61 protein-coding genes, 1 tRNA gene and 1 pseudogene (1 of these 63 cut by a window edge) are annotated in these 53,776 nt (G+C 62.0%); 29 read left to right on the forward strand and 34 right to left on the reverse strand.

All coding sequences use genetic code 11. The features are described 5' to 3' along the window. Positions 1-449: 449 nt before the first annotated feature. Positions 450-3,944 (reverse strand): carbamoyl-phosphate synthase large subunit, encoded by a 3,495-nt coding sequence (gene carB, locus ACLKMW_RS00005; RefSeq protein ID WP_415722321.1) that lies wholly within the window; start codon positions 3,942-3,944, stop codon positions 450-452. Between the two features lie 225 nt (positions 3,945-4,169). Here carB and ACLKMW_RS00010 point away from each other — a divergent pair, with 225 nt between their 5' ends. Continuing rightward, on the forward strand, positions 4,170-4,355 hold the full coding sequence (locus ACLKMW_RS00010; RefSeq protein WP_415722322.1) for a hypothetical protein: 186 nt from the start codon (positions 4,170-4,172) through the stop codon (positions 4,353-4,355). Positions 4,356-4,573: 218 nt separating this feature from the next. Here ACLKMW_RS00010 and ACLKMW_RS00015 read toward each other — a convergent pair whose 3' ends face one another. Next, positions 4,574-5,401, reverse strand: coding sequence for a class I SAM-dependent methyltransferase (locus ACLKMW_RS00015; protein ID WP_415722323.1), 828 nt, complete (start codon positions 5,399-5,401; stop codon positions 4,574-4,576). A 236-nt stretch (positions 5,402-5,637) separates the two neighbouring features. Here ACLKMW_RS00015 and ypfJ point away from each other — a divergent pair, with 236 nt between their 5' ends. Continuing rightward, positions 5,638-6,564: a KPN_02809 family neutral zinc metallopeptidase gene (gene ypfJ, locus ACLKMW_RS00020; RefSeq protein ID WP_415722324.1), complete on the forward strand. Its 927-nt coding sequence runs from the start codon at positions 5,638-5,640 to the stop codon at positions 6,562-6,564. A 949-nt stretch (positions 6,565-7,513) separates the two neighbouring features. Beyond that, positions 7,514-8,761: a TCR/Tet family MFS transporter gene (locus ACLKMW_RS00025; protein WP_415722325.1), complete on the forward strand. Its 1,248-nt coding sequence runs from the start codon at positions 7,514-7,516 to the stop codon at positions 8,759-8,761. A gap of 4 nt (positions 8,762-8,765) precedes the next feature. Here the strand turns inward: ACLKMW_RS00025 and carA are convergent, their stop codons facing one another. Next, a complete protein-coding gene (gene carA / locus ACLKMW_RS00030) occupies positions 8,766-9,968 on the reverse strand; it encodes a glutamine-hydrolyzing carbamoyl-phosphate synthase small subunit (RefSeq protein ID WP_415722326.1) in 1,203 nt (400 codons plus the stop codon). A gap of 478 nt (positions 9,969-10,446) precedes the next feature. On the opposite strand from carA, the gene ACLKMW_RS00035 reads away from it, so the two are divergent. Continuing rightward, positions 10,447-10,896: a GatB/YqeY domain-containing protein gene (locus ACLKMW_RS00035; protein WP_415722327.1), complete on the forward strand. Its 450-nt coding sequence runs from the start codon at positions 10,447-10,449 to the stop codon at positions 10,894-10,896. Positions 10,897-11,393: 497 nt separating this feature from the next. Here the strand turns inward: ACLKMW_RS00035 and ACLKMW_RS00040 are convergent, their stop codons facing one another. Both ACLKMW_RS00040 and ACLKMW_RS00045 read right to left on the reverse strand, forming a co-directional pair. Beyond that, on the reverse strand, positions 11,394-11,828 hold the full coding sequence (locus ACLKMW_RS00040) for a DUF1801 domain-containing protein (protein ID WP_415722328.1): 435 nt from the start codon (positions 11,826-11,828) through the stop codon (positions 11,394-11,396). 16 nt (positions 11,829-11,844) lie between these two features. Beyond that, positions 11,845-12,303: a DUF1801 domain-containing protein gene (locus ACLKMW_RS00045; RefSeq protein WP_415722329.1), complete on the reverse strand. Its 459-nt coding sequence runs from the start codon at positions 12,301-12,303 to the stop codon at positions 11,845-11,847. A gap of 265 nt (positions 12,304-12,568) precedes the next feature. Here ACLKMW_RS00045 and ACLKMW_RS00050 point away from each other — a divergent pair, with 265 nt between their 5' ends. Further along, positions 12,569-13,549, forward strand: coding sequence for an MBL fold metallo-hydrolase (locus tag ACLKMW_RS00050; RefSeq protein WP_415722330.1), 981 nt, complete (start codon positions 12,569-12,571; stop codon positions 13,547-13,549). Positions 13,550-13,590: 41 nt separating this feature from the next. On the opposite strand, the pseudogene ACLKMW_RS00055 reads toward ACLKMW_RS00050, so the two are convergent. Continuing rightward, positions 13,591-14,064, reverse strand: a pseudogene (locus ACLKMW_RS00055) (HAD-IC family P-type ATPase); the annotation flags it as partial. A gap of 290 nt (positions 14,065-14,354) precedes the next feature. On the opposite strand from ACLKMW_RS00055, the gene ACLKMW_RS00060 reads away from it, so the two are divergent. Together ACLKMW_RS00060 and ACLKMW_RS00065 are read left to right on the forward strand one after the other, a co-directional pair. Continuing rightward, a complete protein-coding gene (locus ACLKMW_RS00060) occupies positions 14,355-14,552 on the forward strand; it encodes a heavy-metal-associated domain-containing protein (protein ID WP_415722331.1) in 198 nt (65 codons plus the stop codon). 12 nt (positions 14,553-14,564) lie between these two features. Further along, entirely contained in the window at positions 14,565-15,050 is a 486-nt protein-coding gene (locus tag ACLKMW_RS00065; protein WP_415722332.1) for a c-type cytochrome, read from the forward strand. Positions 15,051-15,087: 37 nt separating this feature from the next. On the opposite strand, the gene ACLKMW_RS00070 is transcribed toward ACLKMW_RS00065, so the two are convergent. Then, on the reverse strand, positions 15,088-16,758 hold the full coding sequence (locus tag ACLKMW_RS00070) for a Na/Pi cotransporter family protein (RefSeq protein WP_415722333.1): 1,671 nt from the start codon (positions 16,756-16,758) through the stop codon (positions 15,088-15,090). A 226-nt stretch (positions 16,759-16,984) separates the two neighbouring features. Between ACLKMW_RS00070 and dnaG the strand changes: the two genes are divergently transcribed. The 4 genes from dnaG (at position 16,985) to ACLKMW_RS00090 (ending at position 22,546) form a co-directional block, all read left to right on the forward strand. Next, positions 16,985-18,916, forward strand: a complete 1,932-nt coding sequence (gene dnaG, locus ACLKMW_RS00075; protein WP_415722334.1) for a DNA primase — start codon at positions 16,985-16,987, stop codon at positions 18,914-18,916. A 546-nt stretch (positions 18,917-19,462) separates the two neighbouring features. Beyond that, positions 19,463-21,490 carry an RNA polymerase sigma factor RpoD gene (rpoD, locus tag ACLKMW_RS00080; protein WP_415722335.1) on the forward strand — a complete coding sequence of 676 codons (2,028 nt, stop codon included), beginning with the start codon at positions 19,463-19,465 and terminating at the stop codon, positions 21,488-21,490. A gap of 314 nt (positions 21,491-21,804) precedes the next feature. Next, positions 21,805-22,098 carry a GYD domain-containing protein gene (locus ACLKMW_RS00085; RefSeq protein WP_415722336.1) on the forward strand — a complete coding sequence of 98 codons (294 nt, stop codon included), beginning with the start codon at positions 21,805-21,807 and terminating at the stop codon, positions 22,096-22,098. Positions 22,099-22,258: 160 nt separating this feature from the next. Next, positions 22,259-22,546, forward strand: a complete 288-nt coding sequence (locus tag ACLKMW_RS00090) for an HlyU family transcriptional regulator (protein ID WP_415722337.1) — start codon at positions 22,259-22,261, stop codon at positions 22,544-22,546. On the opposite strand, the gene ACLKMW_RS00095 is transcribed toward ACLKMW_RS00090, so the two are convergent. Beyond that, a complete protein-coding gene (locus ACLKMW_RS00095; protein ID WP_415722338.1) occupies positions 22,539-23,141 on the reverse strand; it encodes a TetR/AcrR family transcriptional regulator in 603 nt (200 codons plus the stop codon). The two genes, ACLKMW_RS00090 and ACLKMW_RS00095, sit on opposite strands and share 8 nt — an antisense overlap. Positions 23,142-23,209: 68 nt before the next feature. On the opposite strand from ACLKMW_RS00095, the gene ACLKMW_RS00100 reads away from it, so the two are divergent. After that, positions 23,210-23,635 (forward strand): VOC family protein, encoded by a 426-nt coding sequence (locus tag ACLKMW_RS00100; protein WP_415722339.1) that lies wholly within the window; start codon positions 23,210-23,212, stop codon positions 23,633-23,635. 397 nt (positions 23,636-24,032) lie between these two features. On the opposite strand, the gene ACLKMW_RS00105 is transcribed toward ACLKMW_RS00100, so the two are convergent. Next, positions 24,033-26,063 (reverse strand): OmpA family protein, encoded by a 2,031-nt coding sequence (locus tag ACLKMW_RS00105; protein ID WP_415722340.1) that lies wholly within the window; start codon positions 26,061-26,063, stop codon positions 24,033-24,035. A 207-nt stretch (positions 26,064-26,270) separates the two neighbouring features. Between ACLKMW_RS00105 and ACLKMW_RS00110 the strand changes: the two genes are divergently transcribed. Continuing rightward, positions 26,271-26,717, forward strand: a complete 447-nt coding sequence (locus ACLKMW_RS00110) for a YcgN family cysteine cluster protein (RefSeq protein ID WP_415722732.1) — start codon at positions 26,271-26,273, stop codon at positions 26,715-26,717. A 166-nt stretch (positions 26,718-26,883) separates the two neighbouring features. Continuing rightward, positions 26,884-27,285: a hypothetical protein gene (locus ACLKMW_RS00115; protein ID WP_415722341.1), complete on the forward strand. Its 402-nt coding sequence runs from the start codon at positions 26,884-26,886 to the stop codon at positions 27,283-27,285. Positions 27,286-27,408: 123 nt separating this feature from the next. Here the strand turns inward: ACLKMW_RS00115 and ACLKMW_RS00120 are convergent, their stop codons facing one another. Beyond that, positions 27,409-28,119 carry an SIMPL domain-containing protein gene (locus tag ACLKMW_RS00120; RefSeq protein WP_415722342.1) on the reverse strand — a complete coding sequence of 237 codons (711 nt, stop codon included), beginning with the start codon at positions 28,117-28,119 and terminating at the stop codon, positions 27,409-27,411. 131 nt (positions 28,120-28,250) lie between these two features. Between ACLKMW_RS00120 and ACLKMW_RS00125 the strand changes: the two genes are divergently transcribed. Further along, positions 28,251-28,326 (forward strand) — tRNA-Ile (locus tag ACLKMW_RS00125). 56 nt (positions 28,327-28,382) lie between these two features. On the opposite strand, the gene ACLKMW_RS00130 is transcribed toward ACLKMW_RS00125, so the two are convergent. Both ACLKMW_RS00130 and ACLKMW_RS00135 read right to left on the reverse strand, forming a co-directional pair. After that, positions 28,383-29,495, reverse strand: a complete 1,113-nt coding sequence (locus tag ACLKMW_RS00130; protein WP_415722343.1) for a tyrosine-type recombinase/integrase — start codon at positions 29,493-29,495, stop codon at positions 28,383-28,385. Between the two features lie 9 nt (positions 29,496-29,504). Next, positions 29,505-29,753: a helix-turn-helix transcriptional regulator gene (locus ACLKMW_RS00135; protein ID WP_415722344.1), complete on the reverse strand. Its 249-nt coding sequence runs from the start codon at positions 29,751-29,753 to the stop codon at positions 29,505-29,507. A 120-nt stretch (positions 29,754-29,873) separates the two neighbouring features. Here ACLKMW_RS00135 and ACLKMW_RS00140 point away from each other — a divergent pair, with 120 nt between their 5' ends. Further along, entirely contained in the window at positions 29,874-30,026 is a 153-nt protein-coding gene (locus tag ACLKMW_RS00140; protein WP_415722345.1) for a hypothetical protein, read from the forward strand. Between the two features lie 23 nt (positions 30,027-30,049). Here the strand turns inward: ACLKMW_RS00140 and ACLKMW_RS00145 are convergent, their stop codons facing one another. After that, positions 30,050-30,499: a hypothetical protein gene (locus tag ACLKMW_RS00145; protein WP_415722346.1), complete on the reverse strand. Its 450-nt coding sequence runs from the start codon at positions 30,497-30,499 to the stop codon at positions 30,050-30,052. After that, a complete protein-coding gene (locus tag ACLKMW_RS00150) occupies positions 30,496-31,140 on the reverse strand; it encodes a hypothetical protein (RefSeq protein WP_415722347.1) in 645 nt (214 codons plus the stop codon). Before ACLKMW_RS00150 ends, ACLKMW_RS00145 begins: the two co-directional genes overlap by 4 nt. A 182-nt stretch (positions 31,141-31,322) precedes the next feature. On the opposite strand from ACLKMW_RS00150, the gene ACLKMW_RS00155 reads away from it, so the two are divergent. From ACLKMW_RS00155 to ACLKMW_RS00175, 5 genes are all read left to right on the forward strand, one after another. Further along, complete coding sequence (locus ACLKMW_RS00155) at positions 31,323-31,634, forward strand: cell wall anchor protein (RefSeq protein ID WP_415722348.1); 312 nt, start codon at positions 31,323-31,325, stop codon at positions 31,632-31,634. A gap of 41 nt (positions 31,635-31,675) precedes the next feature. Next, entirely contained in the window at positions 31,676-31,849 is a 174-nt protein-coding gene (locus ACLKMW_RS00160; RefSeq protein WP_415722349.1) for a hypothetical protein, read from the forward strand. 71 nt (positions 31,850-31,920) lie between these two features. Continuing rightward, positions 31,921-32,283: a hypothetical protein gene (locus ACLKMW_RS00165; RefSeq protein WP_415722350.1), complete on the forward strand. Its 363-nt coding sequence runs from the start codon at positions 31,921-31,923 to the stop codon at positions 32,281-32,283. Between the two features lie 156 nt (positions 32,284-32,439). Further along, positions 32,440-33,393, forward strand: a complete 954-nt coding sequence (locus ACLKMW_RS00170; RefSeq protein WP_415722351.1) for a hypothetical protein — start codon at positions 32,440-32,442, stop codon at positions 33,391-33,393. 2 nt (positions 33,394-33,395) lie between these two features. After that, positions 33,396-34,061 carry a hypothetical protein gene (locus tag ACLKMW_RS00175; RefSeq protein WP_415722352.1) on the forward strand — a complete coding sequence of 222 codons (666 nt, stop codon included), beginning with the start codon at positions 33,396-33,398 and terminating at the stop codon, positions 34,059-34,061. 14 nt (positions 34,062-34,075) lie between these two features. Here the strand turns inward: ACLKMW_RS00175 and ACLKMW_RS00180 are convergent, their stop codons facing one another. Then, positions 34,076-34,366, reverse strand: coding sequence for a hypothetical protein (locus tag ACLKMW_RS00180; RefSeq protein WP_415722353.1), 291 nt, complete (start codon positions 34,364-34,366; stop codon positions 34,076-34,078). A 463-nt stretch (positions 34,367-34,829) separates the two neighbouring features. Between ACLKMW_RS00180 and ACLKMW_RS00185 the strand changes: the two genes are divergently transcribed. After that, positions 34,830-35,006, forward strand: coding sequence for a hypothetical protein (locus tag ACLKMW_RS00185; RefSeq protein WP_415722354.1), 177 nt, complete (start codon positions 34,830-34,832; stop codon positions 35,004-35,006). A 21-nt stretch (positions 35,007-35,027) separates the two neighbouring features. Here the strand turns inward: ACLKMW_RS00185 and ACLKMW_RS00190 are convergent, their stop codons facing one another. The 3 genes from ACLKMW_RS00190 to ACLKMW_RS00200 form a co-directional block, all read right to left on the reverse strand. Further along, positions 35,028-35,324 (reverse strand): hypothetical protein, encoded by a 297-nt coding sequence (locus ACLKMW_RS00190; protein ID WP_415722355.1) that lies wholly within the window; start codon positions 35,322-35,324, stop codon positions 35,028-35,030. 4 nt (positions 35,325-35,328) lie between these two features. Continuing rightward, positions 35,329-35,583, reverse strand: a complete 255-nt coding sequence (locus ACLKMW_RS00195) for a hypothetical protein (RefSeq protein ID WP_415722356.1) — start codon at positions 35,581-35,583, stop codon at positions 35,329-35,331. Between the two features lie 87 nt (positions 35,584-35,670). Next, positions 35,671-35,892, reverse strand: a complete 222-nt coding sequence (locus ACLKMW_RS00200; RefSeq protein ID WP_415722357.1) for a hypothetical protein — start codon at positions 35,890-35,892, stop codon at positions 35,671-35,673. 344 nt (positions 35,893-36,236) lie between these two features. On the opposite strand from ACLKMW_RS00200, the gene ACLKMW_RS00205 reads away from it, so the two are divergent. Continuing rightward, positions 36,237-36,494 (forward strand): hypothetical protein, encoded by a 258-nt coding sequence (locus ACLKMW_RS00205; protein WP_415722358.1) that lies wholly within the window; start codon positions 36,237-36,239, stop codon positions 36,492-36,494. A gap of 591 nt (positions 36,495-37,085) precedes the next feature. After that, on the forward strand, positions 37,086-37,559 hold the full coding sequence (locus ACLKMW_RS00210) for a VOC family protein (RefSeq protein WP_415722733.1): 474 nt from the start codon (positions 37,086-37,088) through the stop codon (positions 37,557-37,559). Positions 37,560-37,644: 85 nt separating this feature from the next. Here ACLKMW_RS00210 and ACLKMW_RS00215 read toward each other — a convergent pair whose 3' ends face one another. Further along, positions 37,645-38,478, reverse strand: a complete 834-nt coding sequence (locus ACLKMW_RS00215) for an alpha/beta fold hydrolase (protein ID WP_415722359.1) — start codon at positions 38,476-38,478, stop codon at positions 37,645-37,647. 331 nt (positions 38,479-38,809) lie between these two features. Between ACLKMW_RS00215 and ACLKMW_RS00220 the strand changes: the two genes are divergently transcribed. After that, positions 38,810-39,067 (forward strand): helix-turn-helix domain-containing protein, encoded by a 258-nt coding sequence (locus ACLKMW_RS00220; RefSeq protein WP_415722360.1) that lies wholly within the window; start codon positions 38,810-38,812, stop codon positions 39,065-39,067. A gap of 82 nt (positions 39,068-39,149) precedes the next feature. Here ACLKMW_RS00220 and ACLKMW_RS00225 read toward each other — a convergent pair whose 3' ends face one another. Then, entirely contained in the window at positions 39,150-39,770 is a 621-nt protein-coding gene (locus ACLKMW_RS00225; RefSeq protein WP_415722361.1) for a TetR/AcrR family transcriptional regulator, read from the reverse strand. A 56-nt stretch (positions 39,771-39,826) separates the two neighbouring features. On the opposite strand from ACLKMW_RS00225, the gene ACLKMW_RS00230 reads away from it, so the two are divergent. The 3 genes from ACLKMW_RS00230 to ACLKMW_RS00240 all read left to right on the forward strand — a co-directional run bounded on the left by ACLKMW_RS00230 (position 39,827) and on the right by ACLKMW_RS00240 (position 41,293). Next, entirely contained in the window at positions 39,827-39,997 is a 171-nt protein-coding gene (locus ACLKMW_RS00230; protein WP_415722362.1) for a hypothetical protein, read from the forward strand. Continuing rightward, complete coding sequence (locus ACLKMW_RS00235; protein ID WP_415722363.1) at positions 39,997-40,956, forward strand: homocysteine S-methyltransferase family protein; 960 nt, start codon at positions 39,997-39,999, stop codon at positions 40,954-40,956. The genes ACLKMW_RS00230 and ACLKMW_RS00235 overlap by 1 nt, the downstream gene beginning before the upstream one ends. 67 nt (positions 40,957-41,023) lie before the next feature. Further along, positions 41,024-41,293 carry a PepSY domain-containing protein gene (locus ACLKMW_RS00240; RefSeq protein ID WP_415722364.1) on the forward strand — a complete coding sequence of 90 codons (270 nt, stop codon included), beginning with the start codon at positions 41,024-41,026 and terminating at the stop codon, positions 41,291-41,293. Between the two features lie 18 nt (positions 41,294-41,311). Here the strand turns inward: ACLKMW_RS00240 and ccoS are convergent, their stop codons facing one another. The 10 genes from ccoS to ACLKMW_RS00290 form a co-directional block, all read right to left on the reverse strand. Then, positions 41,312-41,455: a cbb3-type cytochrome oxidase assembly protein CcoS gene (gene ccoS, locus ACLKMW_RS00245; RefSeq protein WP_415722365.1), complete on the reverse strand. Its 144-nt coding sequence runs from the start codon at positions 41,453-41,455 to the stop codon at positions 41,312-41,314. After that, positions 41,452-43,728, reverse strand: a complete 2,277-nt coding sequence (locus ACLKMW_RS00250; protein WP_415722366.1) for a cation-translocating P-type ATPase — start codon at positions 43,726-43,728, stop codon at positions 41,452-41,454. Before ACLKMW_RS00250 ends, ccoS begins: the two co-directional genes overlap by 4 nt. A 34-nt stretch (positions 43,729-43,762) precedes the next feature. Next, positions 43,763-44,548 carry a DUF2189 domain-containing protein gene (locus ACLKMW_RS00255; protein WP_415722367.1) on the reverse strand — a complete coding sequence of 262 codons (786 nt, stop codon included), beginning with the start codon at positions 44,546-44,548 and terminating at the stop codon, positions 43,763-43,765. A gap of 27 nt (positions 44,549-44,575) precedes the next feature. Continuing rightward, positions 44,576-44,788 carry a hypothetical protein gene (locus tag ACLKMW_RS00260; protein WP_415722368.1) on the reverse strand — a complete coding sequence of 71 codons (213 nt, stop codon included), beginning with the start codon at positions 44,786-44,788 and terminating at the stop codon, positions 44,576-44,578. Beyond that, entirely contained in the window at positions 44,785-45,663 is an 879-nt protein-coding gene (ccoP, locus tag ACLKMW_RS00265) for a cytochrome-c oxidase, cbb3-type subunit III (RefSeq protein WP_415722369.1), read from the reverse strand. Before ccoP ends, ACLKMW_RS00260 begins: the two co-directional genes overlap by 4 nt. Continuing rightward, positions 45,653-45,838 carry a cbb3-type cytochrome c oxidase subunit 3 gene (locus ACLKMW_RS00270; protein ID WP_415722370.1) on the reverse strand — a complete coding sequence of 62 codons (186 nt, stop codon included), beginning with the start codon at positions 45,836-45,838 and terminating at the stop codon, positions 45,653-45,655. Before ACLKMW_RS00270 ends, ccoP begins: the two co-directional genes overlap by 11 nt. 4 nt (positions 45,839-45,842) lie before the next feature. After that, a complete protein-coding gene (gene ccoO, locus ACLKMW_RS00275) occupies positions 45,843-46,574 on the reverse strand; it encodes a cytochrome-c oxidase, cbb3-type subunit II (RefSeq protein WP_415722371.1) in 732 nt (243 codons plus the stop codon). A 4-nt stretch (positions 46,575-46,578) separates the two neighbouring features. Continuing rightward, the gene (ccoN, locus tag ACLKMW_RS00280) at positions 46,579-48,225 is read right to left on the reverse strand and encodes a cytochrome-c oxidase, cbb3-type subunit I (RefSeq protein ID WP_415722372.1); all 1,647 of its coding nucleotides are present in this window, start codon (positions 48,223-48,225) and stop codon (positions 46,579-46,581) included. A 299-nt stretch (positions 48,226-48,524) separates the two neighbouring features. Beyond that, positions 48,525-48,722 carry a hypothetical protein gene (locus ACLKMW_RS00285; RefSeq protein ID WP_415722373.1) on the reverse strand — a complete coding sequence of 66 codons (198 nt, stop codon included), beginning with the start codon at positions 48,720-48,722 and terminating at the stop codon, positions 48,525-48,527. A gap of 219 nt (positions 48,723-48,941) precedes the next feature. After that, positions 48,942-49,616, reverse strand: a complete 675-nt coding sequence (locus ACLKMW_RS00290) for a DUF1236 domain-containing protein (RefSeq protein ID WP_415722374.1) — start codon at positions 49,614-49,616, stop codon at positions 48,942-48,944. 264 nt (positions 49,617-49,880) lie between these two features. On the opposite strand from ACLKMW_RS00290, the gene ACLKMW_RS00295 reads away from it, so the two are divergent. Continuing rightward, positions 49,881-50,327: a hypothetical protein gene (locus ACLKMW_RS00295; protein ID WP_415722375.1), complete on the forward strand. Its 447-nt coding sequence runs from the start codon at positions 49,881-49,883 to the stop codon at positions 50,325-50,327. Here ACLKMW_RS00295 and ACLKMW_RS00300 read toward each other — a convergent pair whose 3' ends face one another. From ACLKMW_RS00300 to ACLKMW_RS00315, 4 genes are all read right to left on the reverse strand, one after another. Further along, positions 50,328-51,272: a branched-chain amino acid ABC transporter permease gene (locus tag ACLKMW_RS00300; protein ID WP_415722734.1), complete on the reverse strand. Its 945-nt coding sequence runs from the start codon at positions 51,270-51,272 to the stop codon at positions 50,328-50,330. It abuts the gene before it with no gap. A 38-nt stretch (positions 51,273-51,310) separates the two neighbouring features. Continuing rightward, positions 51,311-52,198, reverse strand: a complete 888-nt coding sequence (locus ACLKMW_RS00305; RefSeq protein ID WP_415722376.1) for a branched-chain amino acid ABC transporter permease — start codon at positions 52,196-52,198, stop codon at positions 51,311-51,313. Positions 52,199-52,310: 112 nt separating this feature from the next. Further along, complete coding sequence (locus ACLKMW_RS00310; RefSeq protein WP_415722735.1) at positions 52,311-53,465, reverse strand: ABC transporter substrate-binding protein; 1,155 nt, start codon at positions 53,463-53,465, stop codon at positions 52,311-52,313. Positions 53,466-53,552: 87 nt separating this feature from the next. Continuing rightward, a protein-coding gene (locus ACLKMW_RS00315) for an ABC transporter ATP-binding protein (protein WP_415722377.1) crosses the window boundary here: on the reverse strand, positions 53,553-53,776 show its final stretch. Its footprint extends 523 nt past the window's final position; only the last 224 of its 747 coding nucleotides appear in the window; the start codon falls outside the window, past its right edge; it ends in the stop codon at positions 53,553-53,555.

The following is a 53,776-nucleotide window of genomic DNA, read 5'->3' on the forward strand; positions in this document are numbered from 1 at the left end:
CCGTTTGCTTACAGCTGCAAAGACTAAGGACGGGCCGCCGCTCAGACCACGGTCATAACGTCTTGAGAGACGCGCTTGGGGGTCGCGTATTCTGGTCAATTAGCGGTATGTTGGAATACTCCCATCCGGCCAGCGGAGCTGGCCGACCTCCCACAGCGGGAGGTAATGTGGGAGCCTCAGAAGTATTCCTGCAGCGGGGGCACTTCGAGGCTGTCGGCCTTCAGCTTGACGATGGCTTCGGCGGCGCCGCCCTCAGGGGGTAGTGCAATAGGGAACCTTCTGCATCTTGGTTGCGCGGCACGTTCCCTTCTCCCCGTTCAGGGGAGAAGGTGTCACGAAGTGACGGATTAGGGACGAGGCGATGCGCGGGGATAGCGCTGCCCCTCACCTGCCTGCCGGCATCCTCTCCCCGCAGGCGGGGAGAGGGGAGACTGCCGCAAAGGCTCGCCTTACTGGAAATACTCCTGCAGTGGGCGCACCTCTAGGGACCCGGCCTTCAGGGCGGCGATGGCTTCGGCGACGGCGGCGGCGCCTGAGAGGGTGGTGTAGTAGGGCACCTTCTGCATCAGCGTGGCGCGGCGGATCGATTTGGAATCCGAGACCGCCTTCTGGCCGTCGGTGGTGTTGAAGACGATCTGGATTTGGCGGTTGCGGATGGCGTCTTCGATATGCGGGCGGCCTTCCAGCACCTTGTTGATCTTTTCCGCCTCGACGCCGTTTTCCTTGAGGAAGCGCTGGGTGCCGCCGGTGGCGAGCACCTTGAAGCCGAGCCCGGCAAGGCGTTTCACCGCCGGCAGGATGCCCGGCTTGTCTTCGTCGCGCACCGACACGAACAGCGTGCCCGAACGCGGCAGGTCGACGCCGGCGCCGAGCTGCGACTTGGCGAAGGCCAGCGCGAAATCATGGTCGAGGCCCATGACCTCGCCGGTGGAGCGCATTTCCGGCCCGAGCAGCGTGTCGACGCCGGGGAAGCGGGCGAAGGGGAAGACGGCCTCCTTGACGGCGATGTGACCGGGATTGCGCACATTCGGCTTGTCGCCATAGACGGCGAAGGCGTCGTCCAGCGCTTCGCCGGCCATGATGCGCGCGGCGATCTTGGCGATCGGCTTGCCGATGGTCTTGGCGACGAACGGCACGGTGCGCGAGGCGCGGGGATTGACCTCCAGCACGTAGATGGTGTCGTCCTGGATGGCGAACTGCACGTTCATCAGCCCACCGACATTGAGCGCCTTGGCAAGTGCCGCCGTCTGGCGTTCCAGCTCCTCGACGATTTCCGGGCTCAGCGAATGGACCGGCAGCGAGCAGGCCGAGTCGCCCGAATGGATGCCGGCCTCCTCGATGTGCTCCATGATGCCGGAGACGAAGGTTTCCTTGCCGTCGCACAGGCAGTCGACATCGACCTCGAAGGCGTCGGTGAGATAGGTGTCGAACAGCAGCGGGTTCTTGCCGAGCAGCGTGTTGATCTGGCCGGTCTTGTCGTTGGGGTATTTCTGCTTGATGTCCTCGGGCACAAGGCCGGGGACGGTGTCGAGCAGGTAGGTCTGCAGCATGTTTTCGGAATGGATGATCTGCATGGCGCGGCCGCCAAGCACGTAGGAAGGGCGCACCACCAGCGGAAAGCCGAGCTCGCCAGCCACCAGGCGCGCCTGCTCGACCGAATAGGCGATGCCGTTCTTGGGCTGGCGCAGGCCGAGCTTGTGCAGGAGCTTCTGGAAGCGGTCGCGGTCTTCGGCAAGGTCGATCATGTCCGGCGAGGTGCCGAGGATCGGGATGCCGGCCTTCTCCAGCGCATCGGCAAGCTTGAGCGGCGTCTGGCCGCCGAACTGGACGATGACGCCGTGAAGCGTGCCTGCCTGCTGCTCGGCGCGCAGGATCTCCAGCACGTCCTCGGCGGTCAGCGGCTCGAAATAGAGCCGGTCGGAGGTGTCGTAGTCGGTGGAGACCGTCTCCGGGTTGCAGTTGATCATGATCGATTCATAGCCGGCCTCGTTCAGCGCAAAGCAGGCGTGGCAGCAGCAATAGTCGAACTCGATGCCCTGGCCGATGCGGTTGGGGCCGCCGCCGAGGATGACGACCTTCTTGGCGGAAGAGACCTGGGCTTCGGAGCGGGTCTCGCCGGCAAAGGGCACCTCATAGGTGGAATACATATAGGCGGTGGGCGAGGCGAATTCGGCCGCACAAGTGTCGATGCGCTTGTAGACGGGATGGACGTCGAGCTTGTGGCGCAGCTTCTGCACCGCATCGGCGTCGGTGCCGGTCAGCGAGGCAAGGCGGGCGTCGGAAAAGCCCATGCCCTTAAGCATGCGCAGATTGGCCGCGTCCTCGGGCAGGCCGTGCTCGCGGATGCGGGCTTCCATGGAGAGGATGCCGGCGATCTGTTCAAGGAACCACGGGTCTATCCGGCACATGGCGTGGACGTCCTCGAGCGAGGTGCCCATGCGGATGGCCTGCGCCACCATGCGCAGCCGGTCGGGCGTCGGCGTGCCGAGGGCGGCGCGTATGGCGTTGCGCTCATCGCCATTGTCGCCATTGCCCACGCCGGGAATCTCGATCTCGTCAAGGCCGGTGAGGCCGGTTTCCAGACCGCGCAGCGCCTTCTGCAGCGATTCCTGGAAGGTGCGGCCGATGGCCATGACCTCGCCGACCGATTTCATGGCGGTGGTGAGGATGGGCTCGGCGCCGGGGAATTTCTCGAAGGCGAAGCGCGGGATCTTGGTGACGACGTAGTCGATGGAGGGTTCGAAGGAGGCGGGCGTCGCGCCGCCGGTGATGTCGTTCTCAAGCTCGTCCAGCGTGTAGCCGACCGCAAGCTTGGCGGCGACCTTGGCGATGGGGAAGCCGGTCGCCTTGGAGGCAAGCGCGGAGGAGCGCGAGACGCGCGGGTTCATCTCGATGACGACGAGGCGGCCGTCGGCCGGGTTGACGGCGAACTGGACGTTGGAGCCGCCGGTCTCGACGCCGATCTCGCGCAGCACCGCGATCGAGGCGTTGCGCATCACCTGATATTCCTTGTCGGTGAGCGTCAGCGCCGGGGCCACGGTGATGGAATCGCCGGTATGCACGCCCATCGGATCGACATTCTCGATCGAGCAGATGATGATGCAGTTGTCGGCGCGGTCGCGCACGACCTCCATCTCATATTCCTTCCAGCCGAGCACCGATTCCTCGATGAGGACCTCAGTGGTGGGCGAGGCGTCGAGGCCGGACTGGACGATGTCGAAGAATTCGGTGCGGTTGTAGGCGATGCCGCCGCCGGTGCCGCCAAGCGTGAAGGAGGGGCGGATGATGGCCGGCAGGCCGACATGGTCGAGCGCGGTGGCGGCGACGCCCATGGCGTGGTTGATATAGCGCTGCTTGCGGTCGCCTTCGCCGAGGTTCCACTCGGTTTCGGCCTTGTCGAGCGCGGCGTCGAGGTCGTTGCCGGAATGGGTGGCCTTCAGCTCGGCGCGACGCGCCTCATGGGTCTTGCGGTCGGCGTCCTTGACGTCGGTGGCGTTGGCGAGCATCGACTTCGGCGTTTCGAGGCCGATCTTGGCCATCGCCTCGCGAAACAGCGCGCGGTCCTCGGCCTTGTCTATTGCCGCGGCGTCGGCGCCGATCATCTCTACTTGATAGCGGTCGAGCACGCCCATGCGGCGCAGCGAAAGCGCGGTGTTGAGCGCGGTCTGGCCGCCCATGGTCGGCAGCAGCGCGTCCGGTCGCTCGCGGGCGATGATCTTGGCGACGACCTCCGGGGTGATCGGCTCGATATAGGTGGCATCGGCCAGTTCCGGGTCGGTCATGATGGTGGCCGGGTTGGAATTGACCAGGATGACGCGGTAGCCTTCCTCCTTCAGCGCCTTGCAGGCCTGGGTGCCGGAATAGTCGAATTCGCAAGCCTGGCCGATGACGATGGGACCGGCGCCGATAATCAGGATCGATTTGATATCGGTACGTTTTGGCATGGGCGGGTCCGTTCGTGTTCGGGCTGCACAAAAAGTCCGGCACGGGAATGCCCGGCCGGCGGCACAGCAAATTGTCTTGTCAGGCTAAGGGTGCCTTATAGGCAAATGAAGTCGCGGTTGTAACCCCGAAAATTCGCGAACTCCACCGATGCGGAACGGAGCACCCGGCGGCGCGTTGAAAGTGTGCCGCGCCACTGAAACGGCGGCATTTCAGGAGGAAAAGGCATGGGCGCGAAGGAAGCACCAACGAAAAAAGGCAAGCAGGCGGCCGAGGGCCTGAGGCAGGCTGCGGCCAGCGAGGAACGCAAGACCGAGGCGAAGACCGGCAGCGAACTGAAGAAGGGCGAGAAGCGCTTCGAGGAACGCGCGCGCAGTTCCGACGGCAAGAGTGCTGCGACCAAGCAGAATTGAGGCGTGAGATTCTGCCTGCGGGCGCGCCGGCGCCGCATCAGAGCGACCCGTATCCTTCCTCGTCAACGGGATGGGTCCCGACTCGCGGTCGTTGCACTCCCTTGGCCGGGATGACGGCGTTAAGTCTCGCGTCATCCAGAATGTTGCGAAGCGCAGCGAGCGACGTATCCGGGACCCATCCCAACGAAGCTGGAGCGGCGGGTGGGCAAGCGCGCGCTTCACATTTTCTGGCAGAGCATCTGGATGGGTGCGATGGTGCCGGCGGCAAGCGCCAGCATGACATTGCCCAAGCGCACCGGCGCGGTCTCTCCCATCACCGTGTGCGGCCCCAGCGGCGGCGGACCGTGCCTGGCGACTTCCTCGCGCATCTCGCGCCCGAGCGTCAGCGACATTTCACGCCGGTTCTTCTCCGATCGCAGCACGAAGCCGGCTTGCTTCAGCAGGTCGCGATAGGTCTGCGGCGCCTCGACGAAGCTGGTGTCGAGCGAATCCGCCCAGGGCATCGGATAGGGCAGGTCGTCGCCGGTGACATTCATGATGTCGTAGACGGCGAACACGCCTTTCTTCTTGAGGGCACGGAAAACCTCGCGGAACACGCCGCCCTTGTCGGCGATATTCATTCCGACATGAATCAAGCTGGCGCGTTCGAAGGTTTCATCTTCGAAAGGCAGCGAAAGGCCGCTCGCCCGACGGAAGGAGACAAGGTCGGCAAGGCCGCAGCGCTGCGTCAGCGCGGTGGCGACGTTGACGAACTCATCCGTCAGATCGACGCCGACGACGGTGCAGCCATGATGCTCGGCAAAGTAGCGGGCGGGGCCACCAATGCCGGAGCCGACATCCAGCACACGCATACCGGGAGAAAGCGCCATGTCGTTGGCCAGGTCTATGGTCGCTGCCAGCCATCCCAGATGGAACTCGTCAACGCCTGACAGATCGGACGGATCGAGCCGGTCGACGCTTTTTCCGGAGGCCTGCAACGCATCGAGAATTGCACGTTCGAGTGCGCCGTGGCTGTAGTGCCGTGCAACTTCCTCTTCGGTGGTCATGAGCGACCTCGCGTGGCGCCGGTTCGCAAATTCCTCCACCTTTGAAATTACTCTCTTTGTTGGTTGATGGAAACGGATATTGCGCAAGGCTCGGTTGCCGCTCGCGGGGTGCGCCTTGCCAAAATTCCTGTGACTTGATGCAACCGTTAGGGTAATTGTCTGTTTGATGTGTCCGTGCCTGACCGGTGGCCAAACCGAACGGAGGGCGACGGGAAATCGACAGGAAGAGGTAGCGCATGCGCTGGAGAGGCCGTCGGCAGAGCACCAATGTTCAGGACCAGCGCGGCCAGGGGGGCGGCTTCGGCGGCGGGGGCTTGGGACGTGGGGGCGGCTTTCGCATTCCGATGGGCGGCGGCGTGCGCCGCGCCGGCGGGGGCGGTATCTCCGGAATCATCCTGCTTGTCGTGCTGTTCTTTGCGCTGAGGGCCTGCGGCATCGATCCGTTGGAAATCCTTGCCGGTGGCGACGGCGTGCCAGGCGGTGGGCGTATCACCCAGGAGTCGTCGCAGAGCGGCCCCAGGTCCAACGACGAAATGACCCAGTTCGTCTCCACGGTGCTGGCCGAGACCGAAGATGTCTGGAACGGGATTTTCCAAGCGGAAGGCCTGCAATATGAAGAGCCGACGATGGTGCTGTTTGCAGACCAGACCAGATCGGCCTGCGGCTTCGCCTCCTCGGCCAGCGGCCCGTTCTATTGCCCGGGCGACCATAAGGTCTATATCGACCTGTCGTTCTACGACCAGCTCGACCGCCAGTTCGGCGCGGCAGGCGATTTCGCCCAGGCCTATGTGCTGGCGCACGAAGTCGGCCACCATGTGCAGAACCTGACCGGCATCCTGCCGAAGTTCAACCAGATGCGTCAATCGATGGACCAGGCGGAAGCCAACGAGATGTCGATGCGCGTCGAACTGCAGGCCGACTGCTTTGCCGGAATCTGGGGGCACTTCACCGACCAGAAAGGACTGCTCGAGCAAGGCGACCTGGAAGAGGCGCTGAACGCAGCACAGCAGATCGGCGACGACACGCTGCAGCGCAAGACGCAGGGCTATGTCGTGCCCGAAAGCTTCAACCACGGCACCTCGCAACAGCGCATGACCTGGTTCAATCGTGGTTTCCAGAGCGGCAAGCTCGAGGACTGCGATACGTTCAACAACCGGATTTGAGACTTTCGCGCAGGTTCCACACGCCACGCCACTCGCGATCCCATTAGATCATCCGTCTGCGCAGCAATGGTGTATATCTGCGAGCAGATACAAGAAACCCCACCGGGCTTGGTGTCGCCATGGTGGGGTCTGCCTCTCTCGAGGTCTTGAGGCTCAACAACTTTCGTTGCGAGCGATCTTCCCCAATATGGGGTCTAATGGGAAAATGTCAAATTACCGGAAGCCGAGGCCGCAGAGAATGCCATGCTTCACGCGGTCGAAATCCCCGTCGGACAGTTTAAGTGTCAAATACTTGCGCTTGCCTTGTTGATCGCGTCCCGTTCGAAATAAATCTAAGCGCTCGAACGAAACCGCTGCCACGAGATCGCATTTGGCCCAAGCCACCGGCGAATCAAAGGGTGCTGGAAGCGGTTCAGTGAAATCAAGCTTCACAAACGTAGGGTACGTCGTGCGTTGGTGGTGTCAGGGAGATCGGCACGACACTACAGAGGCCATCGCGGTGCGGAAGGCGCGGGGATACTACAATGGCCGGGCGCCGCTTGACCATTTCAGGAATTCGAAAGCCTCCCATTGCGTAATCGCAGAGGACAAGAGTCTTCGGAGCAAGTGGATATCGAATCGCCATTAGCGGACGATCCGAAAAGTAATAGTACAGATCAAGAGGGAGCAATATATTTGCCTGCTTCTTCCAAGCAATGACCAAACAGGTGGTTCAGATAGTGACTGCGTTCCGTCAGAGTTGTCCGACTCTGACCTGCAGCGCAGCAGTGCGGATTGCCGGAATCCTTCGTTCGGCGGAAGTCACGCTCCCGGCTGGCGTGGTCAAGCTATCTGGAATCCGAAGGTTGAGATCGATCTTTTGATGTGTTCCTGTATTGTTCTCTGAGCCGGCTTGCGCTAAAAGCTGCATTGCCCTTTGCCCCGGGGGCTCAACCGCCGAGAGATCGAAATGGTCGACGATAAAACCGCCAGACGGGGCCTTGCGCTCGTTTTCACGATATTGCTGCTCGACATCACGGGCATTGGCATCATCATGCCGGTGCTGCCTGCCTATCTGCAGGAACTGACCGGCGTCGGCGTCAGCGAGGCGGCGATCGAGGGCGGCTGGCTGTTCTTCGTCTATGCGGCGATGCAGTTCCTGTTCGCCCCGCTGATCGGCAATCTCAGCGACCGATTCGGGCGCCGGCCCATTCTGCTGGCCTCCGTGCTGACCTTCGCCATTGACAATCTTATCTGCGCACTGGCGTGGTCGTATTGGGTGCTGTTCGTGGGCCGGGTGCTGGCCGGCATCAGCGGGGCCAGCTATTCGACGGCTGCCGCCTTCATCGCCGATGTCAGCGATGACGAGAACCGCGCAAAGAATTTCGGCCTGCTCGGCATCGCCTTCGGCGTCGGTTTCGTCGTCGGCCCGGTGTTGGGAGGCCTGCTCGGCGAGTTCGGGCCGCGGGTGCCGTTTTATGCCGCCGCCGTGCTGGCCTTCCTCAACTTCGGCGTCGGCTATTTCCTGCTGCCCGAAACGTTGGAGCGCAAGCACCGGCGGGTGTTCGAATGGCGTCGCGCGAGCCCGCTCGGCGCGCTGAAGCAGATGCGTAATTACCAGGGCATCGGCTGGATCGGGCTGGTGTTCTTTCTCATGACGCTCGGCCACATGATGTATCCGGCGGTATGGGCGTTCGTCGGCAGCTATCGTTATGGATGGAGCGAACAGCAGATCGGCCTTTCGCTCGGCGTGTTCGGGCTGGGTGGCGCGCTGGTGATGGCGCTGGTGCTGCCGCGCGTCATTCCGATGCTGGGCGAATGGCGCACCGCCGTCATCGGCCTCGCCTTCACGACCATTGCCGCCTTCGGCTATGCCGCCGCCTGGCAGGGGTGGATGATCTATGCGGTGATGGTGGCGACATGCCTGGAGGCGCTTGCCGACCCGCCGCTGAGGAGCCTTGCCGCCGCCAAGGTGCCGCCTTCCGCGCAGGGCGAATTGCAGGGCGCCATGACCAGCCTGTTTTCGATGACAAGCATCCTGACGCCGCTGATCTACACCGGGATCTTCGCCTGGTTCACGGGACCGAAGGCGCCGGTGGATTTTGCCGGCGCGCCCTATGTGCTTGGCGGCGTCTTCCTGTTTCTGTCGCTGGCGGTGTTCGTGCTCAAGGTGGAGAAGCCCGGCGCCGTGGCGCGCGCCGGGACGGCCGCGGCGTAAGCGTTCAGCCTTCCGCCAGAGCCGGTTCGCCCTTGCGTTCGCGGATGAGGTTGGTGAAACGGCGGAACAGATAGTGTGAATCCTGCGGACCGGGCGAGGCCTCAGGATGATGCTGGACCGAAAACACCGGCCGGCCCTTGAGCGCGATGCCGCAATTGGAGCCGTCGAACAGCGAAACGTGAGTCTCCTCAACGCCTTCCGGCAGCGACTTGGAGTCGACGGCGAAGCCGTGGTTCATCGAGACGATCTCGACCTTGCCGGTGGTGTGGTCCTTGACCGGATGGTTGGCGCCGTGATGGCCCTGGTGCATCTTCTCCGTCTTGCCGCCGAGGGCCAGCGCCAGCATCTGGTGTCCGAGGCAGATGCCGAAGATCGGCAGGTCGGATTTGAGCAGGTCGCGGATGACGGGAACGGCATATTCGCCGGTCGCGGCCGGATCGCCGGGGCCGTTGGAGAGGAAAATACCGTCCGGCTTCATCGCCAGAATGTCTTCGGCCGCCGCCGTTGCGGGCACCACTGTGACCTCGGCGCCGAGGCCGGCCAGCAGGCGCAGAATGTTGCGCTTCACGCCGTAATCCACGGCCACGACATGCATGGTCGGTTCGCTCTGCTCGCCATAGCCCTCGTTCCATACCCAGGGCGTCTCGCGCCAGGTGGACGACTGGCCCGACGTGACCTCCTTGGCAAGGTCGAGGCCGACCAGGCCCGACCAGGCGCCGGCGCGGCGCTTCAGATCGTCGATGTCGAACTTGCCATCGGGCGAATGCGCGATGACGGCATTGGCGAGACCCTTCTCGCGGATCAGCGCGGTGAGCGCGCGGGTGTCGATGCCCGACATGGCGACGATGCCGCGCCGCTTCAGCCACTGGTCAAGGTCGCCGGCGGCGCGGTAATTCGACGGGTTGGTGACGTCGGCCTTGAAGATCGCGCCGACGGCACCGTTGCGGGCGGCCGGGTTGAGGTCTTCGACATCCTCGTCATTGGCGCCGATATTGCCGATATGCGGGAAGGTGAAAGTGACGATCTGCGCGGCGTAGGAGGGATCGGTGAGGATTTCCTGATAGCCGGTGAGCGCGGTGTTGAAGCAGACTTCGGCAACCGCGCTGCCGGTTGCGCCGAGGCCGCGCCCTTCAATGACCGTGCCGTCGGCCAGTACCAGGACGGCGGTCGGCGCTTCGGTGGCCCAGGGGGCGGTTGTCGCGGCCATGTCAATTACTCCATTCGTGCCGACGGCAGGCGCTGCCGTCATGTGTTCGCGTCATTCGTCGCTTCGACGACTGCGGCGTCATTATGGCGCCGCCGGGGCGGGGAGCCGGAATGGCCAAGCGCGGCGCTCTTGCAGTATGGGCCGCGAAGGGCCATATCACGCACCGAAAGGCACGGGTTGCCGCGACGCTCGCGTACCTCCCGTGCAAATCCCAAACAAGTCCTGCCAAGGCGCGGACAATAGGCGAAGGTGCCGACGCGGTCAACAATTGCTGCTGCTGTGGTGTCTGATTCTTTTTCCTAGAAAAAACAGGAACTTGAGTGCAGGCGCCGCGTTTGTATCAGGCGTTGGCCGGGGCCAGGGCCGATAAAGGTCCAGACGAAGGCAGCTTTCATTCGGCAGGGTATAATCCCGAGAAGCAGTTTGCGTCGGTCGGCATCATGGCTATGGTCCGCACCCGCACAAAGGAGTTATCGCCATGCGCGACGTCATCGCCCAGGCTCTGAAGACCGCCCTCAAGGCGCAAGACAAGCGCCGCATCGGTACGCTGCGACTGATCAATGCGGCCATACAGGATCGCGATATCGCCAATCGCGGCGCCGGCAAGGACCCGGTGAGCGATGAGGAGATCATGCTTATCCTGGCCAAGATGGTGAAGCAGCGCGAGGAATCGGCCAAGGCGTTCGAAGAAGGTCACCGCCTGGAGCTTGCCGAGCAGGAGCGCGAGGAGATCGCGATCATCCGCGATTTCATGCCAAAACAGCTTGGCGACGAGGATGTGCAGAAGGCCTGCAAGCGCGTGATCGACGAGGTCGGCGCCGATGGCCTGCGCGACATGGGCCGCTGCATGGCGGCTCTGAAAGACAAATATGCCGGCCAGATGGATTTCTCCAAGGCAAGCGGCATCGTCAAGTCGCTGCTGCAGTAGAATGCGAGACGGCGGGTCTGGAGCCTTCCAGGGCTATCCGGAAGCGTTCTGCCGGCGGGAATTCGGGATCAAGTTCGAGGGCTTCGGCCCCGGTCGTGCCGGGGGTACGGTCCTGTCCGACGACCGAAGAATTTGATCCGAATTCAGCCGGCCCGCAGGGTTTGCCGCTGGCGCGATTCAGGTATGGATCAGGCGGGTCGGGCTGCGGATGTCCGCCACCGCTCGCCGCTGGGATCGCCGAACAGGTGTTCGGGGATGGCGGCGCGGGCCTTCAGGGGGCGGCGGCACCATCTGCAGATAACCGAACTGGCATCATGGGAGCCTGCACAAGACGCACAGAGTCGAGAAGAACGCACCATAATCCTCCATGCCTCCCGCCGCTGAGCGAGAAGCTAATCACTCAAGTTATCGAAAATGAGCATTTGAGCGCCCGCAACCCTCATCGGCAAAGATTGGGCCCAAATCAAGGCGGCAGAAACGCGCGGAAGGCGCGCAAATCAGGAGCGAGAACGGCTGATGGGTCCGGCGTTGGCTTTCATCGACACGTTCAGTGAGACGGCGGCGCGAATGAGCGCTTTCAACGCCTCTTCGTCGATCCTGTCGCCTTCATGGAAATCGATGGCACGCCTGGTATTGCCTTCGAGGCTGGAGTTGAAGAGGCTTGAAGGGTCCTCCAGCGAGGCGCCCCTGACGAAGGTCATCTTCACGACCTTCTTGTAGGTCTCGCCAGTGCAGATGATGCCGGCGTGCGACCACACCGGAACCCCTCTCCACTTCCACTCCTCTACCACCTCGGGATCAGCCTGCTTGATGAGGCTTCGGACCTTCGCGAGCGTTTCGCCCCGCCAATCACCCAATTCCTTGATTTTCTCATCAATCAGTTGAGAAGGCGAGGCTCCTCCGCTTTCTTCATTTGCGCCGCTTTTCGCCATGGCCTCTTGCTGATCCTTACATTTTCTCGCCGGGCAACTGGCTGGCCTGCTTCACCCAATCGGCGAACCGAGCCTCGTCGAGCTGATCGTCCTCACGGATGTCGAGATAGCGCACTTCCTTCTGCTTGGACGCGCCGGGCGGCACAGGACGCAGCGAGGTGCCGCGGAAGAAGGCTACTTTTACGTATTTGGTGAAGCAATGAAAGCTGAGGAACCAGCCCTCGCCCTCGACGCCATAGAAGGGCGAGTTCCATTTGACCGCCTTGTGCACACCGGGAACGGTGCGCGCGATGAGCGTGTCGAGACGGCGGCCCAGGTCGCTTTTCCAACCCGGCATGGCCGCGATATAGGCCTGCACGGGGGCGTCACCCTCGCCCTTCGGGATCTGAGGATTGCCGCCTGAGAGGAGGGTTGGCTTCGCAGTGGCCTGCTTGGCGGCGGCTTTCGCCGAGTTCCTGGGCGTCGTGTCGGCCATTGTGTTCACTCCCTATGATGGACTTATGTACAACCAACGGTACATGAATTTCGAGAGGCGTCCCGGAAGAACTCGCCCGCAGCGGGAAAGTGATGATTCCGGCGCCGAACAGCCACGCTGGATCTGAAGGACTGCCTTCGCGCTGCTGGACAAGTCGGCGAGCATCGCTGCGATGAAGATCGCCAGGGTTCCTGCTTCGTGGTAAAATAAGCGTTTCAACCTTATCGGTGGGGTTCAGGGCGGTCCAGGCAGCAAGGGGGTTCCCATGCTTGTTCTTGATCGACGCAGCTTGCTTAAGGCGACGGCCGCGGGCGCGGTCGTGGCGGCCGGAAACGGCCCAGCCGACGCCAAGGCCCCGAAGGACACCGCGGCGGCGGGCGAGGCGCCCGGCTTCTATCGTTTCGCGCTTGGCGACTACCGCATCACCCTGCTTTGCGACGGCGTGTTTTCGCTGCCGACGGAAAGCATTGCCACCAATGTCGCGGCAGACGAGAAGAAGGCCTATTTCGACGCGCACTACATCGCTTCGGATACGTTCGCGCTTCAGATCAACCCGCTGGTGATCGACACCGGGCAGAAGCGGATTCTGGTCGATACCGGCATCGGGGTCGGCAAGGACTGGGCGCTTCAAGCGGGACGGCTTGACAAAGCGCTTGAAAGTGCCGGCATCGCCGCCGACACGATCGACACGGTGGTGCTGACCCATTGCCATCCCGACCATATAGGCGGGATAGATGCCGACCCGGCAAAGCAATTCCCCAATGCCGAACTGGTGGTGTCGGAAACCGAAATGGGCCTATGGAACGCCCCGGATGCTGCTTCGAAAGTGCCGGAGTGGGCGCGCGAACTGGTGCCGGGCATACAGAAGACCTTTGCCGCACTTGGCGACCGCATGCGGCCGGTGAAGAGCGGCGGCGAGATCGTGACCGGCGTGGCGAGCATCGATACGGCGGGTCACACGCCGGGTCATATCTCGCTGCTGGTGGGCTCCGGCGAGAAGCAGTTGCTGATCACCGGCGATGCCATTGCGAGCATCCACATCTCGTTCGATCAGCCGGAATGGCAGATCATCTGGGACCACGACCGTGAAAAGGGTGCAACGACACGCCGGGCGCTGCTCGACCGGGCGGCCAACGATCGGCTGCTGGTCGCCGGCTACCACTATCCGTTCCCCGGTGTCGGACATGTGGTGAAGGAAGGCCAGGGTTTCCGCTGGCTGCCTTCCGACTGGGTGTGGGAAGGCTGAGAGTCTGCCTGGCCGACGGGGACGGCCGGCCAGGCGGATGCTCACTCACCAACGGGAACGGGTTTCAGCGAGAGTTCGGACTGTCCCTTGGTTCGGACAGGAGCGGCGAACCGCTTGAGCCGCAGGGCATTTCCGAGCACGAAGACGCTCGAGAGCGCCATGGCGCCGGCCGCCAGCATGGGTGAAAGCAGGGTACCTCCGAAAGGATAGAGGACTCCCGCGGCGACCGGGATCAGGCTGGCATTGTAGGCGAAGACGAAGGCAACCGCTCTTCCCCCCTCGCGCAGACGCTTCACCGCCTCGACCTTGCCGTCGGGCAGCACCTCGGCAACCACCTCGTCGATGCCGAGCTCGGCGGCGATCGCTTCCGCCGTCCGGCGGTTGTCTCCGGTGATCATCGCCACCTTCAGCCCGAGGCCGTGCAGCGCGCGGATTGCCTGCGGCGTCGTCGGCTTGATCGGGTCGGAAACCGCGATTATGGCGGCGAACCGGCCATCGATCGCAGCATAGAGCGGACCTGGAGCGCCGTGCGTCCAACCGGACGCACAAAGAATGCTAACTCTTTGATTGAGCATCGGATTATTCCGAAAAGGAGCCCGCTTTTCGGTCCGATGCCCTGGCTTGCCGAGGGTTGTAAAGGTTCCAGCGTTGGGAAGGTCAACAGGTAATTTTACGAATTCGATGCTTGAATGATCGTCTTCAAATTCGGTAACGAATCCGTGATCGGTTTCGCATTTGACCCTCCCGTTGGTGGAAGCTCCATCTACGGTTTGGAAGCACTGCCAACCGACTATAGGAGACGAAAATGCTGAAACTGAATGTGCCGGACATGACCTGCGGCCATTGTGCCGCCACCATTACCAAGGCCGTCCAAAGCGTGGACGACAAGGCGGTCGTCACCGTCGATCTGCCGACAAACACGGTTGAGATCGTAACGGATGCCGAAGCGTCCAGGATTTCGGCGGCGCTTGAGTCGGCCGGCTATCCAACCACGCTCGGCTGACGGCGCCGTACAATGATCAAAAGCAGGATTGTCGTCGTTGCGGGGCTTGTTGCGGCAGCAGGCATTTTCACCGGCTATGCCGTCAACAGCGGGAACAGCGCAGGATTGCTCCAGCCGGAGGACGCGAGCCTCGTCGCCAGGGGCGAGGCCGTCTACGCACAGCAATGCGCTTCATGTCATGGCGCGGACCTGGAAGGCCAGCCTGACTGGCAAACGCGCGACGCGGAAGGTTTCCTGCCCGCTCCGCCGCACGACGAAAGCGGTCACACCTGGCACCACCCGGACAAGCTATTGTTCGACATCACCAAGCTTGGCGTGGCGGAAGCGGCCAATCTGAACGGCTATCAGACGAGGATGCCCGCTTTCGGCGAGTTGATGAGCGACGAGGACATCCTGGCTGTCTTGTCCTACATCAAGTCGCGCTGGCCGCAAGAAATCCAGAAGCGGCATGACGAATTGAATCGCGCCTTTGAGCGCAGCAATGGGGTCGCTGAATGATGGCTTGCGCAAACGCCGCGGCGACCTGAAATAGAGTTCATGATGGGATGGCCTTGAGGCGTGAATCGCTCAAGAGACCCTGTTCCTCAAGCACCGGATAGACCATCGAAGCCAGCAGCGAATTGATCTGCTTCAGGTCGCGGATCGTGTCGAGATGGATGGAACTGGTCTCGACGCTCTTGGCCGTGCCCTCGCGCAGCCGCAGGAAATGACTGTGGCTGGCCTCTTTCTCGAAATCGCGCAGCCGATCCTTTTCCTGGACGAGCTGGCGCGCCGTGCGCGGATCGCGCGAAATCAGCACGTTGAAGGCGAGCCGGGCATTGGCGAGCACTGAGGCGTGGAAGGCGAGAAGTTCGCGCCAGCCTTCCTCGGTGAACTGCAGATCGTTGTCGAGCTTCTTCTGCACATGGATGAGCATGTTGCGCACGATGATGTCGCCCACCTGTTCGAGCTTGACGCAGGCGCCGATGAGTTCCTGGCAGCGCAGCGCCTCGTCCTCGGTCATCTGCCGAATCGTGGCCTTGGCAAGATAGAGCTTGATCGCCGCATGTTTGCGGTCGACTCGGTCGTCGAGGGCGGCGAGCGCCTTGATCCTGTCCGGATCGGCATCCTCGTAGAGCTCGATGATGCGCGTCAGCATGACCTCGACGGTCTCGCAGACCCGCACGACCTCGCGGGTGGCGTTGGCGAGCGCCAGGCTGGGGGTGTCGAGGGCTGCCTCGTCCAGCGCGCTGAGTTCGACGCTTGCCAGCGCTTCCGGCGGTTCAGGCGGCGTGCCCCAGGCGACGATGCGCTCCGAGGCGCGATAGACCAGCACCGCCAGCGGAACGCCCGCCAAAAGGATGATGACGTTGAACAATATATGCGCGTTGATGATCTGGTCCGGCACGGTGCTGCCAAGGAACGCCACCGGCGGTTCGAAGGACAGGAACAAAGTAAGGATCACCAGCGAGCCGGCGCCGCGCATCAAAAGATTGCCGATCGGCACGACGCGCACGCCGGGAGGGGAGGCGCGGGTGAGCAGTGGGGCGATGACCGAACTGCCGAGATTAACGCCGAGCACCATGACGATACCGAGTTCGGGTGGGATGAGGCCGCGCGCCGACAGCGCCACCAGAAGCAGCACGGCGGCAATCGAGGAATGGAACAGCCAGGTCATCAGCGCCGCCAGCAGATAGGCGGTGACCGGATCCCCTGAAAAATACTCGACGATGACCGGCAGCAGCGCACTGTCGCGCAGCGGCTCGGACGCCTTGCCGATCATTTCGAGTGACAGGACGAGAAGTCCGATGCCGACCAGGATGCGGCCGAACTGACGCCAGCCGCGCCGCTCGGTGGCCAGGAATATCGTCGTGCCGGCGGCAAGACAGATCGGCACCAGGAGCGTGAGATTGAAGGAAAGGATCTTCACCACCAGCGCCGAGCCGATTTCGGCGCCGCGGACCGCAAGCTGGGCGGCCATGCCGCCGACAATGCCGGATCCGGCGAATGAGCCGACCAGAAGCGTGACGGCGGTGGAGCTTTGGAAGGCGATGGCAAGTGCCGTGCCGGCAATGACGGCCATGACCGGATTGCGCATGGTGGCGCGCAGCCGATGGCGCAGCGCATCACCATAGGCGCGCTCGACGCCGGTGCGTACCATGCGGGTAGCGTAGAGCATCAGCGCCACGGCGCCGGCCAAATGCAGGAGAACGATCGATCCGGTCATGATCTTGCGTCCTTGGCGCGGTCGCCCGCCGGCGCATTCCTTTTGCGAATCAGGGGCATTGTCAGTTGGCCATTAGATTAGCCGGATAATATTATTCGTCCAAATTTTCCCTGCCGGGGCGGCAACGGCTGGCAGGCGTTTGGCTGTGAAAATCGGGCATTGTCGTTGCAAGGAGTCGTATCGCGCGATCACCAAGGTTATATGGGACTGAAAGTGAGCCGGTTCCATGCGCTTCCCACCTTCCTTCCTCGACGAGATACGCGACCGCGTGCCGATTTCGGCCGTGATCGGCACGCGTGTCTCCTGGGACCGCAGGAAGACCAACGCGCCGCGCGGCGACTACTGGGCCTGCTGTCCGTTCCATGGCGAGAAGTCGCCGAGCTTCCACTGCGAGGACAAGAAGGGCCGCTACCATTGCTTCGGTTGCGGCGTCTCCGGCGATCACTTCAAGTTCCTGACCGAACTCGACGGGATGAGCTTTCCGGAGGCGGTCGAGCGCATCGCCGACATGGCGGGCGTGGCGATGCCGGTGCGCGACGCGCAGGAGGAACGGCGCGAGCGCGAGCGCGCCTCGCTGCACGACATCATGGAACTGGCGACGAAGTTCTTCCAGGAGCGGCTGCAGGCGGCCGACGGGGCAAAGGCGCGCGCCTATCTGCGCGAGCGCGGGTTGACGCCGGCCACGCAGCAGAAGTTCCGGATCGGCTATGCGCCGGAAAGCCGCAATGCCCTCAAGGAGTTTCTGGCCGGCAAGGGTGTCGACACCGCGCAGATGGACGCCTGCGGGCTGATCCATGCCGGACCCGACATCCCGGTTTCCTATGACCGGTTCCGCGACCGGGTGATGTTTCCGATCGAGGACCGGCAGGGCAGGGTGATCGCCTTTGGCGGACGGGCGCTGTCGTCGGACGTGCCGGCCAAATATCTGAACTCGCCCGATACCGAACTCTTCCACAAGGGCGATGTGCTCTACAATTTCGCGCGCGCCCGCAAGGGCATGGGCAGGGACGGCACGGTGATTGCCGTCGAGGGCTATATGGACGTGATCGCGCTGGCGCAGGCCGGCTTCGACAATGTCGTGGCGCCGCTCGGCACGGCGCTGACCGAAAACCAGCTCGAGCTGCTATGGCGGATGAGCGGCGAGCCGGTGCTGTGTTTCGACGGCGACCAGGCGGGCCTGCGCGCCGCCTGGCGCGCTGCCGACATGGTGCTGCCGCTGGTGCAGGCCGGCCGCACCGCGCGGTTTGCCCTGCTGCCGGAGGGCAAGGACCCGGACGATCTGGTGAGGGCGGCCGGGCCGGAGGCGTTCAAGGCAGTGCTGTCGGAGGCAAGGCCGCTCGCCGACCTGTTGTGGATGCGCGAGACGACAAACGGCGTCTTCGATACGCCCGAGCGGCGCGCCAGCCTGGAAAAGGCGCTGCGGGAACTGACCGGGCGCATCAAGGACGAGAGCGTGCGCTATCACTATGCGCAGGATATGCGCGAGCGGGTTCAGGCCTTCTTCGGGGCGCAGCGCGCGCGACCCGGTCATGGCAAGGACCGCGACCAGCGCAAGGGATTTTCAGGACGCGGCGGCGGGGCCTCGGGCCGAACCGCGATGACGGAAAGCCTGGCGCGTTCGGCCTTGATCAAGATGATGCCGTCGCGGCCGCTGCTCAGGGAAGCGGCGCTGCTGATGTCGCTCGTCAACTATCCGCAGATATTCCATGAGCACAGCGACGTCGTGGTCAATTTGAACTTCGATAACAGGTACATATCGAATTTCCATGCCAAGCTGGTCGACCTGTTCGCCAACAACCCGATCGAGACGCGCGACGACCTGATCGCCATGGTACGGGACAATGATATGGTCGAGGCGATCGCCTCGCTGACCAAGCAGCTCAAGGATTGCTACCACTGGGTGGCGACCGAGGGGGCGGCGCTCGAAGACGTGCGCGAGGCCTTCAACCAGGCGCTGGCGCTTTACAGCCGCTCGCGCGAACTCACCGATCAGCGCGCCGCCCTCCAGCAGGCGCTCGGCGACGCGGTCGAGGAAGGCAGCGATGAATTGGCGAGCCATCTGCTCGATGCGCTGCGGCTGAACAGCGAGGAGATGGCCGCGCTCGACCGGCAGGAGGCCTTGGTCGAAGGGTTCGGGGTGATGTCGGGCCGCGCCTGAGAGGGCCATTCTCTGCTCTGCCGGTCATTCGACGCGGCTTTTTCTCCGCTTCCGGTGCTCACGGACTGGATGTCCGCTCCGCGATCTGCGGCGATTCGCATTGAGCAGCCGTGTCGCGGTCCTTGTTCTGCGCCGCGCAAGTTCTACATAAGGGCGGAACCAGCTTGGCGCCGACATTTCCCGAGGAAAACCTTCGTTGGATCGGACAGCACTTGTGGACAACACGGGTTTGGCGGTTGGAAGGCGGAATTCGTGCAATTGATTCGCTTTTTTGACGCGAATCATGCGACAGCGGCTTGACCTTCCGCCGGAATGGCGGAATCAGAACGATTCGAACGTTAACCTGCGGGAATGGTCCGCACCCAAACATGATGGCACGGAAGACTGATCTGGACGCGCGAGAATTGCGCTCCAGATTATCAGGGTTAATCGGGGCTTAATAGACGCGCTGCTACCGGGGGTGAGCCGCACCCCGGCGTGTGATTGATTTACCGGTTACGGATGGCTTGAAGGCTCGCAACATCCGGCCGCTTGGAAAGGCAAACCATGGCGACAAAGGAAAAGGAAGAGGTCGAGAACGAACGTGAAGGCGCCACCGATGGGCCTTTGCTCGACCTTTCCGACGATGCTGTCAAGAAGATGATCAAGGCCGCGAAGAAACGCGGCTATGTGACCATGGACGAACTGAATTCGGTGCTGCCTTCGGAAGAGGTGACTTCCGAGCAGATCGAAGACACCATGGCGATGCTTTCCGATATGGGCATCAACGTCGTCGAGGATGACGAGGTCGGCGACGACGGCGAGCGCGAGAACGGGGCCGACGCCGAGGAAGAGGCCAACGAACTGGCCGAGCAGACCGGCACGGCCGTGGCCGCGACGACCACCAAGAAGGAGCCGACCGACCGTACCGACGACCCGGTGCGCATGTATCTGCGCGAGATGGGCACGGTCGAGCTGTTGTCGCGCGAGGGCGAGATCGCCATCGCCAAGCGCATCGAGGCCGGACGCGAGACGATGATTGCGGGCCTGTGCGAAAGCCCGCTGACCTTCCAGGCCATCATCATCTGGCGCGACGAGCTCAACGAAACGAGGATCCTGCTGCGCGAGATCATCGACCTTGAGGCCACCTATGCCGGCCCCGAGGCCAAGCAGGTGCCTTCGGTGGAACGGCAGGAAGAACTCGAGCGGCCGAAGACGCCGGAGCACAGCGCGCGTCGGCCTTCCTCGCGTGACGATGACGACGTCACCAATGTCGGCGGCGAAAGCCGTACCGAGGAGGACGAGGAGGACGAGGACGAGACCAACCTGTCGCTGGCGGCGATGGAAGCCGAGCTTCGCCCGCAGGTGATGGAAACGCTCGACCTGATCGCCGACACCTACAAGAAGCTGCGCAAGCTGCAGGACCAGCAGGTGGAAAACCGCCTTGCGGCCGCCGGCACCCTTTCGCCGAGCCAGGACCGCCGCCTGAAGGAGCTGAAGGACCAGCTGATCACGGCGGTGAAGTCGCTGTCGCTCAACAACGCCCGCATCGAGGCGCTGGTCGAGCAGCTTTACGACATCAACAAGCGGCTGGTGCAGAACGAGGGCAAGCTGTTGAGGCTTGCCGAAAGCTATGGCGTGCGCCGCGAGGAGTTCCTGAAGGAATATCACGGCTCCGAACTCGACCCGAACTGGACCCGCAACATCGCCAATCTGTCGGGGCGCGGCTGGAAGGAATTCAGCTCGCGCGAGAATGACGCCATTCGCGACATCCGGGCCGAAATCCAGAATCTCGCCACCGAGACGGCAATCTCGATCTCCGAGTTCCGCAAGATCGTGAACCAGGTGCAGAAGGGCGAGCGCGAGGCGGCAATCGCCAAGAAGGAAATGGTCGAAGCCAATTTGCGCCTCGTGATCTCCATTGCCAAGAAATACACGAACCGCGGCCTGCAATTCCTTGATCTCATTCAGGAAGGCAATATCGGCCTGATGAAGGCGGTGGACAAATTCGAGTATCGTCGCGGCTACAAGTTCTCGACCTATGCGACCTGGTGGATTCGGCAGGCAATCACCCGCTCGATCGCCGACCAGGCGCGCACCATCCGCATTCCGGTGCATATGATCGAGACGATCAACAAGATCGTGCGCACCTCGCGCCAGATGCTGCACGAGATCGGCCGCGAGCCGACGCCGGAGGAACTGGCCGAGAAGCTCGCCATGCCGCTCGAAAAAGTGCGCAAGGTGCTGAAGATCGCCAAGGAGCCGATCAGCCTCGAAACGCCGGTGGGCGACGAGGAGGACAGCCATCTCGGCGACTTCATCGAGGACAAGATGGCGATCCTGCCGATCGATGCGGCGATCCAGGCCAATCTGCGCGAGACCACGACGCGGGTGCTGGCCTCGCTGACGCCGCGCGAGGAGCGCGTGCTCAGAATGCGCTTCGGCATCGGCATGAACACCGACCACACGCTGGAGGAAGTGGGCCAGCAGTTCTCGGTGACGCGCGAACGCATCCGCCAGATCGAGGCCAAGGCGCTGCGCAAGCTCAAGCATCCGAGCCGCTCGCGCAAGCTCAGAAGCTTTCTCGACAGCTAAGTCCGGCAGGCATCATCCCGGACGAGCAATGTGTCCGGACCCATTCCCGCAACTTTCACAGCCACGGAATGGGTCCCGGCTCGTGGTCGCCTGCGCTCCCTGGCCGGCATGACGGCGATGCTGTGCCACGTCTGACCGACGATGCTGCCCGCTTGCCCACGACGGCGGGGCCGCCAAAACGGACGGCGTATGTGCGCCGGATATTTGTGGCGCTTATGCCGCGACGGGTCCATACTTAGCAGCTTGGGGGGCGATATTCCCGGCGCCGGGACCGTGGTCCTGCCCCGCGTCACGGCACCGGAGGGAGATGTGCCATGACCACATACATCATGCTTCTGAACTGGACCGATCAAGGCGTGAAGAGCGTACGTGAGTCACCCAAGCGGCTCGATGCGGCGAGAAAGCAGATCGCCGAAATGGGCGGCGCCTTCAAGGAATTCTATCTCACCATGGGCGAATACGACATGGTGGCGGTGTGCGAAGCACCCGACGACGCGGTGGCGGCGCGATTCGCGCTGCAGATCGGCATGGCGGGCAATGTGCGCTCGTGCACCCTGAAGGCCTTTCCGGAAGCTGCCTATCGCGAGATTATCTCTTCGCTCGGGTGACCTTCGGGCTCTGTTGCGGGCGAGATGGCGTGCCGAATTGCTTCGGCGCCGGTATCATAAGCAAAGCGGCGCATGATGCCGGGGAGGGCGCCTGCCTGAACGGCACTCGACCTCCCGGATCGAACGCGCTAGTTTCCCGCAGGTCAAAGGCGAGGTTTGCATGTCGTTTCTGAAACGTCTTTTCGGTGGTGGCGGAGCGCCGGAAAAGGCCGATGAGCCCGCCGGCAAGGAAATCGAGCATAACGGCTTCAGGGTCCGGGCGACGCCGTTCAAGGAAGGCGGCCAATTCCAGACTTGCGGCGTCGTTTCCAAGGAAATCGACGGCGTGGTGAAGGAGCATCGCTTCATTCGCGCCGACCGCTTCGCCGCGCTGGATGACGCAATCGAGGTGTCATTGCGCAAGGGCAAGCAACTGGTCGACGAGCAAGGCGAGCGGATTTTCAGCTAGGTGCATCGATGCAAAGCCCTTCGATGATGGCGGCGAGCACGGCGGCGTAGTCCTGCGGTGCCGCACCGGCTTCGATTGCCAGGGCCGCACGATCGAAGGCGGCCGAGAGCAGGGCGGTGAGCGCGTCGAGCGGCAGTTTTTTCACCGCTTCCTCGCGCATGGCAATGGCCAGGCCAACGCGCAAGGTACGGGCGCCATGTTCGGCGTCTATCGCATCCATGACGGCGCGGCCGAGAACGGCCGGCCCGTCAAGCAGCAGAAGCCTTGTACGGCCCGGCACGGCCATCGCTGCGAGGAAAGCCTCGCCGCCTTTTATCAGCGCATCCCTTGCCGATAAGGAGGCAGGTGTCGCGCGCTCTATTTCTTCGGCGACAGACGCTGCTTCCTGCTCCACGACCGCGCGAAACAAGGCCTGCTTGTCGGAAAAATGATGATAGAGCGCGCCGCGCGTAAGCCCCGCCGCAGCGACGATCTCCGGTGTTGCCGTTTCGGCATAGGACTTTTCGGTGAACAGCTTGCGTGCCGCCGCAAACAATGCGGCGCGTGTGGTTTCGGTGCGCTCGCGATTCGAGCGGTGCGGAGCTTTCTGTTGCATACATACAGCCTGTATGTTAATAGATAAAACATGCAGACTGTATGTTAAACAGGGAGGTGTGAAAAGCCATGAAAACCACGAGCTACTATCCCGTCCTCATGACCAATGACGTCGCCGGCACCGCCGATTTCTATGTGCGGCATCTCCGTTTCAAGCCGCTGTTTTCGAGCGACTGGTACGTGCATTTGCAGTCATCGGAAGACGAAGGCGTCAATCTCGGCGTAGTGCGGGCCGATCACGAGACGATACCGGAGCCGGCACGCGGCAAGGCCTCGCAAGGGCTGCTGATCAATTTCGAGGTGGAGGATCCGGATGCCGTTCATGAGCGCATCGTGGCTGCCGGGCTGCCGATCCTGCATAGCCTGCGTGACGAGGCCTTCGGCCAGCGGCATTTCATCTTCGCCGATCCGAACGGCGTGCTGATCGACGTGATCAAGCCGATCCCGCCAAGCGCGGAGTTCCTGAAGCAGTATGCGCCGGAGGCGATCGGTTAGTGTGGCGAATCCGAAATTCGTATCACTTCGGAGCGAGGCTGGGAGCGAATTTCGGATTCAAAGCCACACTAGCACCTGTTAAATCTAGTATGGTTTTATGGTTTAAGGATTTGAAGTTCCTGAACGCGGATGCCATGCAAATGACAGGAACTTCAAATCCACTACACTAGGGTGCGTTGGCATTCAGTCCATGGCGGCCTGCAAACGGCGCTTTTCTGCGCTCCGGTGCTCATATACCTGAACGTACATTCCGCTCCGGTTCTCGAAAATCACCATTTTCGGCACGCCCTGAACCTGAATCTCAACACACCCTGGGCTGGAGCCTTTCGGCAGATATCAAAACGATCAAGGCCGCCCGCTTGGCGGACGGCCTTGACCTGCGCGACTTGTTGCAAAGTTACTGCCGGGCGCTTGCCACCGGAGCCACTAGCGGAGTGATGCGGCGGATGGCGACGCGGCGGTTCTCCCGCTCGGGCCCTTGCGTGTTCACCTTCAGATACTGCTCGCCATAGCCCTGCGTCGTCAGGTTTTCCGGCGGGATGGCGAACACATTGGTGAGGGCTTCGGCCACCGCCTCGGCGCGCCTGTCCGAAAGCGCCAGATTGGCGAGGTCGGAGCCGACGGCATCGGTATGGCCTTCGATGAGGAAGGTCTCGGCCGGATTGTCCTTCAGGATGCGTTCCATCGCGGTGGCCACGCCCTCGAGACGCGAAATCTCGCTCTCGGGAATGGAAGCCGAACCGAACTCGAACGTCACCGTATCGAGATCGATGCGGCGCGTCTTGTCACGGATACGGGCCGAGCGCTTGACTTCGTCGATCGAGTAGAGACGTTCGACGCGCTCCACCGGAGGCTGCTCGAGGAAGGTGTAGTAGTCGTCCGGATCGTCCACGCGCTCGGAGGTCAGGATGTACTCCTCCACGGGGATTTCCAGCTCAAGCGGCGGCAGGTCGAGGCCCGGATCGCGCCAGTCGCGGACGCGGTCGAAATTGTCCTCCTCGACATAGACCAGCACATATTCATGGTCGTCAGGCGTGATGCGTGAACGACGAATGACGTCGCCATAGGCATTGCGGATGGTGACCACGCGCGTACCGTCCTCTCGGATGATCGTCTCGCGGGTGCGGCCGCGGGAGAGATCCTCGTAATAGACGTCGCGCGCGCCACGCGTCAGGCGCGGCCGTTCATTGCTTTCGACGATGGTCTGGTTGTTGAACTGGATGATGACGCGGTCATCGAACTCCCGCAGCACTTCGGTGCCTTGCGGACGCTCGCGACGGACGAGATCGATCTCCCTTCTCTCGACGCGCACGCCTTCCTCAGCCGTAACCGGCTGAATCTCGACCGGCTGTGCTTCCTGCTGGGCAGCCTTGTCATCGGCGGGCGGCGGACCAACCTCGACGGGAGCGGCGGGCTGCTGCTGCGCAGGCTGCCCCTCGGCCTGGCCTTCCGGCTGTGGCTGGCCTTCCGGCTGCGGCTGACCTTCCGGCGCGGGAGCGGCGGCCGGCTGGTTCTTCTGGCTATCGAGAACGGGCGCCTGGCTGCCCTCATCGGGAGCCGCCTGGCCCTCGCTCGGAGCTGCTTCCTCGGCGGCAGGGGCGGCACCTTCCGGAGCCGTCTGCTCGGCGTCGGACGGAGCCGTTTCGGGAGCCACGGGCGCGGTACCTTCGGCCGGCGCTTCCTCAGCGGGTTCGGTGCTCTCAGGCGTTGCCGGCTTTTCTTCTGGAACCGGAGCGGATTCGGATTGCGGCTGCTCCTGGCTTTCAGGCTCGGCCTGCGGTTCCGATTCGGGAGCCGCTTGCGGTTCCGGCGTTGATTCGGGCTCGGGCTGCGCCTCCGGCGCTGCCTCGGGTTCGGGGGCCGCTTCCGGTTCGGCTTCGGGAGCGGTTTGCTGTTCGGGCTGAGCTTCGGGCGCTGCCTCAGGCTCAGGTTCGGGCTCGGGCTGAGCTTCCGGCTCGGGCTCTGTAGCCTCGGGTTCCGGTTCGGGCTCCGGCTCGGCCTGTGGTTCTGGCTCAGCCTGCGGCTCAGGCTGAGGCTCCTCTTGCGGGGCAGCTTCAGGCTCCGGCTGCGGCTCCGGCTCCGGTTGAGCCTCGGGCTCAGGTTGAGCTTCGGGTTCCGGTTGGGCTTCGGGCTGCTCCTCGGGTTGCGGTTCTTCCGCTGGCGCCTGTTCTTCCGCTGGCGCCTGCTCCTCGGCCGGCGCCTGTTCCTGCTGTTCTTGCTGTTCCTGCTCCTGGCGCTTTCGCAGCTCCTCTTCCGTCAGCGGCTCTTCGGCCTGCGCGAGAATCAAAGGGGAGGACGGGGGCGACGCGGGACGCACGGATGCGGCGAATCCGGTTGCGCCTTGATGCAGCGGCAGCGCGCTTAACGGCGCGGATGCCATCAGCAAGCCAAGGGCGGTGCCCGCCAAAATCCGGGATTGGCGTTTCATATGCGAATTCTCCTATTATGCGTCCCAACTGTGCTGGAACATCGAACATGCCAGTTTGTTCCCCTCTGGACCGCATCTGGGCGACCGTCAGGCGATTGGCGGGCAACAATCCGGTCGGATGAAGGCGCAAACATGGAAAAGGATACGATCTGGCCGATTCAAGAGGCCGCGCTTGACCCGGCAGACCCGGCGGTCCAAATGCAGCCGATGGAAATGCCTTTCTGGAAAACCAAGCCGCTCGAGGAAATGAGCGCATCCGAGTGGGAATCGCTTTGCGACGGCTGCGGCAAATGCTGCTTGGCCAAGCTCGAGGACGAGGACACGGGCGACATCTACTGGACCAGCGTCGGTTGCCGGCTGTTCGACGCCGCCGACTGCCGGTGCGGCGACTATGCCAACCGGCTCGCCCGCGTTCCCGACTGCGTCGGGCTGACACCGCAGAATGTCCGCACCATTTCGTGGCTGCCGCAAAGCTGCGCCTATCGGCTTTTGGCCGAAGGACACGATCTCTACTGGTGGCATCCGCTGGTTTCGGGCAGTTCCGAGACGGTGCATGAAGCCGGTGTTTCGGTGAGGGGACGGGTGACCGCTTCCGAGAGCGAAATGGCCGAGCCCGAGGACTATTTGGAGCATATGCTCGAGCGCGAGCCCTGACAAATCGGCGCGTTTCCGGCTGCACGCCACATTGCAGCCTGTCGTCATGATTTATCGAATGAACCGGATATGAACGGCGGGTTCGTGCGTCATTCAGCTTGATTGGCGCAATGTTGCCTCATCGCTTCGGCAAGAGCGCCGAGCAATCAGCAACGAGGAGACCTTCATGTTCAAGATGCTCAAGAGCGCGGCACTTTCGGCCCTGATCGGCCTTGGCGCTTTTGCCGCGATGCCTGCAAGTGCCCAGGCCGACGGCATCTATCTCGACTATCACGGCGGCGGCATCGGCGTGATCGTTGATGATCACGACCGCCGGGATCGACGCGACAGGTGGGAAGACCGCCGCGACAGGTGGGAGGACCGCCACGACCGTTGGGACGACCGCGATCGCTGGGAACGCCGGCGGTGTTCGCCCGATCGCGCGCTCGACAAGGCCGAGCGGATGGGTATCCGCCGCGCGCGCGTCGTCGACGTAAGCCGTCGCACGATCACCGTTCGCGGCCGCAAGTGGCATGACCGCGTGCATGTGACTTTCGCCCGCGCGCCTCACTGCCCGATCCTGCGCTAACGGATCGGAGCCGCCTCGACAGCAAAAACCCCGGTGTTCGCCGGGGTTTTCTATGGCCGATGCAGCAGTTCGAAGTGCCGGCGGGCTTTCCGCGCCTGAGAATGCAGGCGCCCGCAGCACTGATCATTTGATCTCGAAGGTGACGTTGACCTGCACCCGGTAGGCATTTTCGCCGGGCTGGATCGGCACCGCATCCGCGGCACGGGCATAGCCCTTGGCCTCCATCATCATCGGCCGCGGCATATAGGTCTGGTCGGAAATCTCCAAAACGCGCCCAAGCTTCACGCCGGCGGCTTCGCTCAGTGTCTTCGCCTTCTCCACGGCATCCTTGACCGCCAGCTTGCGTGCCTCGGTGACGGCGCTCGAAGGATCATTATTGGTGAAAGAGATGCCGCCGCCCTGGTTGACGCCGAGCGTCACGGATTTGTCGAGAATTTCGCCGGTCTTGTCGAGATCGCGGATGCGCACCGACAGGGTGTTGGTGACCTGGTAGGCGATCAACTCGGCTTCCTGGGCGCCGTCCGGCTTGTTGGTGTAGTTGTAGCGCGGAACGATCTGGATGCCCGAGGTCTGCAGGTCGCGGTCCTCGATGCCGGCTGCCTTCATCGCGGCGATGACCGCAGCCATGGCGTCATTGTTGGCGCTGAGCGCGTCGCGGGCGGTCTTGGCCTCGCGCATGACGCTGAGCGACAGGATCGCCATGTCCGGCGCAACGGCCTGCTCGCCTTCGCCCATAACGATGATTCGCGGCGGCGGCAGAGGTTCGGCCGTCGCCACGGCGGCAGGCATTGCAAGTGCGGCGGCCACCGCCAGCGGCAGATAGGATCTGGTCATGAAAAATCTCCGAAAAAATGCCCTTCGATCAATCCGACTATGCGCCGATTATGGGCTGATTTGGGCACGGGCGAACTCTTTGCGGGGAAAGCCTTGTGCCGGCAAGAAAAAGAAACTATCCAGCCGGCGTGGGGCCTGTAGCTCAATGGTTAGAGCCGGCGGCTCATAACCGCTTGGTTGGGGGTTCGAGTCCCTCCGGGCCCACCAAAATCCTTGTAATGCAAGGGGTTTAGAACCGGTTCGCCATGGAGGTTCGCCCAAGGTTAGCCACGTCGGCGATTCACCAGTTTCACCACCTTGTCCATGCCCTCAGTCGCCAGCAGCACTTGTTCGGCCTCCCGCGAGTACAGTTCGGCGTGTTCGATGTCGTCATGGCCAAGAATTTTCATGAGCTGCCGCGTCGAGGCCCCACCTTCCGCCAGCATCTTCCCGAGCGTCTTTCGCAGGCCATGCAGGGTGAAACCCTTTTCCAGCCCAGCCGAGTGCGTCCAGTCGGCCATACGCCCGGTGATGGACTTGGCCGAAAACGGTTCTCCGTACTGCGTCACGAGAATGGTTTCGCCGCGTCTTTCTGTTGCTGCCAGGATTTCATCCAGCATCGGCGTGATCGGAACGAAGATTACCTCCCCGTCCTTCTTCTCCTGTTCGATCAGGAAGCCGTCTACAGTTCTGCTTGTTTCGCCATAATGGATCTGGCGCTTGCAACGCTGGTCCCATCGAAGCGTCACCACGTCGCTGCGGCGATTGCCGAGCCATAGAGCCAAGGCATAGGTGAGGCGCGGTGTTGTTCCGACAGCCCATCGCTGTTCGAAAGCTTCAAGCGATTCGATCGTCCATGCCTTCCAGCCCTTGTATTCCGGCCGCCATTTCACCTTGTAGGACGGATCAACGTCGATCCACTCCTCATCGAGCGCGGCATAGATCATCTTGCGGATTGCCACGAGCAGATGCTTGGCCTTGTGCGGCGTGTCGGAATGTTGCGCGATGATGTCTTTCAGGTGGCGGCGGCGCATATCCTTCACTGGAACGTCACGCCATAGAAACGGGTTGTCGGGCACCACGCGCGACAGCAGGAAGGCTTCGGCAAGCCGGGTGTTCTTGTCTTTGGTCGCCTTGTCATAGGCTTTCCACTCGGCGGAAGCCGTCACCCGTCGCCAGGCTGCGCCGAACGTCTCCGGCAGCGCTGCACCGGCAAGCTTGACGACAGTGGCCTTCTGTGGCTTCAGCCCTTCAATGGCGGCCCGGTAAGCTTCTTCGAACTCGGGGTGACCGGGCTCTTCTGGCAGTGAAATGGTCTTGCCGTTACGGCGAAACCGCCAGCGGGTTTTACCGTGGCGATCAGTATACCAAGAGGCGTGTGGGTGTTCCTCGCTCATTGCGGCACGCTAAGCCGCCCTTGTTCGCCCTGACAATAGCCGGTCGAGCACATTTCCACCGTCATCTGGCAAATCGGTGAAAGCCGCGTCCAGTGCTATGCGGTCCCAGACGGCGCGGGAATTGGCGCGCTTCGGCTTTGGCATTCTGCCGTCCTTCACCATTTCATCGAATAGCGTGGGCCCGACGCCAATATAGCGCGCTGCTTCATCGCGGTTCAAACCGCGTGGGGGGTATGCGATCGGGTCCGCCTTGCTCATTTCCCTGTCTCCAGCGAGAAGCGGCCGGCGAGGTCGGGCACGTGGGCATGGCTCGAGTTTGCTTTCAGCAGCTCATGTCTATAAGAGTTCCCGAAACTCACAAACGAATTGGAAAACATCATGAAGGTCGAGCGGTTCGCTACCAACGACCTCGCAAAAGAATTTGCGAAAACGTTGGAAGACAAAGGCATATCAGTAAAAGTCTTTCGCCACGCGCGAGGCAAGCGCGATGCTGCGCCGTTTGTTGTGGTGGAAGATACCGGTGCCGAATGATCGGCCATGGTCATTGCTAGCATCTAAACGGCACCTCGCCGGCTTCCGGTAATCGCTTTGCGCTCGACGCTGTCGAGCCGGCGGCCGAACACGTCCACGACGCGCGGCGGCAGTTGCTTCGGAGCGGGTTTGCGAGGCTTGGGCGGCGACGGGATTTTTGCCTTGGCTCGGATTTTCATGCCGTTGGCCCGGTCGTACTGCCTCTTGCCCTTGGCGATAGCCTTCACGTCCTTGCGGGTCTTGCCGTCCGGGCCGCGATGACAGCAGTCCTTGCCGAGCAACTGGCCTTCAGCAATCGTGATGGGCTTCTGCTTGTCGGCTTCCGGACGCAGCGCCTCGGCTATAATGTGATCGATCTCATAACGTTTCTCACCCAGGACGAGACCGCAGCCTTCACAGCAGATCAGTCCGTTCCGCTTCGAACGCTCGATAATCTGCTCGCGCTGGTTTCGGGTGAAGTTGCGGCGGCTCATGCCGGCACCTGATCGATGTTGGCGAGGATCGGCCGGAAGGTGATGGCTACAACCCAAGGGTTCACGTCCCAGCCGTAGCCACGGCCGGCGTTGAGGCTGTCCCAGAGGCGGTGGAATGCGGGAATGTAGTTTCGGGTCTCTGTGCTAGAAACGATGCCGCCTTCGCGAAATTCGGCCTGATACCTCGCAAGCTGCCAATCCAGAGGGTCGACGCCTTCGGCAAGCGCGTCTTCGTTACTGATCTCCTGCAATCGCTGAACGCGGACATCAGTGACGATCAGCGTGAGCCGGCTGGCCCAGCGGGGGAGGTGCATTCCGGGGCGCTTGCGGCCTTGGTAAAGCTCCGGATCAGTGGCGAGCCATTCGGGGATAGTTGTGCGGTCGAGGTCGCGAGGCGCTACGTGATCAAGTGTTTTCGTGACGCGCCACGCCTCACGGACATAGAGGCGGTCTCCTGCGCGGTAGCGCAGCTCGCGATCGCGCCACGACTGGTTGCCCGGATCAAGAACGTAGCTGTCGGACCACTGCTCGTAGAACAGGCTGTTCGGCTTGTCGCTGGACAGAACGCGCCGCGTTTGCGTCTTCCTGCCATCAAGAAGGGCGCGGACCATCGGGGCGGAAAAGAGAATAGGCCGGTCCATTAGTGTCCCTCCGGCCACTGGCGGATCATCAGATCGGCCGGGATCATTGCGTCGGTCGGGCGGAAGGCCGCGACCTGCTTCATGAAGAAGGCGGTTCCGGTGAACTCGCACATGTCGGCCGTCTGGTAGCCCCAACCGATATCGAACGGGCCGCCGGCACACTCCCCGAAAGGACACTCTTTATGCGCATGCTGCTCTTTGTGGCGGCGGCGATGCTCGCGCTCGCCGGCTGCCAAACCACATCCATTGACGTCGCAATCCAGAAGAACCTTCCGCAGGTCTGCTCCGCTGCTGGCACGGCGCACGTCGCGTTCATCGCGGCATCGGCGGCCGGAACGATCTCCGATCGGACGATCCGGAAGGAAGCCGCGGCCTGGGCGGCACTGGAGCCGATCTGCGCAAATCCGAGCGGACAAACTACCGCCACCATCCTCGTTGCTGCGGCGAGCGCCTACGCGACCATCACGATCGCGCTGCGCGAGGCTGGCGGCTGATAGCCATTCTTTCCCTCCCTGTAGACCCGAAGGAGAAAATCATGGGTACGATCTCGAAAGCCATTGCTGCCGGTGTCGGCGGCGCCGCGGCCGGCACGGTAGCCCTGCCGTTCATGCCGGAAGGCACCCCTTGGTATGGGTATCTGGCGGCCTATGTCGTTGTCACCGGACTGCCGATGCTGATCACCTATTTCGCGCCGAAGAACAGCAACTGACGCATTTAGAAAGGGCCGGGGAATTGGACACGGGAGGCGACATGAATACGCCGCAGAAGATCGCGGATAGCGTGCTGCTGCTCGCCATCGCTCGAGTATCGATGGTGCTGGCGCTGCCGACAATCGGACTGATCGCATGGCTGGGCAGCGCCTGGTTGGATGAGCAGTTCGCATCCGTCAACCGTCGCGTCGACGGCGTCGAGCAGACTGCGTCGTCGGCGAGCACTCAGGCCGTGAAGGTCAATGACCGACTTATCGCGGTCGAGACGAAACAAGTTCAGGAATCCGCCTCGTCCGATCGGTTCCAGGCGGCGACATTGAACAGGCTGGATCGGTTGCAGGATTCGATTGTGGGGCTATCGAATGCGGTCTCTGCGCTTACGGCAACAGTGCAGGCGCTGGCGGAGGAGCGGACGCGATCGCCTCCGAAGTGACCAGGAGCATGATGGCAATCTCCTTCGGCCTCATTTCACGCTCACCCTTTTTGTCAAACATTGTCGTTCGCTGGATCAACAGGAAATGCTTTTGTCCGGCTGGACTCTCCCGCTTTGCTCGCTTTTATTGCGACGGGGAGTTCTTTCGGGAGGGGCATGTTGTTCTTAGAGAAGCATTCGCGCTTTTTTCGTCGCTACGAATTTTCGTTTACGCCGCGACACGCCGGCGCACCTTATCTTCCGTTATTTGCCGATGCCAACGACTACAGTGTTTTTGACGCTCTTTCGGTGCGGGCGTCTGAGGAGAGGGCCCTTGAAGTACAGCCGAACGGCGACATTGTTGAATTGATGGAAGTTGCCTACCACCCGGAACAGAAAGCGTTGAACATGCTGTTTCACCGAGCATCACCTGACGCTGCGGAGCCCACTTACCGCAAGAAAGCGCGGGAAAGGGCGGGGAAAAGAGTCACCGTTCGTAAGGCTCAGAAGCAAGAAGGCGAAGAGCAGTCCGTTTCGGCTCACTTAATCGTTTCTGACAACCCCATCCGGCTCGGAACTTATGGGGCGGCGCTGGAGGAAATTCCCGGAATCAGTATGACCGTTGTTAAGCGTATAATTGGTCAGGCACTACACGATTATCAGTATGATTTTGAAAGAAAAAAGAAGCAGATCGATACACATAGCGTGTTTAAATCCACGGGGGTTCCATCCGAAACATTGACTAGTGCGCTTAGGAGCGGCAACCTCAATTACGTGACGTTGGTGAGGCCGGCAAAGGCTGATTTTATCGACGGAGATGGCCTTTTTCGACCGCAAACCGAAACGATGAGGATTAAGGTCGAGGGAGAGATTACCAGCGACAATTGGCAGAACTTGCTCCCGGGATTCGTCAAAAGAGCTAGAGCAGCTGGTTGGACCGAATTCAGCGTAGATCTTGAATTGGACGACCGACGCCGCCGGACGGTCAAACTTGACCGGCAAGATGAAGCTAAAGAAGTTCTGTTCGTCAGGTCAGATGAGCTGCGCTTTAAGTCAGAGCTCGACGTCTGCGCCGTGGATATCGTTGATGAGGTTGCGGCGAAAGCGCTCAAATTAATTCGGAATGGATGAGGGTGGCGGTGCCGAAGAGCGTGCTATTTTATCCGCTCAACTATCTCTCATTAAGAGATGAGTACGGCCGAAAGTTATTTCGCAGGAACTGGATCGCAGTTTTGCTCGTGGTCGTTGTCCTAAGCGCCCCGTTTATCATATTCGATGCTAACTACTTTGGCGACAAAGGGTTCTTGGATCGATTTGGGAGCTTCTCGGCGGTTCTAACAGGATTCTATATTGCTGCACTTGTCGGTGTAGCGAGTTTTGCATCATCGATTGGTGATTTAGATGGTGAAATCGAAATTGGCCGGATCAGCCGACCAACACCGTTTCCCTTGGAGGACGATGAGCCGGTCGAGTTTTTGACGCGGCGGCAGTATGTCTGTTCCATGTTCGGGTATCTCGCGTTTGTCTCGCTTGTGCTCTCAGTTGGCGCCATCTTGTTTATCGTGGCAGCCAACCCGGCGAACACGGCATTAATCGCTTCCTTTAGGCCCGAGCAGTGGCCGATTGAGATCATCAGCGGCACCGCGATCGTCACGTTCAACGTCGTGTTGGCGCATTTGTTGGTCACAACCTGCCACGGATTGTATTACCTGATCGATCGTCTTTATGCGGAAAAGCCGAAGCTCTTACCGAAGAAGGTAGGCGACAAAAAATCGCGGCCCACGCCGGCACATTCGTGAACGAGGCGGGTCGCTCACGCCCGCCCTTCGACCTCCGCGTCTTCCTCCAGCATATGGACCGGCAGGAAAGCGTTGGCTTCGAGCCACTCCTTTATGATCATGCGTATGAGATCGCTCCGGTCGATATTCATCTCGGCGGCGATGCATTGCAGCGCGTTCTCCCACTCGGGATCGATCGGGACTTGAGCAGTGTTCCTGAGCCGCAGGGCCGCGCGGCGCAGCATTATCTGGAGATCAGCGCGGGAAATTTCGGTGATCCGATTGGCAGCGCTTTCCAATTCGGACGCATAGGAGCGGTTCGGCATCGTTCCCCATCCTCTCAGATCAAGTCCGATCTAAGCCAATTTTCATTCCGATCGCAACAGTTCCGAGCCCGGCGGTATCCGGCAATGAAAGGAGCGACAATGACCAAACGCCACACGGTCATCACTGCTCGAACCTACGTGATCCCGAAGGAACAAAATTCGCGCTCAGCGGTTTGATCGCACGCACAGTAGGGTATCCCAACCCGACCCCTTGGCCCGTCGTCTCTCCCCCCTCAGAGCCGGCGGGCATTTTCGTTTTTGCAGTACTGAAATTTGGCGATTGACCGAAGGAACAAGAACCGCGCTTAGCCGTTTCTGACGTGCCCCGTTGGCGCGTTTCCTACAAAACGGCGCGCCGGCCATTGGCCCGTCGTCTCACTCTCACGCGAGATAACGGGCTTTTTCTTTGGCGATGGGACCCCTAGTTGGGGTCGCTGGACCTCTTACCCTATGAGATTTCGCGATGATGAACGGTGATACCGACAAGGACAATTATGCCCGTTCGCTCGCGCGCGAGACAGGCATTACCGAAGGCCAAGCACGTCTGTTGATTGACCTGCTCGGCATGCATCGGCCCTCGCTGCTGCGAGAAGCCAGACTGTTGAAAAAAGGCGAGTTAGGAAAAGGGAATCCGCCGTAGCGTCTCGCCGATTAGCCCGCCTCAATGCAACATGGGCTTCCGAATGGTTGCGAAGTTCTCTTCGAGGAAATCGCTGATGGCAGCAACGATGCCCTCGGCGGGCATACGGGCCATTGGTTGGCCGGAGTCTGCCTTTCCGAGAATTGGGTACACGGCGAAGTTTTCCCCTCTATCTCCGTCAGCGACGGTGAACACAGCCTCGGGGAATTCCTCATGCAGGGCTTCCGCGATACGCTTAAGAACGGCCGGATCATCAAATTGAGGGCCGATCGGCAATACCACCAAAAATTCCGTGCACTCAGCGTTCACGTCTTTCACAAACTCACTCCATGTCCGGCACTTCGCCGCTGAGAAACAGCGTCGTCGGCTCGCCATACTCACCGATGGTTGGGTTTGCCTCTCGGCTCCAGGCAATCACGCCGGCATGCTTGGCGGCAAGGGCCTTAGCTGCCCGGATCGCTCTATCTTCGCTCTGCTGCTCGATCGGATCGAAAGCGGGCTGAAGCTCGCCTTCCTCGTCGCGGTCGAACGCCATGACCACGATCAGCTTCGGCATTTTCGATTGCAGGGCCGTCATTATCTGGGCCTCGGTCTGTTCATCTCGTCATTCGCGATCATGGCGCCTGCGGGCATCGGTCGCTGAAGTTAAGTAGGACGGATAAAACTACTTCTTCAGAAGCTTGTCCGCTTTCGCGATCAGTTTCTCATTAAGGGCCAGCTCGTCAACCGCTCCATCCTTGACTTGATTTGTATCCGCAATGAAATTTTGATGTTTCTTCCGGGCATCATTGAGGGCAGTGGTTTCTTTCTCCTTCGCCAAGCGCCATCTTTCGTAACGATCGGCTCCGGTTTGGGTTCTCCTGCAAGCAGACAGATATTTCTCCATTAGCCACGTCCACATAGAGATGCGCTCCCATTGGCCACAAACGGCCACTGTGTTCGTAATTCGTTCTCTAAGCAAATAAAAACGGTTGGAGACGCTTACAGCCATTCGGTGAGTGTGCGCATGTGGTGCGCGCACGGTCCCTCTGATGGCATGAAGCGGCGACGGGAGTGCAACTTCAATGCGGCCTTGGACATGATGACGCTGGTTGCCACTCGCGGGCGGGACTTCCCGATTGCCAGACTGGCTGAGCGTCTGCGCTGTCCTCGTTGCGGCTCCAGGCGAATCCGCGTGCTGTTCGACATGCCAGCGGAAAGCCCGGCGGCGTCCGCCAGGATGGTAATGCGATGACCTATAAGAACTGCGTTCAGGATTTCATCGACGACGGCACAGCAGTCACGATCTGGTGCCACAATCCCAAGTGCCATCACCGCGGAGAGCTAGACCTTTTGAAGTTGCGCGACCGTATCGGTCCCGACCACGGAATGCTGTTCGAGGAGATCAAGGACTATTTCCGCTGCTCAAAGTGCGGGGGCAAACAGTTAGGCATGACCAGGCATCCGCTCACCGGAGGCAAGCCAAACCCTCACAGGGTGCGAGGCTAGAAGACCCAGCTGACGCGGAAGGGTTCGCCAAGCCTGGCGGAACATTGCGGGAAAATCCATGGCGAACCATCCGGTTAGCCAATTGATTTCGAGAGACATTGACCGTCCCTCCGGGCCCACCAAAATGACAAATACATTCGTTATGTAACTTCCGGGGTCGCTCCATAGTGCCGAAAATGGCGTGGGCACCTTTGTCGGTCAATTTCTCTTTCCGTCGAAAGCACTGGCTACACCTGGAGCGCCGTGCGTTCAATCGGACCCACGAATGACGCTCTAACTCTTTGATTGAGCATCGGATCCAGGCAAGAATTCCGGCTTCGAAAGATATATGGACGCGGCTTTCGGCGGCAACGACGTGCGATGGCGGGTTTCGACACCACGGCGGCTTGTCGCCTTGATCACGATACCGCCCGCATCTGGTCTTAAAAAGTGGCAGGCTTTGACACCGCATGCGCTTTCAAGCGTTGCTGAATGACATGGCAAGAGCGCATTCCAAGCTAATGGTGTATCGTTGAGGCACACTGTGAACCGCCCCGACTGCGTGGAGAACCGTTCCGATTTGAGTTGAGAGCGAAAGGACAAGCAATGGCAATCGCCAAGAACACGATATGCGTGTGGTACGATAAGGACGCCGAGGCTGCGGCCCGCTTCTACGCCGAAACTTTTCCCGACAGTTCGGTCGACGCCGTTCACCGTGCTCCTAGCGACTACCCATCCGGCAAGGCGGGAGACGTGCTGACGGTCGAATTCACCGTCGCCGGCATTCCCTGTCTCGGCCTCAATGGCGGGCCTGCGTTCAAGCACAGCGAAGCCTTCTCGTTCCAGATTGCCACTGACGATCAGCAGGAGACCGACCGCTACTGGAACGCCATCGTCGGCAATGGCGGCCAGGAAAGTGCGTGCGGTTGGTGCAAGGACAAATGGGGCATCTCATGGCAAATCACGCCACGCGTGTTGACCGAGGCGCTGGCTGCCGGCGGCGACGAAGCAAAACGCGCGTTTGATGCGATGATGGATATGAGGAAAATCGATGTCGCCGCGATCGAGGCGGCCCGGCGCGGCTGACGGTCTTAGGTTGACACCAAAGCGGACGTGGTACTCGTTCGTGCGGTGACGCGCAGAGAGCGCACCGCCACTCAGGCGGTGTCGATCAAGCTCCCGTTCCTTCGCTTGCCTGTCGAGTGCGACCGATGAAATCGAGCATGAACGATGTGGCCGCGGCGGCGTGCGTTTCGAGCAGCAAGTGGCCGGCGTCGAAAATGTGCGCTTCCATTCTCGGCAGGTCCTTCATCCAAGACAGGGTTTCGGCGAGATCGAAGAACGCATCGTGCCGACCCCAGAGCATAAGGGATGGCGGCTGCCAGCGCGCCAGATAGTCGGCGATGTCGTCGAACCGGGCAACATAACGTCCGTAGTCCGCGACGAGCGCTGTTTGCGTGTTCATCCTGCCTGGCAGGCGCATGACCCGCCAGTCCTCCTCCCAACCTTCGGCCGAAATCCGCGCGGCCACGTCCTCTGGAACGTTGGCAACATACTGGTCGCGGGTGCCCTCCAAAGTCAGGTGCGAAGTCGCCTCCGCTTCATTTTCAGGGCTCGGATCGGCCCAAAAGGCCTGCGTCGCCGCCCATTGCGGTCCGAGGCCCGTGTGGTGGGCATTGGCGTTCTGAACAATCAGACCCAGGACTTGCTCTGGTGCCTGGATGGCAATGTGGAGACCGACCGGGGCGCCGAAATCATGGAGGTAAATGTAGCGCGGCCCGATCGACAGTCGCTCCAGCAGTTCCGAGATCGCCTGACCGAAGGCAGGAAACGACGGCGTCGGCAGGACAGCCGACTCGCCGAAACCAGGCAGATCGGGCGCGATCACGTAGGCGACCTGCGACAGCCGGGGCACGACATCCCGAAATGATCGCGAAGAGCTTGGAAATCCGTGCAGGAGCAGGACTGCGGGTTTGGATGTCTCGCCTGCCGTGATGAAGGACAACTCGGTGCCTCCGGACAGACGAAGTCGTTGACGCGTCTCTGGGTGCATCTCTCGATTCCTGGCTCCGACTGTGTGCTCCCAACCTTCCACGCGCAGGCAATGTTCCATCGGCCGGCCAAACGGGACGCATGTTGTCGATCCAGCTTTTTGATGGTGCATCGGGTTTTTCGGAAAACCGGATTCCACCTTTCGGGTCCGATGCTCCAGCCACGCAAGGCATCGCAGCCGCGTCGTCGCTTAGCCGTGGCAGGCAAGAACGCCCGTTCAGGGCTTGACTAGGCTGTTTACAGTGTAAACAGTATGAACCATGATAAATCCGGCTCAATGTCGAATGGCGCGCGCTGCCCTGCAGATCGGAGTACGGGAGCTGGCTGAACTTGCCAGTGTTTCCGCCATGACGGTCACGCGCTTCGAGAATGGCCATTCGGCAGGCGCGCGCGAGACGCTGGATGCGATTGGTCAGGCCCTGGAGACAGCCGGCGTCGAATTCATCTTCGAGAACGGCGTCGGCGTCGGCGTGAGGTTCAAACGAAAGCGGGATACTGAAGGAATCCGCCCGGAAGACCTCAACGCGGCAAATGACGATTGATCCTGTCGCAGTGATGACCGCGGCCAAGCTTTTTCGCCAATGCGCTGCGCCGGCGACAGTGACGGAGTAAGCGGCTCGGTGCTCAGGTCGCCGGCGGCTCCGAAAAAATCAGCTTGATGAAGGTGCGAAAGGCCAGCACCTGACGCTCGAGCCGGCGCGGATCGTTGAGCGTTTTCGACATGATGATGCCGCCGTCGACCACGCAGGACAGCATGTCGGCGACATCGTCGAGATCGACGGCGACGCGCGGCGGATGGACGGATGCGATGTCTTCGAGCATCGCGCGGAAGCGCGTGTTCCAGCCCTCGACCGATTGCGCGGTCAACGTGCGGATTTCGCGGTCGAACAGCCGCTCCTGGTAGCAGATGCTGGCGATGAGGCAGCCGGGATGGCCGTTCGGCAGGTCGGCCATCACCTCGGCAAGCAGCTTCAGGCCGATCAGGAAGGCTTGCAGCGGGTCGTCCGACAACTGCCGGCCGCGATCGAATATCTCGTCGAACAACTGATCGTTCGTTTCGACATAGCGCCGCAGCATTTCGCGAGCCAGGCGGTTCTTGTCCTTGAAGTGGTAGAAGAAGCCGCTCTTGGTGATGCCCGCCTCGGCGATGACCTCATCGATCGAGGTGGCGGCAAAGCCCTTGGCGAGCACCGCCGCCTCGGCGATCTCAAGAATGCGCTCGCGTGTTTCGGCGCCCTTGCCCATGACAGGCTGTCCCTGGAATTACTGTACCGACGGTACGGTTTCGAGAATAGCACCGGTTGGGCCTGCTGCGCCATGCTGCGCCGCAGGCCATTGAAATCAAACGCATATTAGCGCGCCATGAAAAGCTGAACCGCAAGGATTCTAGTTTGCGCCCGGCGCCTGCGCCAAAATCCGGCCGTTATCAACAAACGCCGGCAATCGCCGTTCGCAACCAGCGGAGACACTGATGGCCAAATACAGAAATCGCTTGCCGCAGCTCGAAGACCGCACATTCCTGAGCGACGGAGGCATGGAAACGACGTTGATCTTTCACGAAGGGATGGACCTGCCGCACTTCGCCTCCTTCGTGCTGGTGAGCACCGAGGAGGGCAGGGCGCGACTGACAAGCTACTACGAGAAATACCTGGCGATCGCGCATGACTATGGCGTCGGCTTCGTGCTCGACAGCGCGACCTGGCGGGCAAATCCGGATTGGGGCCGCAAGCTCGGCTATAGCGCCGCTGCGCTGAAGGCGATCAACGTCGCCTCCATCGAGCTTCTCGAAAGGCTGAGAGCCAGATGGGAGACGCCGGTCACCCCTTGCGTGATCAGCGGCGCGATCGGTCCGCGCGGCGACGGCTACAAGGCCGGCAATATGGGTGCCGACGAGGCCGAGGACTATCACTCCTTCCAGATAGCGACGTTTGCCGAAACCGAGGCGGACATGGTGGCGGCCTATACGCTGACCAATATCAACGAGGCGGTCGGCGTGGCCAGGGCGGCGAAGGCGCATGCGATGCCGTGCATGATCTCCTTTACGGTCGAAACCGACGGCCGCCTGGTGACCGGCAAGACGCTGCGCGAAGCCATCGAGACCGTTGATGAAGAGACGGACGCCTCGCCGGTTTATTACATGATCAACTGCGCGCATCCGTCTCATTTCGAACAGGCGCTGAAAGCGGGCGAGCCCTGGCTGCAGCGGGTTTATGGGGTCAAGGCGAACGCATCGGCCAAGAGCCATGCGGAACTGGACGAATCCGAGACGCTGGATGCCGGCGATCCCTTCGATCTTGGCCAGCGCTATCGTTCGCTGACGCGGTCGTTTCCGAAGATGCGGATTCTCGGCGGCTGCTGCGGGACGGACCACCATCATATCGCCGCCATCTGTGAAGCCTGCCTGCCGTCGGCGGCGGCACGCAGCGCCTGAGGCGGGCTGTCGGAACAATGATGCATGCTTGCCGTTTCGGTTCAGATTTCTGACGAAAGGGAATGACATGCATCACCATCGACTCCTTGGAGCGGCCGTCGCCGCACTCCTGCTGTGCGGCGGCGCCCAGGCCCAAAATGCGGCGCCGCTGCCGATGCCTCCGGAGAACTCGCTGAAATTGTCCGAGATCATCACCAAGATCGAGACGCGGGACCAGTTCCGCTACATCGACGAGATCGATTGGCAGGAGGAGGGGTATTACGAGGTGACCTACTACACCAAGGACAAGGCGAAGGTGGAAATCAACGTCAATCCCGTGACCGGCGAGCCGCAGTGATGTGCGGGGGGCGGCTGTCTATTTCTCATCATCTATCAAAATGCGTTCGGCCGCGCCGTCGAGGTCCTCATACTGGCCGTTCCGCAGCGACCACATGAAGGCGCCAAGCCCGGCGAGCCCGAGCAGGATGGCGATAGGCACCAGATAAACAAGAACGCTCATCTTTCGGCCATTGCAATTTGCATTGTCGGAACCACCGTGCCGTTCGATGCCTTCGCGCGGCCAGGCGCGCCAAGGCGCAAGGCGTTGGCGACGACAAGGACGGAGGACAGCGACATGGCGACCGCCGCGACGAGCGGAGTGACGTAGCCGAACACCGCAATCGGCACGGCGATGGCATTGTAGGTGACGGCCAGCACGAAGTTCTGCCGGATGAGCGTGCCCGCTTTCCGCGTAATCTCGAAGGCGTCGCTGACGGCCGAAAGGCTTTCGTGGAGGAAGACGAAGTCGGCGGCATTGCGGCCGATATCGGCGGCGGTGGCGGGCGCCATCGATACATGGGCAGCGGCGAGGGCGGGCGCGTCGTTGAGGCCGTCGCCGACCATCATGACCTTGCGGCCGGCTGTGCCGAGTTCATCGATCCGCGCGAGCTTTTCCGAAGGAAGAAGCTTGGATGAGAAGTGCTCGACGCCGAGTTGTGCCGCCAGCGCCTCGACTGCCTCGCGCCTGTCGCCGGACACGATCTCGACTGCCAGTTGCCGGTCGGCGAGGGTGTCGAGGGTCCGGCGCGCATCGGCGCGCATGCGGTCCTCAAGCGCAAATCTCGCCAGCAATTCGCCATCCCTCGTCAGCACTGTGATCGAGGCGGCACTGCCGTCTTCGATATAGTCCGGGCAATCGCGTCCAAGCGCCCATTCGGGGCGTCCGAGGCGATAGAGCGCGTTGCCCGAGCGCGCTTCCACGCCGAGACCCGGCAGTTCTTCGATACTGTCGAAGGCCGGTGTTTCACCAGCGTGGGCGGCGGCGATGGCGGCAGCCACCGGATGGCGCGAATGGCCGGCGATTGCGGCCGCGAGCCCGAGCACGGACGGGGCGATGGCCTCCGCGCCGACCAGCTTCGGCCTGCCGAGGGTCAGCGTGCCGGTCTTGTCGAAGAGCACGGTGTCGATCTCGGCAAGACGCTCCAGCGCCGAACCGTCCTTGACCATGATGCCGCGCTCGAAAAGGCGGCGCGCGGCCACCACCTGGACGATCGGCACCGCAAGGCCCAATGCGCACGGGCAGGTGATGATCAGCACGGCGATGGCGATGGTGATCGAGGCATGCCAGTCGCCGGTGGCGAAGATCCAGCCAAGAAAGGACAGCAGCGCGATCGTGTGAACGACCGGCGAATAAAGCGCTGCGGCGCGGTCGGCCAGCCGCCGGTAGCGGGCGCGTCCGCCCTCGGCGGCCTCCATCATGCGGACCATTTCGGCAAGGAAGGAATCTTCGGCGCGCGCGGTGGCGCGAACCGAAAGCGGTCCGGTGAGGTTGAGCAACCCGGCCTGCAGCGGCATTCCGGGTTCGGCACGCTTCGGCGCGCTTTCGCCGGTCACCAGTGAGGAGTCGAGTTCGGAGTTACCGGCGACGATCTCACCATCCACCGGCACGCGGTCGCCGGCAGCGACAAGGATCGTCGTGCCGGGTTCGATCTCGGCGAGGGGAACATAACGCCGCTGGCCGTCCGGATCGAGTACCGTCGCACCTTGCGGCGAGAGGCGGGCGAGACCGGCGACCGCCGAGCGGGCTCGCTCGCGCATGACGTGATCGAGCGTGCGTCCGATCAGCAGAAAGAACAGCAGCGAGGTCGCGGCGTCGAAATAGGCATGCGGCGCGTTGTGGATGGTGTCGTAGAGGCTGAGACCGACCGCCAGCGTCACGCCGATGGAGATCGGCACGTCCATATTGGTGCGCCCGTTGCGCAATGCAGCCCAGGCCGAGGAATAGAAAATCCGGCCCGAATAGGCGATCGCGGGCAGGGCGAGTGCTGCCGAAAGCCAATGGAAGGCGAGACGCGTTGCGGCATCGGCCCCCGACCAGACGGAGACCGACAGCAGCATGATGTTCATCGCCGAAAAGCCGGCCACGGCGAGGGCGCGAATGAGCCTGGCATATTCGGGATCGCCGACCTTCGGTTCGGCGCAGAACAGGTGTGCCTCGTAGCCGATTTTGCCGAGCGCGCCGATCAGATCGGCGGGGGCGCGCTCGTTTGTGGCGGTCCATTTCACCGTCACCCGTTTGGTGGAAAGGTTGACGCGGGCATAGGTGACGCCGGGCAGTGCGCGCAGGGTCTTCTCCACCGAGGCGATGCAGGCTGCGCAATGGACGCGGGGGACGGACAGATCGGTCTGGCGAAGCCCGTCGCCGAGATCGCGGCTGGCAAGGAGCAGTTCCTCGGTCGGGTTCGATGGCGCGCCGAGCGCCAAAGCGGTCTCCGAAGGCGAGCAGCAGGTCATTGGCGCAGGTCCGGTTACAGCGGAAGCGACGGCATCATCTGATGGCCTTGTAGGCATGCCATGAGGCGTGTCCGAGCAGCGGGAAGACGACGATCAGGCCGGCAATGCCAGTCACCAGGCCGAGCACCGTGAGGACAAGCACGATCGAGCCCCAGGCGATCATCACCGGCAGGTTGTTCCAGACAAGGGAGATGCTGGTGCCCATGGCGGTAAAGGCGTCGGTCCGTTCGGCCAGCAACATCGGCACGGCGAAGGCGCTGATGGCGAAGGAGAAGGCCGCGAACAGGCCGCCGACGATCGTCCCTGTCACCAGCATGGCCCAGCCGATGCCGGTGGTGAACAGCATCTCCGCGATATGGTCGAGGCCGGGGAAGGGCAGGAGCCCGAAAAAAAGCGCATAGAGAATGACGGCGGCGCGCATCCACAGAAGCGCCAGACCGCACAGGATGACCCCGGTGAAAAGCACCTGCGCGCCGGAGGCCGGGCGCACGAACACCATGCGGCCGAGCGTCACCTTCCCGCCGGCTTCGATAAGCCGGCTTTTCTCGTAGAGACCGACGGCGACCAGCGGGCCGACGACCATGAAAGCAGCGATGGCCGGAAAGAGGATGTAGTCGAGGCCGAGAAAGATCAGCCCGGAGATGACACCGAGCGAGACGGCAAACACCACCAGCCCATAGGCGAGACTTGCGCCCGGATGTACCGCGAGGTCGCGCCACCCGGCGCGCAGCCAGTCGAGGGAAGCGGCCGGCGGCAAGCCGCGGTTGCGGCTTTCGCCGAGCGTCGGAGCGTGCATTTCAGCCAGATCGACATCACCCATGTCAGTGTCCTTTCCTGCCCGACCGCATCAACATGCCGATTTGGCCGCCCTGTAGGCAGTTCCCGGCTTATCCGAACCAATGTCCTTGCTGTGCGGCACGCAATCCGGCTGCGAGGTCACCGCGACATAGACAAAATGCGCGTTGGCGGCGAGCAGCACCGCGACCGCCGCGGCGGCGAGCGACAGGGCCAGAACCCTGCCGCGCGGCTTTGTCGCCGGTTTTTCCGCAGCCGTGATCATTGCGCATCCTTCGAGAGCGACAGCACGTAAAGCGCCAATATCTTGCGATCTGGCTCGGAAAGGCGGCCCTCCCAGTTCGGCATATGCCCCTGGCGCCCTGAATAGACCGTCGTGTGCAGCGACTGGGTGTCGCCGCCATAAATCCAGTTGGCATCCGTGAGGTCCGGCGCGCCGAGATCGTGGCTGCCCTTGCCATCCTCGCCATGGCAGGAGGCGCAGTTGGCGGCGAAGCTTTCCTCGCCCCTGGCTATAGCCTCCGGCGCGGCGTCGGTCTCGCCGGCCGGGCCGATCGAGCGCACATAAGCCAGCACGTCATTGATCTGTGAGCGGTCGAGCATTCCGTCACGGCCGAAGGCGAGCATCTGGGAGACGCGGGTCTCGTCATGGTTCGAGTTGATGCCGACGCGGATCGTCTCGGCAATGGTTTCGGGGTCGCCGCCCCACAGCCAGGCGCCGGCCGAAAGGTCGGGGAAACCCTTGCCGCCGGTGCCCTTCGTTCCGTGGCAGACAGCGCAATTGTCGCCGTAGAGCGTGGCACCGGTTTCGCGCACGATCTCCATCAGAGCCGGGTCTGCCTGGATAGCGGCGAAGTCCATCTGCTCGATCTGGCTCATCCAGGCGGACCTTTGGGTCCTGGCCTGTTCGACCTGGCGCTCGACGGTCGTGCGCTGGTCGAAGCCGAGCAGGCCCTTGGTATAGGTCCAACCGAGCGGCCAGGCGGGCATGAGGATCCAGTATCCGATCGAGAAAAGCGTCGTGGCGACGAGGAAGAAGATCACCACGCGCGGGATCGGCGTTTCGAGTTCCTCGATGCCGTTCCACTCGTGGCCGGTCGTCATCTGGCCGGTGATGGGATCGCGCCTCTTAATTTCCACGGTCCTGGTCTCCCGGTCTGTCGTCCTTGTCGAGAATGCTTTTCTTGGCCCGATCGAAGCGCTTCCGGTTCGACGGCCAGAAGGTGTAGATCAAGACGCCGGCGGCCATGGCGAGCAGGTAGAACAGGCCCCAGCTCTTGGAGAAGGCGACGATCGTCTGATGGTCGAAATCCATCAGCCTATTCCTCGACCGCGGCGGTTTGAGAGTTCGCAGCCTCGGTCAACCGGCCGAGTATCTGGAGATAGGCGACGAGCGCGTCCATCTCGGTGAGGCGGGCGGCGTCGCCGTCGAAGGCGCGCACCTGGGTAGCCTCGCCGTAGCGCTCGGTCACGCCGCTGGCCCTGTCGGTATCCGGGGCGGCCTGTCCGATGGCATCGTCGGTGGCGTTCTCAATCATCTCGTCGGTATAGGGAACGCCGACCTTGCCCATCGCCGCCAGATGCTGGCCAAGGTCGTCGACCCGCAGCGAATTGCGCTGGAGCCAGCCATATTTCGGCATCACCGATTCCGGCACGACGTCACGCGGATTGATCAGATGGGCGACGTGCCACTCGTCGGAATATTTGTCGCCAAGGCGGGCGAGATCCGGGCCGGTGCGCTTCGAACCCCACAGCATCGGGTGGTCGTATTTCGATTCGACGGCGAGCGAGTAGGGGCCGTAGCGCTCGACCTCGTCGCGGAGGGTGCGGATCATCTGGCTGTGGCAGGCATAGCAGCCTTCGCGGATGTAGATGTTGCGGCCGGCCAGTTCGAGCGGCGTGTAGACACGCATGTCGGGCGCCTCCTCGACCGTCTCGTCGATGGTGAAGAGCGGGGCGATCTCGACGATGCCGCCTATGCTGGCGACCACGACGATGGCGAGAACGAAGCCGATGGCGCTGCGCTCGAGTTTGCGATGAAGAGTGGGCATGTCTTTACTCCGCGGGCTCCGGCGAGAGCCGGCTCTCCGGCAGGTCTTCGTGCAATTGCGTTTGGGTTTCAGCCGCGCCGCGGATCGTCATCCAGACATTGTAGGAGCCGACAACCGCGCCAGCCAGGAACAGCAGGCCGCCGAAGGCGCGGGCGATATAGTAGGGATGCATGGCCACGACCGATTCGATGAAGGAGTAGGTCAGCGTGCCGCTCTCATTGTAGGTCCGCCACATCAGCCCCTGGATGATGCCGGAGTTCCACATCGCGAAGACGTAGACGATGGTTCCGGCGAGAGCGAGCCAGAAATGGGCTTCGACAAGGCGGGCAGAATACATGCGCTCGCGTTTCCACAACCAGGGCACGAGGCAGTAGAGCGAGCCGAAGGTGATCATCGCTACCCATCCAAGCGCGCCGGCGTGGACATGGCCGACGGTCCAGTCGGTGTAGTGCGAGAGCGAATTCACCGGGCGGATGGCCATGAACGAGCCCTCGAACGTCGACAGGCCGTAAAACACCGCCGCCACCATCATGAAGCGCAGCGTGGCGTCGTCGCGCACCTTGTGCCAGGCGCCGTTCAGCGTTGCCAGCGCATTGCCCGCGGAAGCCCAGGACGGCACCAGAAGCACCACCGAAAAGGTCATGCCCAGCGTCTGCACCCATTGCGGCAGCGCGGTATAGTGCAGGTGGTGGGAGCCGGCCCACATATAGAGGAAGGTGATGCCCCAGAAGCTGATGATGGACAGCCTGTAGGAGAAGATCGGCCGTCCGGCGCGCTTGGGCAGGTAGTAATACATCATGCCGAGGAAGCCGGCGGTGAGGAAGAAGGCGACGGCATTGTGGCCGTACCACCATTGCGTCATCGCATCCTGCACGCCGGAGAAGGCGGAGTAGCTCTTGGCATGGCCAAACGACACCGGCACGGCCAGGTTGTTGACGATGTGCAGCATCGCCACGGCCAGAATGAAGGCCATGTAGTACCAATTTGCGACGTAGATGTGCGGTTCCTTGCGGCGCGCCAGCGTGCGGATGTAGATCGCGAAATAGGTGACCCAGACGATAACCAGCCAGATGTCGGCATACCACTCGGCCTCGGCATATTCCTTCGACTGGGTCACGCCCATGAAGTAGCCGCTCATCGCCACGATGCAGAACAGATTGTAGCCCAAAAGCACGAACCAGGGGCTGAACTGATCGGGCAGCCGCGCCCGCGACGTGCGCTGGAGGACGTGGAAGGAGGTGGCGATCAGCGCGTTGCCGCCGAAGCCGAAGATCACAGCGGTGGTGTGGCCAGGGCGCAGGCGGCCGAAGCTCGCCCATGCCGCGTCGAACGTCAGGTCGGGCCAGGCAAGCAGGGCCGCGACCCAGACGCCAAGGAACATGCCTATCACCGCCCAGATCATGGTGAGGACGATGCCGGCCTTGCTCGGGTCGTCATAATAGCGCTCGAGCCGCTCGGGACCGGGCTCGGGTGCATAAAAACCGGCAAGCACCACAAAGCCGACGCCGGCGCTCAGCGCAAGAACGATGAGACCGTGGGTGCCGAGCGGATCGCCCCGGCCTCCCACTGCCATAGCCAGCCCTGTCAATGCCAGGAGCACAAGGACGACGAGCGAATATTGGCGTTCAGTGCTGGTAAGCTGGGCGACCATGTGTCAGCGGCCCTCATTTTGTGTTGGTGCGTAAACCGACATGCCGATACGGCCCCTCGATGACTACCCTGGATTGCAGAAATGTCCACTGCGGCACTCGGCAGCAGGCATCTACATTGCCTGGAGCGGGCCATAGCAAGGGAAAGACACGGACGTCTTTGCGCTAGATCAAATTTCGAAAATTGCGCGCAGAGGCGCGGAAAACGCGACCTTCAAGAGACGCGATGCGACGAGCCACGTTCCGGAAGCCATGCCCCCGCCAACCATCGGGACGTGCCTTTAGGCCAGCTCGCCCGCCGTTATAAACGAACGGACGACTTTTTCGGAAAGGCGATGACTTCGGCCTTTCCCTTGGGGACGGTAAATTCGGCCGTCGCCACCGCCTCGATCAGCAGGTCGAGGGCCTGGCGGCCGTTCAGGCTGGTTTCATCGTGGCCGACAAGTCTGAGCCATGCTTGTTCAAGATGATATCGTGCTTGCGCGAAATCAGATCGCATCGTTGCCTCCGTGCTTCGCGCCCCCGGCTCAAGGGCGGTATGGCACCGAACCGGCGAACCCAAAGTTAAGGCGATAGCAAGAATTTTAGCGATCCCAAATATATTGGGGATGGCGATTGATCTGGATTATTCAGGGCTCGCCAATGAGGCGATCCGCAAGAAAAAGCCCCCGCCCCTGGGTCGGGACGGGAGCTTCGGCGCGGCAATGCCGCAGCAGTGTTATCGCATCACATAAACGATGCGACGCGAATCCGGCTCGACCAGTACGGGCTGGCCGTTCACATTGACATAGCGATATTCATAGTCCGGAATCTCGCGCAACTCGATATTTTCAGGCAGGCCGGCGCCAACGACAGCCTCACCCTCGAGATAAACCGGCTCGGCCTGATTTGCCATGACATAGGTGCGCACCTTGTCCGGCGGGTCGATCACGGTACCGGTCGCGCCGCCCGCGATGACGCCGGCTGCACCACCCACTGCGGCACCTACGGGCCCACCGATGATGGCGCCGGCGATCGCGCCGGTAGCGCCACCGGCGACAGCGCCGGTATCGCCGCCACCCTTATCGGGCGGTGCGACGACGGCGATGCCTGCATCCGCCGGGCGCTGCGTGACCACAACCTGCTGGCCGCCAATATCAGCGGTAAGATAGTCGGAATAGACCCAACCCTGACCGCTTGGCTCGGTGACGCTGCACCACTTGCTGTTTTCGAGGCAACCTTTGAGCGTGGTCGACTGCCCTGCGGCGAGAACCCCGACGACCGGGTATTGCGGGCCTGGACCCGCCCGTACATTGAGATCTGTGGTCGCCGACACGGCGGTATCGGCAAACGCCGCACCGGTGAGGGCAAGAAGCGCGCCCGCGACCGTTGGTAACAACAGTTTGGTTTTCATTGGTTCACTCCGTTCTCTACTCCCTCGGCGAAGAAACGGGCAAAGACTCCATCAGTTCCGTCTTAAATGCCGTGCGCGGCTCACGATTTATTCCAGTTTCTTGCCGGTAAAGAGCAGGGGCATGCCATAACTTGGCCGCGCCGAGTGCAAGGGGGTCTACCCGTCGCCACATTTGGCCCCTAGATCACCCCTGCAACGAATCCCGGATTGGAGAATGCCATGTCGAGCGCCCTGATGACCCGTGAACCGAACAGGCTGATTGCGATGGCGGCGATGGCGACCATGGTCGTTCTGGCGGCTCCGGTGCCGAACCTGGCACAGGGGTTGAACAGCCAGGAGACCATCGATTCCATCGTGGGATCGGAGGTGAAGGAAGAAGAAAAGGGCGTGCGCGCCGACGAGGCGGAGATTATCGCCGCGATCGAACAGACGGCCGAGCAGACCGAGAAGGTGCGCAAGACCTCCAACCTCGACAAGGTCAATATCGTGTTTCTTGCCGACGCGGCCGAAAAGACCTTGCCTGCGGCCATCGCCGAAAAGGCAGAGGCGCACAAGAACGAAATCACCGCGCTGCGCGACGAGCTGCAGGGCAACGCCATGCTGTATCACGCGATCAATTCACGTTCAGTCCTGCTGCGCGACGTGCTGGCGGTGCGGTTCGACGACAAGCACGGCGTGGTCATTTATGCGATGGCGAAGCCGACGGAATAGTCAGAGCGGCTTCTTCAGCACCTTCGCCAGCACGCCGACCACGCCTTCACGAAACAGCATCACGCCGGCCACGAAGATCACGCCCTGGATGATCGTCACCCAGGCGCCGAAGGTGGCGAGATAGTTCTGCATGGTGACGATGATGGCCGCGCCCACGATCGGGCCGAAAACGGTGCCCATGCCGCCAAGCAGCGTCATCAGCACGACTTCCCCGGACATCGTCCAGTAGACATCGGTAAGCGAGGCGAGCTGAAAGACGATCGCTTTGGTAGCGCCGGCCAGACCGGCGAGCGTCGCTGAAAGCACGAACACGGCGAGCTTGTAGCGGTTGACGCGGTAGCCGAGCGACACGGTACGCGGTTCATTGTCGCGGATGGCTTTCAGCACCTGTCCGAACGGCGAGTGGATGATGCGGTAGATGATCAGCAGACCGACGAAGACGACGGCCAGCACGAAGAAATAGAGGTTGATGTCGGGCGCGAGGTCGAACAGGCCGAAGAGATGACCGCGCGGCACCGACTGGATGCCGTCCTCGCCGCCGGTGAACTCCGCCTGCAGCGAGAAGAAGAAAACCATCTGCGCGAAGGCAAGCGTGACCATGGCGAAATAGATGCCCTGGCGGCGAATGGAGAGAGCGCCGATGACGAGCCCCAGCAGGGCAGCGGCGGCTGTTCCGAACAGGATCGCGAATTCAGGATTGAAGCCCCAGACTTTCGCGGCATGGGCGCTGGCATAGCTTGCCGCGCCGAAAAAGGCGGCGTGGCCGAAGGACAGGAGCCCGCCGAAGCCGAGCAAAAGGTTGAAGGCGCAGGCAAATAGCGCAAAGCACAGCACCTTCATGACGAAGACCGGATAGAGAATGAACGGCGCCACCAGCCCGAGCGCCAGCAATGCCGCAAAGATCATCACATGATGGCGCGGCGTGCGCGCGGAGGCCAACTGCATTCGCGCCAACTCGACTCCGGTCTGAACGTCCGTTGCCATCAGGATGCCCTTCCAAACAGTCCGGCCGGTTTCACCAGCAGCACGATGGCCATGATGACGAAGATGACCACAGCCGACCCTTCCGGATAGAAAACCTTGGTCAGGCCTTCGACGAGGCCGAGGCCGAAGCCGGTGATGATCGACCCGAGGATCGAGCCCATGCCGCCGATGACGACCACGGCGAAAACGACGATGATGAGATCGGCGCCCATATTGGGATTGACCGAATAGATCGGCGCGGCAAGCACGCCGGCGAAGGCGGCAAGGGCGACGCCGAAACCATAGGTCAGAGTTATCATGCGCGGCACGTTGATGCCGAAGGCCCCGACCAGTGTCGGATTTTCGGTGGCGGCGCGCAGATAGGCGCCGAGCCTGGTTTTTTCGATGACGAACCATGTCGCGATGCAGGTGACGAGCGAGGCGCCGATGACCCAGCCGCGATAATTCGGGAGAAACATGAAGCCGAGGTTCTGTCCGCCGGCGAGTTGCTCGGGAATTTGATAGGGCAGGCCGGAGATGCCGTACTGGTTGCGGAACAGGCCCTGGATGATGAGAGCGAGACCGAAGGTGAGAAGCAGGCCGTAGAGGTGATCGAGATGGTAGAGCCGGGCTATGAACAGCCGCTCGATGACGACGCCGGTGATGCCGACGACGACCGGCACCAGGATGAGTGCGGCCCAGTAGTTGATACCGAGATAGTTGAGGAGCATCCAGGCCACGAACGCGCCCATCATATATTGCGCCCCATGGGCGAAATTGATGATGTTCAAAAGCCCGAAGATGACCGCCAGCCCAAGGCTGAGAAGGGCATAGAACGAACCATTGATCAGCCCGAGCAGGAGCTGGCCAAACAAAGCCTGGGGTGGAATTCCCAACAACTCGAACATATGCCCATCCTGCGATCTATTCTCGTGTCAGAGCGCGGGCGGCCGCCACCGTTGCGCCCGCATCCGCTCGGGTGAAGGGGCATGCCGGATTGCCGGCACGCCCCGCAGCACCTTATTTGACCAGTTCGCAACCGCCGTCAGCCAATGAGCGGAACGCCTTGTCGGCGGGAATGGTGGAGACCAGATCGTAGTAATCCCACGCACCCTTGGATTCCTCCGGCTTCTTGACCTTGAACAGGTACATATTGTGGATCTTGCGGCCATCGACGCGGATCTGGCCCTTGCCGAACAGCGGGTCGTCCGTCGGCGTTTCCTTCATCTTGGCCATGATGGCGGTGGCCTCCTTGCCGCCGGTGGCTTCGACGGCCTTCAGATAGTGCAGCACGCTGCCATAAACGCCGGCATGGACCATGGTCGGCATCTTGCCGCCGTGCTTCTCGGCGAAGCGCTTGGACCACTCGCGGGTCTGGTCGTTGAGATCCCAGTAGAAGCTCTCGGTGAGCACCAGGCCCTGTGCCGTTTGCAGGCCGAGCGCATGCACGTCGGTCAGGAAGACGAGGAGGCCGGCGAGCGCCTGGCCGCCTTGGGTGATACCGAATTCGGACGCCTGCTTGATGGAGTTGATGGTGTCGCCGCCAGCATTGGCAAGGCCGATGACCTGGGCGCCCGAGGACTGTGCCTGGAGCAGGAAGGACGAGAAGTCGGTGCCGGGGAAGGGATGACGCACCTGGCCGACCACCTCGCCGCCCGCCGCCTTGACGACGGCCGCAGTATCGCGCTCGAGCGCATGGCCGAACGCATAGTCGGCTGTCAGGAAGAACCACTTCTTGCCGCCGTTCTCCACCATGGCGCTGCCCGTTCCATTCGCAAGCGCCCAGGTGTCATAGGTCCAGTGAACGGTGTTGGGCGAGCACTTGGAGCCGGTAAGATCGGCAGTGCCGGCGCCGGAATTCATGAACACCTTGTTCTTCTCGCGGGTGATGTCGCTGACGGCAAGTGCTGCCGAGGAGGTCGGCACATCGACGATGAGGTCGACACCTTCCTGATCGTACCACTGCCGCGCGATGGTGGAGGCGACGTCCGGCTTGTTCTGGTGGTCGGCGGAGATGATATCGACGGTTATGCCCTTGTCGGCGGCCTTGAAGTCTTCGACGGCCATGCGCGCGGCCACGACCGAGCCTTCGCCGGCGAGGTCCGCATAGATGCCGGAACGATCGTTGAGAACGCCGATCTTCACGGCCGTGTCGGCAAGCGCGGTGCCGGCCATCAGCGCGGCTGCCGCGGCAGCCAAAACAAGTGTCCTTACCCTCACGTCATTCTCCTCCTGTGATGGCGCCCTGCGCCCGTTGCATTCTCAAACGCCGAGATAGGCGTGCAGTTTGTCGATGTTCGCCTCGATCTCGCTGTTGGGAATCTCGTCGATGACCTTGCCCGTTTCCACGACGTAGTGCCGGTCGGCAACCGAGGCGGCGAAGCGGAAATTCTGCTCCACCAGAACGATGGTGAACCCGGACTGTTTCAGCTTTGCGATGGTGTGGCCGATCTGCTGGACGATGACCGGCGCAAGGCCTTCCGTCG

This window comes from Borborobacter xinjiangensis, assembly GCF_047739745.1.
Classification (GTDB): Bacteria; Pseudomonadota; Alphaproteobacteria; order Rhizobiales; family Rhizobiaceae; genus Pseudaminobacter.

Bases quoted from the DNA above. Each gene is read 5' to 3' on its own strand.
- ACLKMW_RS00160 (WP_415722349.1), top strand. From the start codon at position 31,676: ATGGGTACGATCTCGAAAGCCATTGCTGCCGGTGTCGGCGGCGCCGCG.
- ACLKMW_RS00010 (WP_415722322.1), top strand. From the start codon at position 4,170: ATGGGCGCGAAGGAAGCACCAACGAAAAAAGGCAAGCAGGCGGCCGAG.
- ACLKMW_RS00130 (WP_415722343.1), bottom strand. From the start codon at position 29,495: ATGAGCGAGGAACACCCACACGCCTCTTGGTATACTGATCGCCACGGT.
- ACLKMW_RS00255 (WP_415722367.1), bottom strand. From the start codon at position 44,548: ATGGGTGATGTCGATCTGGCTGAAATGCACGCTCCGACGCTCGGCGAA.
- ACLKMW_RS00170 (WP_415722351.1), top strand. From the start codon at position 32,440: ATGTTGTTCTTAGAGAAGCATTCGCGCTTTTTTCGTCGCTACGAATTT.
- ACLKMW_RS00310 (WP_415722735.1), bottom strand. From the start codon at position 53,465: ATGGCCGGCACCGCGCTTGCCGACACGGCCGTGAAGATCGGCGTTCTC.
- ACLKMW_RS00205 (WP_415722358.1), top strand. From the start codon at position 36,237: ATGACCTATAAGAACTGCGTTCAGGATTTCATCGACGACGGCACAGCA.
- ACLKMW_RS00300 (WP_415722734.1), bottom strand. From the start codon at position 51,272: ATGCAGTTGGCCTCCGCGCGCACGCCGCGCCATCATGTGATGATCTTT.
- ACLKMW_RS00070 (WP_415722333.1), bottom strand. From the start codon at position 16,758: ATGACCGGATCGATCGTTCTCCTGCATTTGGCCGGCGCCGTGGCGCTG.
- ACLKMW_RS00250 (WP_415722366.1), bottom strand. From the start codon at position 43,728: ATGACCTGCTGCTCGCCTTCGGAGACCGCTTTGGCGCTCGGCGCGCCA.
- ACLKMW_RS00155 (WP_415722348.1), top strand. From the start codon at position 31,323: ATGCGCATGCTGCTCTTTGTGGCGGCGGCGATGCTCGCGCTCGCCGGC.
- ACLKMW_RS00180 (WP_415722353.1), bottom strand. From the start codon at position 34,366: ATGCCGAACCGCTCCTATGCGTCCGAATTGGAAAGCGCTGCCAATCGG.
- ccoS (WP_415722365.1), bottom strand. From the start codon at position 41,455: ATGAGCGTTCTTGTTTATCTGGTGCCTATCGCCATCCTGCTCGGGCTC.
- ACLKMW_RS00305 (WP_415722376.1), bottom strand. From the start codon at position 52,198: ATGTTCGAGTTGTTGGGAATTCCACCCCAGGCTTTGTTTGGCCAGCTC.
- ACLKMW_RS00225 (WP_415722361.1), bottom strand. From the start codon at position 39,770: ATGGGCAAGGGCGCCGAAACACGCGAGCGCATTCTTGAGATCGCCGAG.
- ACLKMW_RS00285 (WP_415722373.1), bottom strand. From the start codon at position 48,722: ATGCGATCTGATTTCGCGCAAGCACGATATCATCTTGAACAAGCATGG.
- ACLKMW_RS00100 (WP_415722339.1), top strand. From the start codon at position 23,210: ATGAAAACCACGAGCTACTATCCCGTCCTCATGACCAATGACGTCGCC.
- ACLKMW_RS00090 (WP_415722337.1), top strand. From the start codon at position 22,259: ATGTCGTTTCTGAAACGTCTTTTCGGTGGTGGCGGAGCGCCGGAAAAG.
- ACLKMW_RS00045 (WP_415722329.1), bottom strand. From the start codon at position 12,303: ATGGCCGACACGACGCCCAGGAACTCGGCGAAAGCCGCCGCCAAGCAG.
- ACLKMW_RS00240 (WP_415722364.1), top strand. From the start codon at position 41,024: ATGCATCACCATCGACTCCTTGGAGCGGCCGTCGCCGCACTCCTGCTG.
- ACLKMW_RS00065 (WP_415722332.1), top strand. From the start codon at position 14,565: ATGATCAAAAGCAGGATTGTCGTCGTTGCGGGGCTTGTTGCGGCAGCA.
- ACLKMW_RS00235 (WP_415722363.1), top strand. From the start codon at position 39,997: ATGGCCAAATACAGAAATCGCTTGCCGCAGCTCGAAGACCGCACATTC.
- ACLKMW_RS00120 (WP_415722342.1), bottom strand. From the start codon at position 28,119: ATGACCAGATCCTATCTGCCGCTGGCGGTGGCCGCCGCACTTGCAATG.
- ACLKMW_RS00040 (WP_415722328.1), bottom strand. From the start codon at position 11,828: ATGGCGAAAAGCGGCGCAAATGAAGAAAGCGGAGGAGCCTCGCCTTCT.
- ypfJ (WP_415722324.1), top strand. From the start codon at position 5,638: ATGCGCTGGAGAGGCCGTCGGCAGAGCACCAATGTTCAGGACCAGCGC.
- ACLKMW_RS00060 (WP_415722331.1), top strand. From the start codon at position 14,355: ATGCTGAAACTGAATGTGCCGGACATGACCTGCGGCCATTGTGCCGCC.
- ACLKMW_RS00220 (WP_415722360.1), top strand. From the start codon at position 38,810: ATGGCGCGCGCTGCCCTGCAGATCGGAGTACGGGAGCTGGCTGAACTT.
- ACLKMW_RS00015 (WP_415722323.1), bottom strand. From the start codon at position 5,401: ATGACCACCGAAGAGGAAGTTGCACGGCACTACAGCCACGGCGCACTC.
- ACLKMW_RS00025 (WP_415722325.1), top strand. From the start codon at position 7,514: ATGGTCGACGATAAAACCGCCAGACGGGGCCTTGCGCTCGTTTTCACG.
- carB (WP_415722321.1), bottom strand. From the start codon at position 3,944: ATGCCAAAACGTACCGATATCAAATCGATCCTGATTATCGGCGCCGGT.
- ccoO (WP_415722371.1), bottom strand. From the start codon at position 46,574: ATGCCCACTCTTCATCGCAAACTCGAGCGCAGCGCCATCGGCTTCGTT.
- ACLKMW_RS00270 (WP_415722370.1), bottom strand. From the start codon at position 45,838: ATGGATTTCGACCATCAGACGATCGTCGCCTTCTCCAAGAGCTGGGGC.
- dnaG (WP_415722334.1), top strand. From the start codon at position 16,985: ATGCGCTTCCCACCTTCCTTCCTCGACGAGATACGCGACCGCGTGCCG.
- ACLKMW_RS00140 (WP_415722345.1), top strand. From the start codon at position 29,874: ATGAAGGTCGAGCGGTTCGCTACCAACGACCTCGCAAAAGAATTTGCG.
- ACLKMW_RS00135 (WP_415722344.1), bottom strand. From the start codon at position 29,753: ATGAGCAAGGCGGACCCGATCGCATACCCCCCACGCGGTTTGAACCGC.
- ACLKMW_RS00260 (WP_415722368.1), bottom strand. From the start codon at position 44,788: ATGATCACGGCTGCGGAAAAACCGGCGACAAAGCCGCGCGGCAGGGTT.
- ACLKMW_RS00295 (WP_415722375.1), top strand. From the start codon at position 49,881: ATGGCGGCGATGGCGACCATGGTCGTTCTGGCGGCTCCGGTGCCGAAC.
- carA (WP_415722326.1), bottom strand. From the start codon at position 9,968: ATGGCCGCGACAACCGCCCCCTGGGCCACCGAAGCGCCGACCGCCGTC.
- ACLKMW_RS00145 (WP_415722346.1), bottom strand. From the start codon at position 30,499: ATGAGCCGCCGCAACTTCACCCGAAACCAGCGCGAGCAGATTATCGAG.
- ACLKMW_RS00085 (WP_415722336.1), top strand. From the start codon at position 21,805: ATGACCACATACATCATGCTTCTGAACTGGACCGATCAAGGCGTGAAG.
- ACLKMW_RS00110 (WP_415722732.1), top strand. From the start codon at position 26,271: ATGGAAATGCCTTTCTGGAAAACCAAGCCGCTCGAGGAAATGAGCGCA.
- rpoD (WP_415722335.1), top strand. From the start codon at position 19,463: ATGGCGACAAAGGAAAAGGAAGAGGTCGAGAACGAACGTGAAGGCGCC.
- ACLKMW_RS00115 (WP_415722341.1), top strand. From the start codon at position 26,884: ATGTTCAAGATGCTCAAGAGCGCGGCACTTTCGGCCCTGATCGGCCTT.
- ccoN (WP_415722372.1), bottom strand. From the start codon at position 48,225: ATGGTCGCCCAGCTTACCAGCACTGAACGCCAATATTCGCTCGTCGTC.
- ACLKMW_RS00095 (WP_415722338.1), bottom strand. From the start codon at position 23,141: ATGCAACAGAAAGCTCCGCACCGCTCGAATCGCGAGCGCACCGAAACC.
- ACLKMW_RS00105 (WP_415722340.1), bottom strand. From the start codon at position 26,063: ATGAAACGCCAATCCCGGATTTTGGCGGGCACCGCCCTTGGCTTGCTG.
- ACLKMW_RS00200 (WP_415722357.1), bottom strand. From the start codon at position 35,892: ATGGAGAAATATCTGTCTGCTTGCAGGAGAACCCAAACCGGAGCCGAT.
- ACLKMW_RS00035 (WP_415722327.1), top strand. From the start codon at position 10,447: ATGCGCGACGTCATCGCCCAGGCTCTGAAGACCGCCCTCAAGGCGCAA.
- ACLKMW_RS00185 (WP_415722354.1), top strand. From the start codon at position 34,830: ATGATGAACGGTGATACCGACAAGGACAATTATGCCCGTTCGCTCGCG.
- ACLKMW_RS00195 (WP_415722356.1), bottom strand. From the start codon at position 35,583: ATGACGGCCCTGCAATCGAAAATGCCGAAGCTGATCGTGGTCATGGCG.
- ACLKMW_RS00150 (WP_415722347.1), bottom strand. From the start codon at position 31,140: ATGGACCGGCCTATTCTCTTTTCCGCCCCGATGGTCCGCGCCCTTCTT.
- ACLKMW_RS00290 (WP_415722374.1), bottom strand. From the start codon at position 49,616: ATGAAAACCAAACTGTTGTTACCAACGGTCGCGGGCGCGCTTCTTGCC.
- ACLKMW_RS00050 (WP_415722330.1), top strand. From the start codon at position 12,569: ATGCTTGTTCTTGATCGACGCAGCTTGCTTAAGGCGACGGCCGCGGGC.